Genomic DNA, 57188 nt, shown 5'->3' with positions numbered 1-57188 from the left:
GCGGCGGTGCCCTCAGGCTGCACGCTGACGTGCGCGAACGCGGGCGAGGAGACGGCCAGTACGGCCGTACCCGCGACGGCGGCGACGGCGGCGGCACGGGAGGCCTTCAAGGCGGACACGGCGGACATGACGGAAGCCTTCATGGCAGGGAGCACTCCACTCCGAGTGAGTTCTGTCGTTGAGGGGCGCGTGGAAACCGGGAACCCGAAGCCGAAGACCCGAAGTCGAAACCCGAAAGGGGCCATCGGGAAGGTCCGTCGGAAAGCGCACGCGCGCGTGCCGCACGACGGCGGCAGGCCCCTCCGGATCCGGGCAGACCCGGGGAGTGCTCTGGTCGCGTCGTGTCAGGCGGCGAGAACGAGTACGGCGGCGGACACGGGCGGTCCGCGCCGGATCACGGAGTGCTGGAGTGCGACGGTGCGCGGGGCCGACGGTATGTCCCAGGCACGACGACGGCCACCCGTGGGCGCCTCGGGCACGGCCACGAGCCCGGCGCACAGGGCGCGCGCCAGCGCGAGCGCCCCGCGCAGGGACCGGATCAGCGCCCCTTCGGCGACCCCGTGCGCCGAATCGGCCGACAACCGGATCAGCCGCAGCAGCGCCAGGTCGCCCCGGCGCAGCAGCCACCCGGCCACGACGGCCGCGAGAACGTGTCCGAGCAGCATGGGCACGGAGGGCAGCAGCGAGCCGGAGGCCCCGGTGGCGTCCGCGGCGTGGGCCGCCCCGCTCGTGTCGGCGGCCGGCCCGGAGGTGCTGAGATGCGCGTCCGTGAGGATCTTGTACGCGTGGGCGGGACTGATCTGCGCCGCCCCGGCCCCGCACACCAGCCGTGCGGCCCGCGCCACCAGCGAGGCGTCGCTCATGGACATCGCCGACATGGATGCCGTGGACGAGGCGGACATCGAGCCCGACATCGCGGCACCACCGTGCTGGCCGAGTCCGAACAGCGTGTGGAGGACGGTCTGCACCACCGCGAGCAGCGCCACGATCCCCGGCAGCGAACGGGTCCGGCCGGTCAGCGGGGCGACGAGCGCCAGCGTGCCCAGGAAGCCCGCGCCGAGCGTCCACAGCGGAACGGACGCGCAGGAGGCCAGGGTGTGCCCCGCCGCGGCCAGCACGACGCAGAACGCGGCGAACACCGCGGCCCGCAGGAGCCGCAGTCCGCTTCCGGTGCGCGCCGTGCGCGGGTGAGGGGCAGTCATGGCGCGCTCATCATCGCACTGGCCCCGGGCCGGCTTGACGTCAGGTCCAGAAGATTCCGTGACGCCCGAGGGCGGTGATCGTGAGGAAGGACCGAAAGATCATCCTTGTGGCGAACCACCCGCTCATACACCGAAACCTCCACCCGCGCATCCCCCGGATGGGCGTTCTCACATGAACGGAGTGCTTACACCCGGGCACGGGTGGCAATAGGTATCGGTATGTCGAGCCGCAGCCAGGAGGCTGGAGCATGAGCATCTGGTGGTCACTCCATCTGCGGCGTGAGGCCGCCAGCGTGCCGCTCGCCCGCCGACTGCTGATCGGCACGATGGAGACGGCGGGCGTCGACCCCGACATCTCCTACGACCTCTCCGTCGCCCTCAGCGAGGCCTGTGCGAACGCCGTCGAGCACGGAGGGGCCGGCCGCACCTCGGAGGCGTACCGGGTCACCGCCTACCTGGACGGCGAGAAGTGCCGTATCGAAGTGGCCGATTCGGGCCCGGGACTCGCTCCGGGGTTCGCCCGTACCCAGGACATAAGGCCGGCCCGTCCCGACGCCGAGAACGGGAGAGGCCTCTGTCTCATCAGGGAACTCGCGGACCACGTCCACATCGGCAACAAGCCGGGCCGGGGCGGCACCGTGGTCAGCTTCGACAAGATTCTCAAGTGGAAGAAAGATCCTTCCCTGCTTTCGGCATGACTGTCGCAACCGCATAACACCCGCGCTAGGGTGCGCGCATGATTCTCAGGAAGATTAAAGAAAGCCCGCTCATCCCGGGCGTGATATTGCGTCCCATTGCCGTCGGCGATGCCGGAGCGCTGTGCGCCGCATACGTCCGCAACCGAGGCCATCTCGAACCCTGGGAACCGGTCAGACCCGATTCCTTCTTCACCGTCGAGGGCCAGACCGAACGCATCGAAGGCCTGCTGGGACAGGCTGTCGACGGCCTCGTGGCCCCCTTGCTCATGGAGTCGGCCGAGGACGGCCGGATCGTCGGGGCGATCACTCTTTCCGGAATTTCCCTGGGCCCTTTCTGCAGTTCCTACGTCGGCTATTGGGTGGCCGGTGATCAGCAGGGCCGCGGTCTGGCCACCGCCGCCCTGGAGCGGGTCTGCGAGATCGCGAGGGACATGGTGGGACTTCACCGGATCGAGGCGTCCACTCTGATCGAGAACACGACGTCCCAACGCGTGCTGAAGAAATGCGGGTTCGAGACGATCGGGGATGCTCCGCAGTATCTGCACATCAATGGAGAATGGCGGGACAGCCGGCTGTTCCAGCGGATCCTGCACGACCGAGCCCCGGCTCTGTGACCAGCGGCTTCCCGACTGGTTCAGCTTCCTGGGCGTTCACAGGCCGTTCCCAGCCCTTGCCCATCCCCCTGACAAACGGCGTTCCTAGCTTCGTCGGCCATGACGGGAAACCACAAAAACACGTCGATCACCCGCCGCCGTGCCCTCGCGGTCTCCGGCGGCACGGTGGCGGCCGGCGGCCTCGCGGTCGCCGGCTTCCAGTCGGCCTTCGCCGACACGACCGACAGCGGCGCCGACGCGGACGCCACCGCCTCCGCGAGTTCGGCCGGCAGTGAGTGCATGACGCTGATGACCAGTGTCACGGAAGGGCCGTACTACCTCGATGGTGCCTTGGTGCGCAAGGACATCACCGAGGGCAAGGCCGGCGTTCCGCTGACCCTCCGCCTGACCGTCGTGGACGCCACCGACGGCTGCACCCCGGTCAAGGGCGCCGCGGTCGAGATCTGGCACTGCGACGCCTGGGGCTACTACTCCGGCTACACCACCGCCAACCCCGGCGGCTCCGCCCCGGCGGAGAGCGAGGAGGGCGACTCCGCCGACGACAAGACCTACCTGCGCGGCTACCAGATCGCCGACGCCAACGGGGTCGTCAAGTTCGAGACGATCTTTCCGGGCTGGTACACCCCGCGCACCTGCCACATCCACGTGAAGGTGCACACGGGCGGCGAGAAGGAGGACGGCACCTACGAGGGCGGCAAGGTCAACTACACCGGGCAGCTGTTCTTCGCCGACGGCATCGCCGAGGAGATCTTCACGCTGGAGCCCTACTCGAAGCACACCGGCGACTACACCGTCCTCGCCGACGACATGGTGTACGACGGCGGTGGTGCCGCCAGCGGTCTGCTCACCCTGAAGGCCGTGCACAAGAAGGACCCCTCGAAGGGCTACAAGGGCTCACTGACCCTGGGCATCGACCCGGACGCCGAGAACACGGGTGCCGGCAGCGGCGGCGGTACCCTGCCGAGCGGTGCCCCGAGCGACGCGCCCACGGGCACCCCGCCGAGCGACGCCCCGAGCGACAGCGCCTCCCCGTCGGCCTCCGCCTCTTCATAAGGTAAGGGACATGACAAGCGGCGAGGACGACGCGCTGGCGCGGGCCGCCGTGGCCGCGCTCACCGGTCAGCTGGCCCTGACCCCCAAGCCGGGCCTGCCCGACCCGCGTGACCTGGCCGCCCGCAGTACGCGCCGGGAGCACGACAGTCTGCGCTGGTCGGCCAGGGCGCTGGCGCCCGGCCTCGCGGCGATGGCCGCCTCCGCTCGCCGTACCGGCGAAGCCACGCCGGTGCTGCGGGCGGAACTCGGCGCGATCGGCCGGTGCACCGAGCACTCGGTCGGCCTGGCCGGCGGCGGCCACAAGGGCGCCCTGTGGGCCCTCGGCTTCCTGGTCGCGGCGGCCGCCCTGGACCCCCGCGCCAAGGCCCGCGAGATCGCCGTGAACGCACGGAAGATCGCCGCGTTCAACGACAAGGGCGCCCCCAAGCGACCCTCCCGGGGTTCGACGATCTCCGCCAAGTACGGCGCGGCCGGCGCCCGGGGCGAGGCGAGGGCCGGATTCCCGCACGTACGCAGGGCGCTGGAGGCGCTGGCCACGGCCCGCAAGGCGGGCGCCACCGAGAACCAGGCCCGCCTGGACGCCTCGCTGACCGTGATGTCCACCCTCCAGGACACCGAACTCCTCTACACCGCGGGCCCGCTGGGCCTGCGCCGGGTCCAGGCAGGGGCGCGGACGGTACTGGAGGCGGGCGGCACGGCGACGGCTGCGGGCGCGGAGGCCCTGGCGGCCATGGACGCCGACCTGAACGAACGCGGCTGGAGCCCGAGGGGCAGCGCGGGCCTCCTGGCCGGAGCCTTGTTCCTGGACGCCTTGCCCTCTTTGTGACGCCCCGACCCTGGTACCCGGCGATGTCACATCACACGTCAGCTCGTCAGCGAAGCCATCCACGCCTCGACCTCGTCGGACCGCCGGGGCAGCCCCGCGCTGAGGTTCCGGTTCCCGTCGGCCGTCACCAGGATGTCGTCCTCGATCCGCACGCCGATCCCCCGGTACTCCTCCGGTACGGTGAGGTCGTCGGCCTGGAAGTACAGCCCCGGCTCGACGGTCAGCACCATCCCGGCCTCCAGGACGCCCTCCACATACGTCTCGGTCCGCGCGGCAGCGCAGTCGTGGACGTCGAGGCCGAGCATGTGCCCGGTGCCGTGCAGCGTCCACCGGCGCTGCAGACCCAGCTCCAGCACCCGCTCGACCGGCCCCTCGACGAGCCCCCACTCGACGAGCCGCTCGGCCAGCACCCGCTGCGCGGCGTCGTGGAAGTCGCGGTACTTCGCACCCGGCTGCACCGCCGCGATGCCGGCCTCCTGGGCGTCGTAGACGGCGTCGTAGATCTTCTTCTGCAGCTCGCTGTACGTGCCGTTGACCGGCAGCGTCCGCGTGACGTCCGCGGTGTACAGGGAGTGCGTCTCGACGCCGGCGTCCAGGAGGAGCAGGTCGCCCGAGCGGACCGGGCCGTCGTTGCGCACCCAGTGCAGGGTGCAGGCGTGCGGGCCGGCCGCGCAGATGGAGCCGTAGCCGATGTCGTTGCCCTCCACGCGTGCGCGGAGGAAGAACGTGCCCTCGATGTAGCGCTCGCTCGTGGCCTCGGCCTTGTCGAGGACCTTCACGACGTCCTCGAAGCCGCGGACCGTGGAGTCGACGGCCTTCTGCAGCTCGCCGACCTCCCACTCGTCCTTGACCAGGCGTGCCTCGGAGAGGAAGACCCGCAGCTCCTCGTCGCGCTCGGCGGTGACCTTGTCGGTCAGCGCGGCCTGGATGCCGGCGTCGTAGCCGCGCACGACCCGGACCGGGCCGGTGGCCTCGCGGAGCTTGTCGGCGAGCTCCCGGACGTCGGCGGCGGGGATGCCGTAGAGCGCCTCGGACTCGGTCAGCGAGTGGCGGCGGCCGACCCACAGCTCGCCCTGGCCGGAGAGCCAGAACTCGCCGTTCTCGCGGTCGGAGCGCGGCAGCAGGTAGACGGTGGCCTCATGGCCGTCGTCTTTCGGCTCCAGGACCAGTACGCCGTCCTCGGTCTGGTTGCCGGTGAGGTAGACGTACTCGACGGACGCCCGGAAGGGGTAGTCCGTGTCGTTCGAGCGGGTCTTCAGGTTGCCGGCCGGGATCACCAGGCGCTCGCCCGGGAAGCGGGCGGACAGCTCCGCGCGGCGGCGGGCGGTGTGCCCGGCCTGCTCGACGGGCTTGAGATCGCGCAGCTCCGTATCGGCCCAGCCGGACTTCATGCTCTCGGCGAGCTCGTCGGACACGCCCGGGTACAGGCCGTTCTTGCGCTGCTTGATCGGCTCTTCCGACTCGGTCTCCGGGGTCTCCGGATTTTCCGGGGTGAGCTCGTCGGACACGGTTATCCTCCTCGACACTGCAGTGGATCCCGTCCATCGTACGGTCGTACCGAACGGCGTCCCAGGGACTCGGGGCCCGCAGCCGTGTGAGGTGTCTCCGCCTCCGTCTTCCTGCGCTCCTCCTGCGCTCGTCCTGTGCTCCTCCTGTGCTCCTCCTGCGCTCCTCCGGTGCTTCTCCTGACTGACCGGTCAGTCGAAGCGGGCCGCCAGCAGGACCACGTCCTCCTGGCTGTCGGCCTCGTCCAGGCCGCCCGGCAGCACCGTGCGCAGGACGTGGTCGGCGATCGCCCCGGGGTCGTGGCGCAGCGCGCGCGGGACGCTCGCGGCGGCCGTGTGCAGCCGGGCGAAGGCGCGGTCCATGGGGTCGCCGGTGCGGTGCAGCAGCCCGTCGGTGTAGAGGAGCACGGTCTCGCCGGCCTCCGCCTCGATCTCCACGCTGGGCGCCTCCCAGCAGGCCAGCATGCCCAGCGGCGCGGACACCGAGGTCTCCGCGAACTCCGTGCGGTGCTCCCCGATCAGCAGCGGCGGGCTGTGTCCTGCCCCGGCGAGGGTGACCTTGCGCAGCGCGGGCTCGCAGTAGCCGAACAGGGCGGTGGCGGAGCGGGCCGGCTCGGTCAGCCGCAGCAGCAGTTCCAGGTCGGAGAGGACCGCGACCGGGTCCTCGCCCTCCATCACGGCGTACGCCCGCAGCGAGGCGCGCAGCCGGCCCATCGCGGCGACCGCGCTGGGCCCGGAGCCGGTGACCGAGCCGACGGCGAGCCCCAGGGCGGCGTCGGGCAGCGGCAGCGCGTCGTACCAGTCGCCGCCGCCGCGCGGGCCGGTGCGGTGCCGGGCGGCGACCTGGACGCCGGCCACCCGGGGCAGCCGGGAGGGGAGCAGCTCCTCGGCGATGGTCGCCATGCACGCGCGCGTGCGCTCGACCTCCAGCAGCCGGGCCAGGTGCTCGGCCGCGTGCCTGACGTACAGGCCGGCGAGGTGGCGTCGGCGTTCGTGCGGCTGGGCCGGTTCGTCGTACAGCCAGGCGACCGCGCCGAGGCGGTCGGCCGCGTCGGTGACGAGGGGGAGCGCGTAGCTGGCGGCGTAGCCGAGGCGGGCGGCGACCTCGCGGTGGCGCGGGTCGAGGCCGTCCTCCGCGAACAGGTCCGGGTGCACCGCTTCGGCGGTACCGCCGTCGTACGGCAGTGCGCCGCGCGGGACCGTCTCCAGGTGGCCCAGGTCCGCGCGGCCGAGGCCGAGGCCGAGCGTGGTGTGCGGGCCCAGCCCGTCGGCGGGCTCCAGTGCCACCAGACCGCGCCGGGCGCCCACCAGGGCGGCACCGGCGCGCAGCAGTTCCTGGAGGGCCGGTTCCAGCGCGCTGGTCCGGGCGAGCCGTTCGGTCAGTTCGTGCAGGGTGGTGAGGTCGGAGACCCAGCCGGCCAGCCGGTCCTGGAGGACGGTGCCGGGCGCCGGGGCGGCGGGGACCTTCGGGACGGGGGGTGCGGCGGGGGCAGGGGGGACCGGCGCGACAGTGTGGGCGGGAGTGGGGACCGTTGAATCGATTCCAGCCACTTTCGGGGGGTGCGGGGCGTTCATCGCGTCCGGCTTTCAGACCTGTGCGTATTGCTCAAAAGCATCGCAAACCCCCATGTCCTTCTGCGCCGCTGGCAGTGTCTCCACATGTACACGCACTCGTGAGGGGATGTCCAGCATTGTCCTGCCGGGATTCCTGGTGTCCGTGGGCCTCTTGAGGCGTTCTCTAGGGGTTCTCCCGGACGGCTTGCACAAAGGCAAAGTTGGCTTAAAACTGACTCGGGCAGCGGTTCATTGCGGTCGACTGGCCTTGCTCCACGGAGCGTCACAACGGTCGTGATGGGTACGTACTCGGAGAAGGCCAGGGGTGGTTGGGGGGCCACCCGGAACCTGGCGACGGACCCGGGCGTCTTAACCACCGACGACCGTGCCCCATCCTCCCGTGGCGGAGGCGGAGAGAAACACTCGGAACGGCAAAACGCCAGACTTCGCCACCCCCAGGTGTGATGCGCCAACAGGTACGCACAGTGAAGTGATCGACACATGGTGTGATGTGGTCCACGGTGTTGCCAGCGGTGCAACGGAAAGGAACGAGCGCTCATGCGCGAGATCCTCGGAAGGCGACGCAGGCTCCTGTCCAGGCGGAACGACAAGGGTCCTGAATTTATCGACGCGGCCCTGACCTTCGCGACGGAATGGCAGTGGCCCGTACTCCCGGGCGTGGCTCCCGACCCTCAGGGGCGGGCCCGGTGCACGTGTCCCGACCCCGAGTGCACGGTGCCCGGTGCACACCCCTTCGACCCCGGCCTGCTCGCCGCCACCACCGACGAGCGCATGGTCCGCTGGTGGTGGGGGAACCGGCCGACGGCCCCGATCGTCCTCGCCACCGGAGCCGCCGGCGGCAAGGCGCCCTGCGCGGTCAGCCTCCCGGCGCTCGCCGCCTCCCGCGCTCTCAGTCTCCTCGACCGCCGGGGCCTGCGCCTCGGCCCGGTGGTCGCCGCGCCCACCCGCTGGGCGCTGCTCGTCAAGCCGTACTCGATGGAACAGCTGGGCGAGCTGCTCTACGCCCAGGACTTCGTCCCCGGCTCGCTCCGCTTCCACGGCGAGGGCGGCTATCTCGCCCTGCCGCCCTCCGGGACCGGCCCGGGCGCCATCCGCTGGGAGCGGGCCCCGCTGCCCGGTTCGGCCAGGCCCTGGGTGCCCGACGTGGAGGCCGTGGTGGACGCCGTGGTCGACGCCCTCACCCGTACGGGTGTGAGCGCACCCGAGTTGTAGGGGTGTCGGGCGCGCGAACGCGGCTTCCCGCGTCCGCGTGGTTACCCTCCGCACATGAACGTGCGTCTCCTCGCCCTCGCGGGCGTCATGGTGTGCGCGGTAGCGCTGCCGCTGGCCGTGGCGTCCGCGGGACAGGTGGGTGACTCCGCCGTACACCCCGCCCGGCAGGACGACGAGAAGCTGCCGCTGCCCGTCCGGTCTCCGCTGGTGCTCGGCCTGGGCCTGGCCACGGCCGCCCGCTGCGGTCCCGAACTCACCTCGCCGGACGGCGTCGAGGCGCAGACCTGCGTGATGGCCCAGGGCGCGGACACCTGGGCGCGCACCTACTACCGCAACGCCACCGGGGCGGCCCTGGAGGGCGTCCTGAGCCTCCTGGGCCCGCACGGCCGCACCGTGCAGACGCACTGCGCCGCCGACGCCGCGGGCGACGACGAGCCGGCCACCTGTGAGACGCCCCGGGAGCACACTCGGGGCGCCCTGGACGCCTACACGGCCGTCACGGAGTTCGCGGCACGCGACGGCGGCCCACTGCTGCTGCGCTCCGCGAGCAACTCGGCGGACGCCGGCGCCGGTGACCCCGTCGCGGGCAACTCCCAACGGTCAAACGGGAGTTGACGAACTGCTGCCTTCCGTACACCGGATGCGGGCATGAAAAGGCCCGGTTGCTGGCGACGGGGGATGCACCAGCAACCGGGCTACTGAGACGGTAACAAGAGATCGGCGGTTCGCAAATTCGATCTCGGCTATTCGGACACGTATTTGCTTGCCGTGTAGGGAAGTTGTGACAGGAGTCACCCGGGCAAACGGGCCTGGGGCGGCTGACCGACCGGTCAGCCGCCACCCTGTGCCCATGCTGATCGTCAGCTGAGCGTGACCTGTCGGTTGGTGAGGCCGCCGCGGGCCCGCCGCTCGTCGGCGGTGAGCGGTGCCTCCGAGGCCAGGGCGGTCGCGAGCCGCTCGGCGAACTCGGCGGCCGGCTTCTCCACGTCCTCCGCCCCGACCCCGCTCGGCAGGTCCCAGACCGGCACGGTGAGGCCGTGGGCACGGAAGGAACCGACCAACCGGGTGCCCTCGCCGAGGCTGGACCGGCCCGCCGCGTGCAGCCGCGCGAGAGCGTCCAGAAGCTGCTCCTCGGGGTACGGCATGACCCACCGCAGGTGGTTCTTCTCGGGCGTCTCGCACCAGTAGGCGGAGTCGACGCCGGTCAGCTTCACCGTCGGGATGGCCGCCGCGTTGGCCCGCTCCAGGGAGGCGGTCACGTCGGGGGTGGCGTTCTCCGCGTCCTGCACCCAGAACTCGAAGCCGTCGTGCACAACTGGCTCGAACGGGCCCTTCGGGTCGAGCAGGTCCTGCAGCCGGGGGCTGTCGGCGGGGGCGCGGCGGCCCTGCACCGGGGTGCCCGGCTCGGCGGTGAGGGCGCGCTGGAGGGTGTCGGCGAGGTCGCGGCTGATGTCGCCGGAGGCCGTGTCGTTCTGCAGGCCGATCAGGACCGTGCCGTCGTCGCGGCGCAGTGCCGGCCAGGCCATCGGCAGCACGGTGGCGAGCGTGACCGAGGGGACGCCCTCGGGCAGACCGTCCTTCAGGGTCAGCTCGACGGTGGCGGCGGGGACCAGTTCGCGCAGCGCAACCCAGTCGCCCTCGCCGGCCAGCCCCTCGAACGGGCGGTGCACCAGCTCGGTCGCCGCGTGCGCCGCCGCCCGGCCGTGGCAGGCCTTGTAGCGGCGGCCGCTGCCGCAGGGGCAGGGCTCACGGGCACCGACGACCGGGATCTCTGCGTCGCTGAGCTGCGGCCGCGTGGCCGTCGTCTGGGGTCGCTTCTTGGCCATCTGGGTGTCTCCCGGTTACGGCTCGTCTCGTACGGGCGGAGCCTAGCCGTTCATGCCCTGGACCACGGGAACCTGTGGACAACGGCGCCGACACGTCATGGTGGGGTCGCCGAGGAGCGGGCGGTCCAGGTCGGGTCGCCGAAGGAGCGGGCGGCCCAGGTCACTCAAGATTCTTTGGACTCAGTCCATGTCGTCGAACGCGTCCGCGAAGTCCAGGTCGGCCATCTCCGGGACCGAGGGCGCCATGACGCGCGTGGCGAAGGCGTCGCGGCGGTCCCGGGTGCCCGGACCACGCACGTCCTTGTGGACCACGACCCAGACGGTGACCTCGCCCCGGGCGTCGTCCCGGACGCCCCAGTCGTCGGCCAGCGCCGTGATGATGTTCAGCCCGCGGCCGCCGTGCGCCGTGACCGACGGGGTCATCGGCGCCGGGCGGGTCGGGCCGCCGCCGTCCGTCACCTCGACGATCAGCCGGCCGCGCGTGTCCACCTGCCAGGCGGCCCGGACGTCGCCGTCCCCGGCCAGCGCGTCCCCCAGGGGGCGCCCGTGTTTGCAGGCATTGCTCAACAGTTCGGAAAGGATCAGTACGGCATCGTCGATGACCGCCTCCGACAGACCGCCCGTGCGCAACTGATCGCGCATGCGGTGCCTCGCCTTCCCCACGCCCGCAGGGCCATGGGGTACGGCCATGCTCGACGACGTGGGCACCTCCTGTGCCACCACCAACGCCACCCCCGAGACCTCCTTTGCCCCACGCCACGGTGTGAATGCCCCATTGGCCTGAACCGGAAACCGGCCGATGAATGCCCGGCGACGCATTCGCAACGAACGAATACGCGCCGAACGCGCCGGAGCACTCCCTGTGACGGGTCGTCGCCATATCCCCCAGATATGGCCACGTGTGGCTGAATTTCGATGGTGTGGCCGAGAAGTGAGGATGCTGTGGGCGGGCTGTCGGGTCAAGAGGTGCGAAGTGTCCTTACTCGACTCTTTATCTGAGCCCTGATCAGGACGGACCACCATGCACGGTCCGCCCGCGTCCTGAGCAGCCGCGGCGCCGCGGCGCCTCAGCGCCCCAGTCGGCTCAGCACGGCCGCCGGCCGGTTGGTGATGATCGCGTCGATGCCGAGCTCCACGCACAGGTCCACGTCCTCCGGCTCGTTCACCGTCCAGACGTGCACCTGGTGGCCGTTGCGCTGCAACCGTTCGACGTAGGCCGGGTGATTGCGCACGATCCGGATCGAGGGGCCCGCGATCCGCACCCCGGCCGGCAGCCGCCCGTCGCGCAGCCGTGGCGAGAGGAACTGCAGCAGATAGACCGTCGGCAGCGTCGGCGAGGCCGCCCGCACCCGGGCCAGCGACCGCGCGGAGAAGCTCATGACCCGCACCGGCGACTCGGCGGGGGTGGCCGGAGCGTCCAGCCCGAAGCGCTTGAGCAGGACCAGCAGCCGCTCCTCGACCTGCCCCGCCCACCGCGTGGGGTGCTTGGTCTCGATCGCCAGCTCCACCCGCCGCCCGGAGTCCGCGACCAGCTCCAGCAGCCGCTCCAGCGTCAGTACGGCAGTGTCCGCGCGGTCCTCGGGCCGGAACTCCCAGTCGGGCTCCTCGTCCCGCCCGCGCCAGGCCGGACCCTTCCGCCACGAGCCGAAGTCCAGGGCGGCCAGATCCGCGAGCTCCAGGGCCGAGACCGCGCCCCGGCCGTTGGACGTACGGTTGACCCGGCGGTCGTGGACGCACACCAGGTGGCCGTCGGCGGTCAGGCGTACGTCGCACTCCAGGGCGTCGGCGCCGTCCTCGATGGCCTTCCGGTACGCGGCCAGCGTGTGCTCGGGGGCGTACTCCGAGGCCCCGCGGTGCGCGACGACCTGGATGCGATGCTGTGGTGCGTGGGTCACCGCGACATGGTGCCACCGTGCGGGGGTACCTGGGGGCACCACCGATGCCGGTAAAGAGAACTTTTGTCGGACAAGCACTATATAAAGGTTGTCCGTGTACCCACAGCCACCGCTTATGGTGCTCTGACGGCCTGTGGGAAAAGCTGTCGGCATACAAAAGCACATGCACAGCTGAATCGCGCCGGACCGACAGCAAGCGTGAAAGAGCGTGACCGAGTGCGACCGAGAAGAAAAGCCGTGGACCGAGGAGAGAAGCTGTGAGCACCGAGAACGAGGGCAACCCGGTACCCCCGGCCCCGTCCGCACCTCCTGTGCCGCCGTCGTCTCCCGCTGCCTCGCCGCAGGCAGCCGCGTCCGACGGCGGGGACGCGCCGACCACCCCGATCCCGCCGACGCCCCAGAGCGCGCCCGGTGCGCCCGCCGGCGACCCTTATGGGACCGCACCGCAGGCACCCGACGCCTCCTGGCCGCCTCCGCCCCCCGTGACCCCCTCCTACGCGGACCCGGGCGCGGGCGCAGGTGCCGGCTGGGGCTCCTCGTACGACCAGCAGCACCAGCAGTACCAGCAGCAGCCGTTCCAGCAACCGCAGCGCGCGCCGAAGAAGGGCAGCGGGCGCGGCGGTCTGATCGCCGCCGTCCTGGTGGCCGCGCTGGTCGCGGGCGGCCTCGGCGGCGGCCTCGGCTACACGCTGGCCAAGAACAACGACGACAGCGGCTCCACGACCATCTCCGCGACCTCCAGCGGCGGCGCCACCCAGGTCAAGCGCGCCGCCGGCACGATCGCTGCGGTCGCCCAGAACGCCCTGCCCAGCACGGTCACCATCGAGTCCGAGGGCACCAACGGAGAGGGCGGCACCGGCACCGGCTTCGTCTTCGACAAGCAGGGCCACATCATCACCAACAACCACGTGGTCGCGGACTCCCTCGACGGCGGCAAGCTGACCGCCACGTTCCCGGACGGCAAGAAGTACGACGCCGAGGTCGTCGGCCACGCGCAGGGCTACGACGTCGCGGTGATCAAGCTCAAGAACCCGCCGTCGGACCTGAAGCCGCTTGCCCTGGGCGACTCCGACAGGGTGGCCGTCGGCGACGAGACGATCGCGATCGGCGCTCCCTTCGGCCTGTCCAACACGGTCACCACCGGCATCATCAGCGCCAAGAACCGCCCGGTCGCCTCCAGCGACGGCAGCTCCACCAGCAAGGCGTCGTACATGAGCGCCCTGCAGACCGACGCGTCCATCAACCCGGGCAACTCCGGCGGCCCGCTGCTCGACGCCTCCGGCGCGGTGATCGGCATCAACTCCGCGATCCAGTCCGCCTCCAGTGGCGGCCTGGGCAGCACCGGGCAGTCGGGCTCGATCGGCCTCGGCTTCGCCATCCCGATCAACCAGGCCAAGTACGTGGCCCAGCAGCTGATCAAGACCGGCAAGCCGGTCTACGCCAAGATCGGCGCGTCGGTGTCGCTGGAGGACGGCACCTCCGGCGCGCAGATCACCGACTCCGGCTCGAGCGGCTCCGCCGCGGTGGAGTCGGGCGGCCCCGCGGACAAGGCCGGCCTCAAGCCCGGCGACGTCATCACCAAGCTGGACGACAGGGTGATCGACAGCGGCCCGACCCTGATCGGGGAGATCTGGACCCACAAGCCCGGCGACAAGGTCCAGATCACCTACAAGCGGGGCGGCAGCGAACACACGGTCACCGTCACCCTCGGCTCCCGCGTCGGCGACAACTGACCCCCACCCGCCCGCAGGAACCGGTTACTCTGGTCCCCGCGCCGATCTCCGTCGGCGCGGGGTGGGTTGCCCGAGCGGCCTAAGGGAACGGTCTTGAAAACCGTCGTGGCGAGAGTCACCGTGGGTTCAAATCCCACACCCACCGCGTGACGCGAACGGCCCCTGACCAGGTGAGACGGTCGGGGGCCGTTGGCGTGTCCGCTCCCCGTCGGACACCGTTGTTCCCCTTGGTTTCCCGCTCTATCGGGCACGCGAGGGGCACGACCGGGGCACGGCGTCTGGGCCTTGGATCATGCCTGAGGGGGCTGTCGCCTACCGGCTGATGGGAATCTCGTAGACGATCTCGCAGTGGGCGGCGGGCACGATGATGTCCGCGGTCTCGACGGGGCGTCCCTGGTCGCTGTAGTAGGTCCGCCGAATGTGGGTGACGAGAGCGGCCTTCTGGATGCCGAGGAGCGAGGCTTCTTCGGCGGTGGCCTGCCGGGGCTCGGGCTGCTCCACGGCGTGGCTGACGGTGATCCCGATGGCGGCCATGCGGTTCACGACTCCTGTCCCGGCGTGCGGGCCGCCCTCGGGGAGGACGACGAGGGTGCCGGCGGTGAGGTCGTAGGGCTCCCAACTGGTGGACAGTTGCACGGGCCTGCCGTCGGCCAGGAACTCGTACGCCGTCCGCACGCACAGATCGCCTTCGGCGATGCCCAACCGCGCGGCGATGTCGGCGGGAGCGGGGACCTTGGCGTCGGTCCGGCTCTCCCAGTCCCCTTGGTTGCCGAGGGCCTTCATGTCCGCGCGGAACGGCGACCCGTGGGGTTGCTCGCGCGCCGAGGACCGGACGACCCGCACGCGTTGCCGTGGCTCGGCGACGTACGTACCCGATCCGGCTCGCCCTTCGAGCACGCCCTGTGAGATCAGCAGTTCCTGCGCCCGGCGGACGACGTTCTCGCCCACGCCGCACTCCTGGCCGATCTGCGCGCGGGAGGGAAGGCGATCCCCCGGCTCCCACACATGCTCCGCGATCCGCCGCCGGAGTTCGTCGGCGATGCGGAGATAAGGCGGCTGCTCAGACATGTGGAAAATCTAGTCCACTAGCTCTAATCTAGTTAACTAGCTTCACTGAAAGTGATCGCTGGTGACGGAGGCTGCCCTGTGCCCGCTTCGGGAGTGAGTGCGGCGGCCATCGCCGCCCGGCTGTCCGCCGTCGGGCTCCCCACGCGCGTGGAGGAACGCGCCGGCTTCACGTCGGTCGAAGCGGAGTTACAGGACCTCCCTCCACCGAGTCGTGGAGGGAGGTCCTGGAGGTGGTGGCCGAAGCCGATCGGTTCGGGCTCCACGCCACCAGCCTGAGCGGCCGCACCCTCTGGGCGGTCGTACGCAAAGCGGTCCCCGCGGCGGGCGATGCCGGGGGACCGAGCCATCAGCGATAGGAGCTGATTCAGCGTGCTCAACCGTATCCGCCGCGCCGCCGCCCGCACCAGGGCGCGGTACGTCCCCAAGGGCAGGCACCGCCGCTGCTTACCGCCGCCGCGGCTGCCAGCTGCCTGCATTTCCTCCGCGCCTGTTGACGGGCCGACGGTCGCCCTGGGAGTGGTCTCCGGCCGGACGGGCCACCGCGACTTGCTCAGGGGCGAGAACACCCCGCTTGTCCGCCCTTACTTGCTGGCGTGGGAGAAGCGCGTACGACAGCACTCGGTGGCTGTCTTGGCCGGTGATGCGCGCGCCGTGACGTCCGTCCTCCTGGGGGTTGGTTGATGCCACCGCAACAGCAGTCGGGCGACCGGGACTCTTCGGCCGCCCCATACCGCTCAACTGCCTGCCGCGTCGGCACGCACCACGAGTGCGCAGAGTCCTCTCCGGCTTCGGCACCAGTCGACGTCCCACTGATCTACGAAGCGTGTGACTGCTCGTGCCACTCGACATCCGCACCATCCGCCCCTGGGGCGTCAAAGCGGTGAGCGCCGGGGACACCGGCGGTCAGCCGACATCCAACCGAGAGGCAGGAGCAGAGATGACGGCGCACAGCGGGCTGAGGCTCCTTCCGTGGGTAGGGCCGGAGGGCAAGCCTTGCTACCTGAACACCGATGACTCGGAAGGCTTCATGTCCCGCCTCGCGGACCACATCGAGTCGATTCAACTCGGCATGGCGTCCGAACTACTGGAGCAAGCGGCTCCGGTACTGGATGACGGCACTGCGAACGAGGAGGAACTGAGCCTCCTCGCCGCACAGTTGGCCGGCGCTTTGCGGGACGTGCTGCGCGTGGCCATGAGTCGCGGACGCGGTCACACGATCGAACCGGCCACGAATGCTGACTTCGACTTATAACGCCGCGGTGCGGAAGTTCTGTTGCTGACCGGGCAGATGGAACCGAAAGCTAGGTGAGACGACCCGTTAGAGACCGTGCCGGGTCGTCTCACTCAGTGGGCTCTGATCCGTAGCTCTGCAGAGATCGGTCGGAGACGGTCATACAGGTCGCTCGTCGGCCCCCACGGGACGCTACCGGGTAGGGCCGGTTGCTGTGGTTGCTGTATCCGGTTGCTGTACAGCAGGATGCTGGTGGGGGTGGCGGCGTGGAGCGGGAGCTACTCGAACGGCTGCTGGTTGGCGATGACGAGGCGTCCGCGGCCGCTCCGGCTGCCCTGCGCTGCGGTGGTTCCCACGTGGTCTGGGACGAGACTACGGCTTCTGAACCACTCGCCCTTATCTATGGACGCCGGCTGCGGCACACGCGTCGCCGGGGCATCGAGACCACCAACCTGTCACACACCGTGGAACTGCTCGGCAGGCATCAGCAGCTGGTTCGCCTGGGGCAGATCAGAACTGCTGATGGCTCCTGGGCGTTCATGCTGTTTCTGACCGAAGACGGCGCGAGGCTGATCGCGTGCACCGGCGTTCGGCGGACCCACGTCTGAACCCCAGCCGACGAAAGTCAGCCACGATAACGGCTGCGCCGACCGGTCAGGCGCGCGTACGTTTCGCTGCACCCCACCGGGCTCAGCCACGCCGCCGATGCCGTCGGCCAGAGCAAGCCGCGACGGCCGGTGCGTGACCAGGGCGCCGGAGCCCTCAGCTTGGGAAGCGACGGCGCTTAGGGAGCCGGATCACTTCTGGCGCCTGGGCATATGTGCTCTGGCGTGAGGCCCGGGAGCACAGGATCGCGCCGTTGTTGACCGTGACTGACCGGCCTTATGGACACGCTATGGGCACGCCGTCCGGCCAAAGGCGGCGGGAGCCCCTGCGCGGCGACCCATAGGCACCCAGGAGCCAGGTACGAGCACCGGTGGGCAGGTGCCCTTGCGGAAGCTCACGCATGAGAGAACGACTCCGAGCGATCAACAGTCGCTCAAATGTATGGATCGGCCTGACGTCCAACAGCTAAGTTGATCCAGCGCGATGCCGCTGACCACGGCATTTTTTCTTCGGCACCAAGGTGCCTCGTATCAGAACACAGGAACATGGGGGAACGCGTGAAAGCCAAACTGGCTTCGTTTGTGCTGCTCGGATCTGTGACTTTCGGAGCGGCCCCTGCGTAGGCCGGCACTTCCGGTGTCGCCGACGAGCCCACGACCCAAGTACAGACCAGCACTGGTGACAGCTCCACGGAGGCGAGTGGAGACGCGGGGCAGCTCTTCCTCGCTTCCGATGAGCAATATGTCCAGACCTTCGGAGCCGCCGAAGCAACCCAGCAGGGGCTCACTTACGAGGCCGTAGCCGATTCGGACTCCGTGGCAGACTCCACCGCGGCGGACGACACGGACAAGGCCATCGCCGCGGCCGACTCCGATATCAGGGAAAGCGACGCGACGGCAGACGACGATGCCGCGAGCGACCACTGGAGCGTGGTGAAGTTCGTGGCCCATGACGAGGACGGGCGCTACATCCCAACCCGTCAAGGAAACCGGTCCTTCGGCTGGGTCCACTTCTCCGGACCGCACAACATCCACAGCGAGAAGGTCATCAAGGCAGCGGTCAACCAGCATCCCGAGCGAGGAAGCACGAAGACCCGCAAGGTGTACGGCGCGGTGCTGTACGACACCCTTGGGATCATTCTCGCCAAGGTCAAGGTCATTGCGCAGTACCACTGGGAGACCAGCGACCACAAGTACAAGCTCGCCGACACCGACGACAAGATCGGCGTGATCACGGCGTTCTGCCAGGGTGTCAACAAGTGCCCGGACGCGTTGAACCGAGTATGACGGAGCACTCGATGGCATGGGACGAGACGGGCCTGTCCGGTCTGCAGGCGCAGCTGGCGCACGAAATGCTGGGCCGTGTCACGGCCTTCACGTTCGGACCGGAAGTCCGGCTCGTCCGAGGTGTGGTGGCTTCCCCGGACCGGCCCGGCGTCGGCCGCGTGGTCCTCTGGGACGGGCAGCGGCTCGACAGCTCCGTCGCTTTCGACGTGCCGCTCACGGACACCCAGGGCGGAAACATCCCCTCGGGGGACATCGCAGCCGCCCTGCGCGGCGTGGCGGTGGACCGCTCGGAACGCGAGATCCAGGAGGCACCGCGCGACGCCTTCGGGATCCCTGTGATCGACGCATCCGCCCCTGTTCACGCCTTCGTAGCCGAGCCGCGTTTCAAGGTGCCCGACGCACTGCATGCCGCAGCGGCTGCGTTCTCCCTCCCGCCGGAGCCGGAAGAGCCCCCAGAACTGCGCCTGCGCGGGTTCCTCCTTCTCGACCGGACAACGTGCCGCCTCTACCTGGACACCCCCGAATCACAGGACGCACCCCCGTTCGGCATCGACCTCCCCCTCCAAGACGAGAAAGGATCCGTCACGGTCGGCGTAACAGCGGTGCACAGTGCACTCCCAGTACTTCTGCTGGGCGAGCTGGAACGTATGCGCAAGGACGTCCACGACCCCTACTGCCATGCCGTCTACGACTTGGCGGACTGGCTCTCGGGCAGCTGACTGCACGGTGCCGGGAACCGCTTTACGCGTATCGACCCCCCGCTCCGGGAGCCCATCAGCTCCCGGAGCCGACGGCCCCGCCACACGATGGACAGCAAAAAGGCCCGGATTGCTGACCTGGGCCTTCTCCATGGAGCGGGTGACGCGAATCGAACTCGCGCGCTCAGCTTGGGAAGCTGCGAGCATTTGCCGCAGGGCCGCGCACTGATCTGGGCGAACGGTCTGGATCGAGCCGTATCGGGCTCGGCCGCCTTTACCGTGGTTCCCCGTGGTTCCCCACTAGATCTGGTGCGGTTGTGGTGCGGAGCCAACTGGCCACAGCTGACGGTCGATCACTGTCGGGTCAATTGTCAGTGCTGGCGGCTATGGTCTCTGGCGCGCGGTCGACTTCCGGGGGTTCCAGCTCTGAAGGGAATGGTTGCATCCCTGGCCTGTCTGGGGGCGGCCCGGAGACTTGTCCGGGACCTAACCGACGGCTGGGCTTCGTCGATGGCCAAGCAGTGACCTGCCAGCGCCGACCGCGCACCCCCCTGTCCTGTGCTGATGGCAGGTGCACGCTTTCCAACTGTGTTGGTGCCTTGCGAGGCCCGTACAGGGCCGTTCACCTGCGTTCACGGTCGGCTGGTCGCCGGAGCGGCTACAGGCTTCGGTCCCGTCTGAACGTTCGCGAACGGCGCTGAATGAGACGGAAACTGAGACGGTGGCGATCTGGCTGAGTGCTTGCTCCTGCCCAGGTGGGCGTCTCCGGGAGAAGATCTTCTCCCAGGTTTCTCCCAGCGACTTGGATCCCGTGATCGAGACCACAAGTGAGTCCGTCACGACCCTTCGCGCTACGAGTAGGTCGCGACCACGATCGATATGGCGATCCCAAGAATGACGCCTATGCCAAGCCAACGCCAGCGCCCTTCCCAGTCGGGCAGAACCACCGGCGGGGGTGGGGTAACCCTTGCCTCTACGCGCCTCGCAATCTCAGTGAGCGACATGGTCACCTGCTCTAGCTTGCCCGTCTGAGGGCTGTGTCCCTTCAGATTTCCAACCCGGTGCGTTGCCTCGCTGAGCTCGCTCAGACTGCCCTCCAGCCGGGTGGCAACCCTGTGCAGACTGTTGCCGCCTTGGGGGTCGAGAAGCCCTTCCAGGCGCCTGACCATGTGGTCGACCTTGTCAAGGTCGAGCTTCTTGGAGGCGCTGGACAGCTGTTCCGCGGCGAGACTCAGTTTGTGGGCGACGTCTTCATTGATGCTCTCGCTTGCATGTCCGAGTAGGCCAGCGACGTCTTCGTTGATACTCCGGGAAGCGCGCGAGATCTGGCCGGCGACGTCCTCGTTGATACTCCGGGCGGCCAAGGAGAGCTGGCTTGCCGTTTCAGGGGAGATGACGCCGTCTCGCAGGGCCTGTTCGAGCATCTGGGACAGCCCAGGCGCGATCCTCCCAATTTTCGTGAGCGTGACCCTGGTCTGCGGGTCGATCTCGTGATGAATATTGATGTCACCGTGGTGGTCGCGGCCGACAAAGGCCCCGTCGCCGGAGTTGATCTGAACGTGGCGTTGTTCTGGAAGTGCCGCGTCGTCGGTGGTCATCGGCCGTCTCGGGTGTTGATGTTGATGTCGCCGTAGTGGTCGCTGCCGATGAAGGCCCCAGAACCGTGGTTGTGCTGTGAGCCGATGACTCGTCCGTCCGGTCGTCGGCGATCATCCAACTCTGGTAGCCGAACACCTCGCCGTCGAGCTGGTCGGCGGTCCACCACTCCTCAGCCCGCGACAGCGCCGCCAGCACCGCGCGCAGACCGACCAGTTCCCTCCGTTCGAGCAAGGCCTGCGCCGTCTCCTGCGTAACTGCGGTGTCGTGGGCGTCCAATAGGAGCCGCTCAATGATTGGGCCGACCTCTTCCCGCTCGGCCCACGCCGCAAGCTGTCGGCCGGCCGCGGCTCTTCGAGACCACGATTCCGAGTCCGAGTCACGAAGCGCTGCCGTCAATCGGTCCGCCCCCTGGTCCTGTCTCACGTAGCCATACTGCCTGTAGCGAGATCGTGCAGGAAGAGACCAAAGCACAGCTCAAGCGCCGGGAGAAGACTTGAAAACCGTCGTGGCGCGAGTCACCGTGGGTTCAAATCCCACACCCACCGCATGACGCGAACGGCCCCTGACCAGGCAAGACGGTCGGGGGCCGTCGGCGTGTGGGTTCACCGGCGTCCCCGCCGGGGAGGGCGGCATCGCGGTTGGCCGAAACGGGCCTGCGCACAGCGCTCCGCCCGGCAGGTTCCGGCTGTCCGCGTGGCCGGAGTGGTAGAGGATCGGGCATGCGTCCATCCGACTGGTACCTGACCCACGACGTCGATGAGTTCCTCGCCCGTGCCGGGGGGTTCCTGCGTTCGCGTCCCGGCCCGCACGTCATGCAGTCGACGTGGGCCGAGAGGGTGCGGGCGCGGGGGGCCGCGGCGTTCGGCGCCGGCGTTCCCGTCTTCGGGATGCTGGAGCGGGGCGGCGAGGTCCAGGCCACCTTCTACCGCTTCAAGCCCCGGGGTTTCGGTCTCTCCCCGCTCACGCCCGAGCAGGCCGACTCCCTCGCCGCCCGTCTGACCGACCTCGGGGATTCCGTCCCCTCCGTCAGCGCGGACCACGCCACGGCCACCGCGTTCGCCGAAGCCTGGCAGCGTCGCACCGGCGCGACGCCGAGGCTCCGTGACACGCGGCTGTCGCTGTACCGCCTCGGCACGCTCACCCCGCCGGACCCGCTGCCGGCGGGGCGGGGCCGTGTCCTGGGCGAGCAGGACCTGGAGCAGGCCATGTTCTGGTGCGCCGAGTTCGCCAAGGCCGTCGGGGAGGACGTCGTCATCGACGCCGGCACCTGGTCCGGCACGCGCTTCGCCGACAAGACCTACACGCTCTGGGAGACGCCGGACGGCACTCCCGTCTCCGTCGCGGGCATGAACCCGCTGATCGGCGGCCAGATCCAGGTGGACGTCGTCTACACCCCCTCCCACCTGCGCGGCCGCGGGTACGCGGCGGCCGTGACGGCGGAGGTGAGCCGGGCCGCGCTGGCCGCGGGCGCGCAGGACGTCGTCCTGTTCGCGGACCTGTCCAACCCCAGCAGCAACGCCCTCTACCAGCGTCTGGGATACGTCCGGCTCAGCGAATGGTCCGGGTACGACTTCTCGGCGGCCGCGCCGTGACCGGGGTCAGCCGTTGAGCCAGTCGTTGATGCGCTTCTCCCATTTCCGGCAGGGACGCCAGGGTCATGACACGGTCAGGGAGATGTGCTGGTGCACGCGGTCCGAGGCGCTGCCGACGCCGAGGGTGAAGGTCCCCGGCTCCACGACGGTGCGCAGCCGCTCGTCGACGAGGGTGAGGTCCCGGGCGGCCGTCACGGGGAACGACACCGTGACCCGCTCTCCGGCCGCCACCCGCCTCCTGACCACGCCCCGCAGCCGGATGCGCGGCAGGGAGACGCTCGCACGGTCGTCGGTGACGTACAGCTGCACGACCTCGGTTCCGGCCCGCTCGCCCGTGTTCGTGATGTCGACGTGCAGAAGGGTCCGGCCGTCCCGCGTGATGTGGGTGTCGTCCAGCCGGATGCCGCTGTAGCGGAAGGACGTGTAGCCGCGGCCCGATCCGAACGCGTGCAGGGGCGTGGACGGCATGTCGATGTAGGCGTCCGCGTCGGCACGGGCGTGCTTCTGGTCGTAGGTCAGGGGCAGTTGACCGGCGTCGCGGGGGAAGGTGACCGGCAGGCGGCCGGTCGGCTCGGTCTCCCCGAACAGCACCTCCGCCACCGCCCGGCCGCCCGCCTCGCCGGGCAGCCAGGCGATCAGCAGCGCCGGAAGGTGAGCCGTGGCCCACGGCAGGGCCAGGGCGCGGCCGGTGACCACCACGGCGACGGTCGGGGTGCCGGTGGCGTGGACCTCTTCGAGCAGCTGCTGCTGTACGCCGGTCAGGGCGAGGGACGCGGTGTCCTTCAGCTCGCCGTCGGTACGGTCCGGCGAGAAGTAGCCGCCCTTGGTCTGCTCGCCCACGACCACCACCGCGACGTCCGCGTCCTTCGCCGCCGCACGCGCGGCGGCGAAGCCGGAGGTGTCCCTTCCGGTGACGTCGCAGCCCCGCGCGTACCGGACGCGGACCCGGTCGCCGGTCAGGCGGGTCAGCGCCTCGCGGATCGAGGGGGTCTCGTGCAGCGCGGGGTAGGCGTCGTACTCGCCGAGGAGATCGAGCCGGTCGTCGGCGTTCGGTCCGATCAGCGCCACCGTACGGACCCGGTCGGCGGCCAGCGGCAGCAGTCCGCCCTCGTTCTTCAGCAGCACCATCGACGCGCGCGCCGCGCTCAGCGCGAGGGCCCTGTGCGGGGCGCAGTTGACCACCCGTTCCGCCCGGGCGGCGTCGACGTACGGGTTCTCGAACAGGCCCAGGCGTTCCTTCAGGGTCAGGACACGTCGTACGGCACGGTCGAGCAGCGCCTCGTCGATCCGTCCCTCCCGTACGGCCGCCGCCAGCTGGTCGAGGTAGATCTCGTCCCAGGCCAGGCTGATGTCGACTCCGGCGCGCAGTCCGAGCCCCGCCGCCTCCTGCGCCGTACCCGCCACGTGCTCGCGGATCAGGCTGCGCAGGTCGTTGCCGATCACCACGCCGTCGAAGCGGAGTTCGTCCCGCAGAAGGTCGGTGAGGTACGCGCGTGAGCCGTGGACGACCAGCCCGTCGATGGTCTGCTCGCTCGCCTCGGTCATCAGCGCTCCGGCCTCCGTGAAGCCCACCCGCCACGGCTCCAGGTGGGTCTGGCGCAAGGCGCGTTCACCGATCTCGATCGAACTGGTCTCCAGCCCGCCGACGTTGGGGGACTCCATGGGGAAGGTGACCAGGGACGTGACCACCGACTCGTCGGACGTGAGGTCGTTGCCGGCGCCCTGCATGGCCGGCACCACCGCACCGACCATGGCGGCCGTCAGGTACGGGTCCTCGCTGAACGCCCAGATCCCCCGGCCGTAGCGCGGGTCGCGGTTCAGCTCCGCGGTGATGGTGCTCAGCGCGTGGATCCCTACCGCGCGGGCCTCCCGGGCCACCGCCGCGAACACCTGGCCGATCAGGTCCGGGTCGAAGGTCGCGCCGAGCGCCAGTCCCTCCGGGAAGATCGTCGAGCCGGGGCCCACCGAACCGTGCGTGCCCTCGCTGATCTGCAGCAGCGGAATGCCGAGTGCGGTGTCACGGGCGAGGCGCTGCAGCCGGTTGTGCTGCTCGGCCTGCTCGTACGGCGTGAGGGGATGCGGCACCTCGACGGAGCCGGAGAGGGTCTGGTTGACCAGGCCGAAGAAACCGCCGCCGGGGCCCAGCCGCAGCTGCCCGGCCCCCGTGCCGACCACGGTCCGGCCGCGTACGTACGCCTCCCGGTTCTCCGTCGTACCGGTCGGGTCCGTGGAATCGCCGAGCAGCTCCTGCGGGAGGCAGACCGGGACGTTCAGCTGGGCGATCTTGTCGGCCGTCGTCATACGGGCCAGCAGGGCTTCGACCCTACGGGAGGTCGAGCCGCCTGCCCGTCGGCGGTCCGACGTGGTTCGTTCAGCCGGGGCCGGGGCCGGGGCCGGGGCCGGGGCTGCCCCGGTCGTCACCGCGGCGGTGGCAGCGGCGGCGGCGCCCACCAGGGCACGCCGCGAAATCCTCGCCTGATCCATACCGCCAGCATGGCGAGCCGGCATCGTCCGGATCAGTTCCCGAAAGTCTGCCTCCGCGCATCTTTCGTAGCCGCCTCGGCGTTCCCAAGTCGCAGGTCGGGAGGGCGGGCGGCTGGGCGCGTTCGATTTTCAGGGCTGCCCAAGTCATCCCGAGGCCACCGAGGCCACCCGAGGCCACCCGAGGCCGCCAAAGGCACCTCAGGCCCACTCAGCTCATTCAGCCCACTCAGGCCCACTCAGGTCCTCTCAAGGCCGGTGGCCGGTCATGCGGGCCGCCGAGGCGATCGTCGCGCGGGCCTCCTGTTCCGTCAGGCCCGTGTGGACCGCCGCGTCGATCAGCGGAGCCCGCAGGGCCCGGCCGATGCCGTTCTCGTAGGCGCGGCAGGCCGCCCAGAAGAGGCGGGTGTTGCGCTGGCCCTCGTGGGCGGAGAGCACGAACTGGACCAGGCCCTGACCGCGGTTGCCGACCGAGGGGTGGGTCGCGGGGTGGGGTGGGCGCGGGGGCGGCAGCAGGAGGCGGAGGAGGGACGGGGGGCAGGGCGCGGGGACCAGGTGTTCGGTGCCGGGGGCGGTGGCGTAGACGCCGTGGTCGGTGCGGGAGCCGGGGCCGACCAGGTAGCCGCCGGCGCCGCGGATGTCGATGCCGGGGGCGAGGCGGCCGGCCGAGTTGGGGACGACGGCGTCCGGCGGTCCGGTCAGCCAGAGGTGGCGGCCGCCGCTCGGGGTGAGGACGACCACCGTGGGCGGGATCGTGAACAGGTGCCGCAGGGCCAGTTCGCGCAGGGCGGCGGTGGAGTCCGTACCGCCCTTCACGTCGAGGTCGACGCCGATGAGGCGGTACGGGGGCAGCCCGCAGGCGATGCCGTAGCCGGTCGCCCAGGGCGCCGCGCCGAACAGCTCGCGGATCCGGGACGGGTCGGTGGTGGCGTCGTACACCCCGTGGCCGGGGCGGCCGCACTCGCCGTGGCAGGGCGGCAGCGCGGGGTCGGGGTCGTGGCGGTGCGGGGAGCGCAGGGCCGGGAGCTTCGTGCGGGACAGGGGGATGACGGCCAGGCCGCGCTCGGCGGCTGACAGGGCGTGTGCGAGGGCCAGCGTCGTGGCCTGCCGATCGGTGGTGGCCATGCCTCCATGTTCGTACGTACGTTCGAAAAAGGGAAGGGGGTGCCGGTCTGACACGCCGAGGGCGGCGATCTGGGCGCGGAGTGGGGGTGGAACGGTTTTTCCCTTGTGGCGGCTGATGGGGGCGGATGTCCCGAGTGGTCATGACTGGGGTGGAAGTCGACTAAAGATGGTGAAAGGGGTTTATCGACTTGTCATCACGCTTGAGGGCGAATAACGGCTTCCGGGGTGGTTCGCCGGGGATTCGGTGGGCAACTCTGGTCTCGCGACGTCGATGACACCCTCCGAGGCGGTCGGCCAACTGCTCCGGAAAAAGCCTTACTTGACGTACTCCGGCATAGCCGGGCTCTGAGAGGAAACAACATGGCAAGCATCCGTACCGCCCGCGTTCTCGCCGCCGTCTCCGCCCTTCCGCTCGCCGCCGCCCTCTTCGCCGGTGTCGCGGCCGCGGACAACGGTGCGTTGGCGGGCAACGGATCGAGCGCCAACGCCGGCTCGGCGGGCATCATCGGCAGCGGGGTCGGTCACAACAACAACGGCAACTCCTCCACCACCCAGCAGAACGCGGTGGGCAACGGCGCCTCGAACCAGAGCAACACCGCTCAGGTCAACGGCTCCGCGTGGACCGCGATCCAGCAGGGCAACGACAACGTCGCCGTCCACTTCACCCGGCTGTGGTAAGCCCCGCCTGAGCCCTGGTGGGGTGTGGTCTGTGGGGATGGGCAGTGCGTCCGCGCGGCGGTGCTTCGGCACCGCCGCGCAGGCGTTTCCGGCCCCTCCCGCCGCGCCCCCTCTTCCGCCCCCGGCACCTGCCTCCGCGCCGCCCCTGTGCCTGCCCCGCGCCGACCCGTTCGACCTTGACAGCGAGCCGTATCTGACGGACAGTCAGAAACCATGCATCTGGCCCCCACCGAACGCCAGCAGCGGCTCCGTGCCGAACTCCGCGCCTACTTCCGGTCCTTGATCCCGTCCCCGGCTCCCGAGGCCCCCGCCGAACGCCGCGCCCTGCTGCGCCGCATCGGCGCTGACGGCCTGCTCGGCCTCGGCTGGCCCGTCGAGTACGGCGGCCAAGGGCGCGGTGCCGACGAGCAGTTCGTGTTCTTCGACGAGGCGTACCGGGCCGGCGCCCCCGTCTCGATGGTCACCCTGAACACGGTCGGGCCGACGCTGATGAAGTACGGCGACGCGGAGCAGAAGGCCCGCTTCCTGCCCGGCATCCTGCGCGGCGAACTCGTCTTCGCCATCGGCTACAGCGAGCCCTCCGCCGGCACCGACCTGGCCGCGTTGAGCACCCGCGCGGTACGGGACGGCGACGGCTGGCGGATCGACGGGCAGAAGATCTTCACCTCGGGCGCCCAGCACGCCGACTGGATCTGGCTGGCCTGCCGCACCGATCCCGAGGCGCCCAGACACCGCGGCATCTCGATCCTGCTGGTCCCCACGGACGCGCCCGGGTTCTCCTGGACGCCGATCGAGACGGTGGGCGGCCAGGTCACGACGGCCACCTACTACGACGGTGTCCGCGTCCCCGCCGGGAACCTGGTCGGCGCCGAGCACGAGGGCTGGTCGCTCATCACCAACCAGCTCAACCACGAGCGGGTCGCCCTCGCCGCGACCGGCATGCAGGCCGAGGACTTCTACGCGGCCGCGCTCACCGCCGCCCGCACCCCCGATCCGGTGACCGGGCGGCGCCGCGTTGACGAGCCCTGGGTGCGTTTCCGGCTGGCCGAGGCGCATGCCCGGCTGGCGGCGAACCGCCTGCTCAGCTGGCGTCTGGTGGGGGATGCGGGGGCGGGCCGGGTGCCCCCCGCGGAGGCCAGCGGGGTGAAGTTCACGGGAACGGAATCGGCAGTCGCGACGTATCGCATGTGTCAGGAGATCGTCGGCGAGACGGCATTGGTCCGGTCCGGCTCGCCGGGGGTGTTCGGGGACGGCGAGCTGGAGCGGCTCAACAGGGCGGCGCAGATCAACACGTTCGGGGGCGGGGTGAGCGAGGTGCAGCGGGAGATCGTCGCGACGATGCGGCTCGGGATGCGGAGGGGTGGCCGTGGCCGGGGGGACTGACGAGCTGGGGGCGCGGCTCAAGGCGTACGAGGGGCAGCCGGCCTCCCGGGCGGGCACCGGCAAGGACCCGGTCAACCTGCCCATGATCCGGCACTGGTGCGAGGCGATGGGCGACACGAACCCGGCGTACCGGGGCACCGATGCCGTCGCCCCGCCCACCATGCTCCAGGCCTGGACGATGGGCGGCCTCTCCGGGAACACGGCACGCACCGGCGCGTACGACGAGATGTCCGCCCTCCTCGACGCGGCGGGCTGTGTCTCGATCGTCGCCACCGACTGCGAGCAGGAGTACCTGCGCCCGCTGCGGCCGGGCGACGAGCTGGTCTTCGACACGGTGATCGAGTCGGTGTCCGGGCGGAAGACGACCAAGCTGGGCACGGGGTACTTCGTCACCACGCGCACGGACGTCCGGGTCGGTGCGGAGCTGGTGGGCGTCCACCGCCTCCGCGTCCTCAAGTACGCACCCGCGGGGAAGCCGGCCAAGGCTCCGCCGCGCCCCCGCCCGGTGGTCAACCGGGACAACGCCGGATTCTGGGAGGGCGTGGCCGAGGAGCGGCTCCTCATTCAGCGCTGCACCGGCTGCGGCACCCTGCGCCACCCCTGGCTGCCGGGCTGCAACGCCTGCGGCTCCCCCGACTGGGACACGGTCGAGTCGTCCGGCCAGGGCACGGTCTTCTCGTACGTCGTGATGCACCACCCGCCCTTCCCGGCCTTCGACCCTCCCTACGCGGTCGGCCTGATCGAGCTCGCCGAGGGCGTGCGGATGGTGGGCACCGTGGTGGGGGTGCCGTACGACAAGGTGCGGATCGGCCTGCCGGTGCGGGTGGAGTTCCGCCGGTACGACGATGCGGGCGGGGCGCTGACCCTGCCCGTCTTCCGGGTCCTCGGCGGGGAGGTCTGACATGGACTTCACGCCCACCGAGGCACAGGCCGAGGCCCGTGGCCTGGCCGCCAGGATCTTCGCGGACCTCGCCACCCACGAGCGGCTGCGGGCGGCCGGCAGCGGCAGCGACCCGGAGCTGTGGAAGGCCCTGTGCGCGTCCGGGCTGGTGGCCGCGGTGGAGGAGCTGGGCCTGCTGGGACTGGTGCTCCTGCTGGAGGAACAGGGGCGTACCACGGCCCAGGTGCCGTACGCGGCGGCCTGTGTGTACGGGCAGCTGGCGGTCGCCGCGCACGGCACGGACGAGCAGCGGGCGCGGCTGCTGCCGGGGATCGGGGACGGGTCGGTGGTGGTGACCGGGGCGTTCCCCGCCCAGCAGGGGGTGCGGCCCTCCGCGCGGGGCGGGCTGAGCGGCACCGTCCCCGTCGTCCCGTGGCTGCGGGACGCGACGCATGTCCTGGTCGCGGACGCAGGGCGGCGGCTGTGGCTGGCCCCGCTCGGCGAGGGCACCGGCATGGAGGAGGTCGAGCTGACCGCGCCCTGGTCGGCGGGGCGGCTCACGCTCGACGACGCCCCCGCCGAGCCCCTCGGCCCCGGCCCCGGCCCAGGCACCGGCGCCGGTCCCGGCCCAGGCGCCTATGCCGACGTCCTGGCCACCGCCCGTACCGCCTTCGCCGGTCTCCAGGCGGGCGTCTGTGCGGGCTCCCTGGCCCGGGCCGTGGCCCACACCAACACCCGCGAGCAGTTCGGGCGCCCGCTCGCCACCCGTCAGGGCGTCCAGCTCCGAGCCGCCGACGCCCACATGGACACCGAGGCGATCCGGGTGACGGCGTACGAGGCGGCCTGGCGGCGGGATGCCGGACTGCCGTACGCCACGCACGCGCTGACCGCGGCCTGGTGGGCGTCCGAGGCCGGGCAGCGGGTCGTGCACACGGGCCAGCACCTGCACGGCGGCGCGGGCGCCGACGTCGGTCATCCCGTGCACCGGCACTTCCTGTGGGGCCGGCAACTGGACGCGTATCTGGGCAGCGGGAGCGAAGTGCTCCAGGAACTGGGGGAGTTGATCGCGAGTGGGAGTTGAGACGACCCGTCCGGGCGTGGGCACCGAGCTGCCGCCGCTGGAGATCCCGATCACGCGGACGCTGATCGTGGCGGGCGCGATCGCGTCCCGGGACTACCAGGACGTGCACCACGACGCCGAACTGGCCCGGCAGAAGGGCTCCCCGGACATCTTCATGAACATCCTGACGACGAACGGCCTGGTCGGCCGGTACATCACCGACTACTTCGGCCCGACGGCAGAGCTCCGCAAGGTCGCCATCCGGCTCGGCGCACCCAACTACCCGGGGGACACCATGGTGTTGACCGGCAGGATCGAGGAGCTGGACGACGAGACGCGCCTGGCGACGATCCGGGTGGTCGGCACCAACGGCATCGGCGACCACGTGACCGGCACGGTGACCGTCGCACTCACCGGGAGCCTGGTGACCGTCACCGTCACCGACGAGGCGGATTCATGAGCGCGCGGGGCCGGGACTGGCTCGGCGGGCGGGCGGCGGTCGTCGGCATCGGGGCCACCGAGTTCTCCAAGGACTCGGGGCGCAGCGAGCTGCGGCTGGCGGCGGAGGCGGTGCGGGCCGCGCTGGACGACGCGGGGCTGTCCCCGGCCGACGTGGACGGGATGGTGACGTTCACGATGGACACCAGCCCGGAGATCACCGTGGCGCAGGCCTGCGGGATCGGCGAGCTGTCCTTCTTCTCCCGCGTCCACTACGGAGGCGGCGCGGCCTGTGCGAGCGTCCAGCAGGCGGCGCTGGCGATCGCGGCCGGGGTCGCCGAGGTGGTGGTCTGCTACCGCGCCTTCAACGAGCGGTCGGGCCGTCGCTTCGGCTCGGGCGTGCAGCACCGGGAGCCGTCGGCCGAGGGGGCGGCGCTCGGCTGGGTGCTGCCGTCCGGGCTGCTCACCCCGGCGTCCTGGGTGGCGATGGCGGCGCAGCGCTACCTGCACACGTACGGGCTGACCCCGGAGGCGTTCGGGCACGTGGCGGTGACCGACCGCAGGTACGCGGCGACCAACCCGGCCGCCTACTTCCACGGCCGCCCCATCACCCTCGCGGACCACGCGGCCTCCCGCTGGATCGTCGAGCCGCTCCGGCTGCTGGACTGCTGCCAGGAGACGGACGGCGGACAGGCCCTCGTCGTCACCTCGGTGGAGCGGGCGCGCGACCTGCCGCATCCGCCGGCGGTGATCACGGCCGCCGCGCAGGGGGCCGGCCGGGCCCAGGAGCAGATGACCAGCTTCTATCGGGACGACCTGACCGGGCTGCCGGAGATGGGCGTGGTGGCCCGCCAGCTCTGGCGTACCAGCGGACTCGCCCCCGCCGACATCGACGTGGGGATCCTGTACGACCACTTCACGCCGTTCGTGCTGATGCAGCTGGAGGAGTTCGGGTTCTGCGGGCGGGGGGAGGCGGCGGACCTCGTGGCCGAGGCGCGGCTGCCGCTGAACACCCACGGGGGGCAGCTCGGGGAGGCGTACCTGCACGGGATGAACGGGGTGGCGGAGGGGGTGCGCCAGCTGCGCGGCACCGCAGCGAACCCGGTACCGGGGGCGGGCCGGGTCCTGGTGACGGCCGGCACGGGTGTGCCGACGTCCGGGCTGGTCCTGACCTCGGACGGGTGAGGCCGCGCACTCGTCGTACTCCTCCCTCAGGGGTAAACCCGCAGGAATTCTGCGCCCGTACTCCACCTTCAGGAGGTGTAGGCAGCCCCACCCCTACAACCTGAGGGGGACTTGGCTTCGGGACCTGCGGCCGATCCGCCGTGACACCGTTCGCTCATAGCGTGGAGCCATGACCACACCCGTCTGCACCAGCGCTTCGGACGCCGCTGTCGCGGCGAGGCAGACCCGCGCACACGCCCGCCCGTACCCGTCGTTCGCGTCGTACGTCAGGGCCCGTCAGCCCGTCCTGCTGCGCACCGCACGGTCGCTGACCGCGAACCCGAGCGACGCCGAGGACCTCCTCCAGACCGCGCTCGCCAAGACCTACGTGGCCTGGGAGCGGATCGAGGACCACCGGGCCCTCGACGGCTATGTGCGCCGGGCGCTGCTCAACACCCGGACCTCGCAGTGGCGCAAGCGCCGGGTGGACGAGTTCGTCTGCGACGAGATGCCCGAGCCCGAGCCGGTGCCCGGCGAGGACGACCCGGCCGAACGGCAGGCGCTGCACGACGCGATGTGGCGGGCGATCACGAAGCTTCCGGCGCGGCAGCGGGCGATGGTGGTGCTCCGGTACTACGAGGACCTGAGTGAGGTGCAGACGGCCGAGGTGCTCGGGGTGTCGGTGGGCACGGTGAAGTCGGCCGTGTCGCGTGCGCTGGGCAAGCTGCGCGAGGACCCCGAGCTGGACCTGGCGCGGTAGCGGCCGGGCTTTGTTGGCTTTCCCCTAGTGACATACCGCACGGTATGTGAGCAGAATCAGCGCAGCCCTTTCACCGCCGAGTTGGCAATGTCGCCCCCCGGGAGGACGCCGTGCTGAGCACCATGCAGGACGTACCGCTGCTGATCTCAAGGATCCTGACCCACGGGTCGAGGATTCACGGCGCATCACAGGTGATCACCTGGACCGGCGACGGCGAGTCGCACCGCCGCAGCTTCGCCGAGATCGGCGACCGCGCCGCCCAGTTGGCGCACGCCCTGCGGGACGACCTCGGGGTCCGGGACGACGACCGCGTGGCCACCCTGATGTGGAACAACGCGGAGCACACCGAGGCGTACTTCGCGATTCCCTCCATGGGCGCGGTCCTGCACACCCTCAACCTCCGCCTGCCCGCCGAGCAGCTGGTCTGGATCGTCAACCACGCGGCGGACAAGGTCGTCCTCGTCAACGGCTCGCTGCTCCCGATGATCGCGCCGCTGCTGTCCAAGCTGCCGACCGTCGAGCACATCGTGGTCTCCGGGCCGGGCGACCGTTCCCTCCTCGACGGCGCCACCGCGGCCGTCCACGAGTACGAGGAGCTCATCGCCTCCAAGCCGACCGCCTACGACTGGCCGGAGCTCGACGAACGCCGGGCCGCCGCCATGTGCTACACCTCCGGCACCACCGGTGACCCCAAGGGCGTGGTGTACAGCCACCGTTCGATCTACCTGCACTCCATGCAGGTCAACATGGCCCAGTCGATGGGCCTGACCGACCAGGACATCTCCCTGGTCGTCGTGCCGCAGTTCCACGTCAACGCCTGGGGCCTGCCGCACGCCACCTTCATGACCGGCGTCAACCTGCTGATGCCGGACCGGTTCCTGCAGCCCGGCCCGCTCGCCGAGATGATCGAGCGCGAGCGTCCCACGCACGCGGCCGCGGTCCCCACCATCTGGCAGGGCCTGCTCGGCGAGCTCACCGCCCGCCCCCGGGACGTCTCCTCCCTCACCCAGGTCACCATCGGCGGCGCCGCCTGCCCGCCCTCCCTCATGACGGCCTTCGACAGGCTGGGCATGCGGGTCTGCCACGCCTGGGGCATGACCGAGACCTCCCCGCTCGGCACCATCGCCCGCCCGCCGGCCCACGCGGTCGGCACGGAGGAGGAGTTCGCCTACCGCCTCACCCAGGGCCGCTTCCCCGCCTCCGTCGAGGCCCGGCTCAGCGGCCCCGGCGGCGAACGCCTGCCCTGGGACGGCGAGTCGGCGGGCGAGCTGGAGGTGCGCGGCCCCTGGATCGCGGGCGCCTACTACAACGGCCCCGGCGCCGAACCCCTGCGTCCCGAGGACAAGTTCAGCGAGGACGGCTGGCTGAAGACCGGAGACGTCGGCACCATCTCCGCCGACGGCTTCCTCACCCTCACCGACCGGGCGAAGGACGTCATCAAGTCCGGCGGCGAGTGGATCTCCTCGGTGGAGCTGGAGAACGCGCTGATGTCCCACCCGGACGTCGCCGAGGCCGCGGTGGTGGCCGTACCGGACGACAAGTGGGGGGAGCGTCCGCTGGCGACCGTGGTGCTGAGGGAGGGCTCCACGGCCACCTTCGAGACCCTGCGCGTCTTCCTCGCAGAGGAGGGCAGGATCGCGAAGTGGCAGCTGCCCGAGCGCTGGACGGTGATCGAGGCGGTGCCGAAGACGAGCGTGGGCAAGTTCGACAAGAAGGTGCTCAGGAAGAGGTACGCGGAGGGGGAGCTGGACGTCACCAACCTGTGAGCGCCCAGTGAGGGGCGCGGGGAACTGCGCGACCAGCCACGGACAACCCGTGGCCGAAGGTCGGCAGTTCCCCGAACGGCATTCTCAGTTCGTACCGATCCTGGCCAGCAGGTCCACGATCCGGCTCTGCACCTCGGCACTCGTCGAGCGTTCCGCCAGGAACAGGACCGTCTCGCCGGACGCCAGCCTCGGCAGGTCCGCCTGGTCCACCGCCGCCGTGTAGACGACCAGCGGCGTCCGGTTCAGCTGCCCGTTCGCCCGCAGCCAGTCGATGATCCCGGCCTGCCGGCGGTGCACCTGCATCAGGTCCATCACCACCAGGTTGGGCCGCAGCTGCCCGGCCAGCGTCACCGCGTCCGCGTCGCTCGCCGCCCGCGCCACCTGCATCCCGCGCCGCTCCAGCGTCGAGGTCAGCGCGAGCGCGATCTCCGCGTGCTCCTCGATCAGCAGCACCCGGGGCGGATGCTGCTCGCTGTCCCGGGGCGCGAGCGCCTTCAGGAGGACGGCGGGATCGGCGCCGTACGCCGCCTCCCGCGTCGCCTGTCCCAGACCGGCCGTGACCATCACCGGCACCTCGGCCGCCACCGCCGCCTGCCGCAGTGCCTGCAGCGCGGTCCGGGTGATCGGCCCGGTCAGCGGGTCCACGAACAGCGCCGCCGGGAACGCGGCGATCTGCGCGTCGACCTCGTCGCGGGAGTTCACGATCACCGGCCGGTAGCCGCGGTCGCTCAGCGCCTGCTGGGTGGTGACGTCCGGTGCGGGCCACACCAGCAGCCGGCGCGGGTTGTCCAGCGGCTCCGGGGGCAGTTCGTCGTCCAGCGGCTGCGGGCGCGGCGGGTCCGCGACCTCGACCGCCCCACCCGGACCGTCCAGCGGCTCCGGACCCTCGGCGGCGTTCACGTCCGGTGCGCCTATCGCGTACGACCGCCCACCGCCCTCGGTGGCCCCCACCAGCCGGGACTGCCCGGCCAGCGACGGCTGCGGCAGCGGCTGTGCGGCGACCGGCTGCTCGGCCGGCGGATGCGGACGGGCGGACTGCGCGGGCTGCTCGGCCCCCGGCTGCTCGGCAGCGGTCCCCGGATCGGGACGCGTGCCCAGCTTGCGGCGCCGCCCGTTGCCACCCGGCTGGTGCGGGGGCGGGGTCGGCATGGGCTGCTGCACCTGCGCGGCCTGCCGCGAGAACGGCACCCCCTGCCCCAGCGTCCGCACGCTGAACGCCCGGCCCTGCGTGGAGTCCGGGTCGACCGGCGCCGGAGCCGCCGCGGCCGCCTCGGCGGGCAACGGCTGCGCGGCACGCGCGGGTTGGGCGGCGGCGGGAGCGTCCTCGGCGCCCGGCCACTGCTGCGGTACGGGGGCCACCGGCGCGGCCTCCGCCGGAAGGGGGAGCGGAAGCGGCTGGGCCGGAACCGGGGTGGCTTCGGCGGCCGGGGCGGGCTGCCCCGGCGCCACCGGAGCGGCGCTCTGCGGCTGCGGCTGGATCTGCGGCGACGCCTGCGCCGGAACGGCCGCCGCGCCCGGCAGCACCTGCGGGACCGGAAGACCGGGCCGGCCCTGACCCGCCGGCACGGACTGCTGGGCGCCGGCCGCCGGGGCGACGGGGACACCGGCCGCCGGGGGGACGGGGACACCGGCCGCCGGGGCGACGGGGACACCGGCCGGACCGGCGACCTGGCCCGCCGTCGGGCCGGCCTGCGCCGGGATGCCCTGAGGCTGCCCGGGCTGGACGCTCTGGCCCGGGACGCCCTGAGGCTGCACCGGCTGTCCGGGAGCGGCCGCCTGGGCAGGCACCGTCGGCACGGCCGCGGCGGCCGGGGTGTTCTCGGCCGGCGGCTGGCCCACCGCCCGCCGCCGACGGCCGGTCGGCGCGCTGGTGGGGTGCGGCTGCGGCGGGGTGTGGTCCTCGGCCTGGTCGTGCGCCACGGCGTCGTGCCGGCCTTCGTCGGCCGCCGCCTCCACCGCCTGGACCGGCTCAGGAGTGCGGTCGGCCTCGGCGGGCGGCAGCGCGAAGACCGGGCGGGGCCCGGCCTGCTGCTGCTCGGCCCGCTCGGCGGCGGCGGCCAGCGCCCGCCGCCGCCGGCCGCCGGGCCGGCTCTCGTCGAACGCGGGCTCGGCCGCCGGCTCGGACGGCGCCGAGGGCAGCGCGGGCGGCAGCGCCTGCAGCTCGTCGGGCTCGCGCCGGGCGCGCCGCCCCGGCGCCGGCACGGGCACGCCCTGCGGCGGAACGGTGCCGCCCAGTCCCGTACCCGAGGCGGCCGCACCGGCACCCTGCTCGGCCGCCGTCATCACGGCACCCTCGGCGACGCCTGGGCCTCCGTCACCGTCGGCGGGACGTCCGCGCCGCCGTCCGGTGCCGCCGGACGCCGGCTCCGCGCTCTCGATCGCCGCGGGCCCGATCTCCGGGTCCGCCGCCTCGGCGGCCCGTCGGCGCCGCCGTCCGGTCGGTGCGGCCGGGGACTCGCCGTCGCCGCCCGCCTCGCCGGGAACTTCGCTCTCCAGGACGGCGTCCACGGAGGACCGCCGGGCCCGCCGCCGCCCGCCGGCAGCGGTCTCGTCGGCGGCCGTGACGAGGGCCACCTCCGTGCCGGGCGGCGGGGGCACCGCGCCGGCGCCGCCCCCGATCGGCACCTCCAGCACGAACGCGCTGCCGCTCATGCCCGGTACCTCGTGGGTCTGCAGCACCCCGCCGTGGGCCCGCACGATCCCTCGCACGATCGGCTCGTGCACCGGGTCTCCCCCGGCGTAGGGCCCGCGCACCTCGATACGGACGACCTCGCCACGCTGCGCCGCCGCGACCACGACCGTGTTGTCCATGTAGCCGCCCGCGGAGACGGGCGCGTTGCCGGTCGCGTCGACTCCTGCCACGTCCGCGATGAGATGCGCGAGCGCGACGGCCAGCCGCTGCGGGTCCACCTCGGCCTCGATGGGCGGCGCGTGCACGGCGAACTGCACCCGCCCGGGCCCGATCAGCTCCACCGCCCCCTCCACACCGGCGGCGACGACGGCGTCGAGCATGACCTTCGTGCGGTTGATGTCCTCCGACCCGGCGTCCAGCCGCTGGTAGCCGAGCACGTTGTCGATGAGCTGGGTGATCCGCGAGTAACCGGCCGAGAGATGGTGGAGCACCTGGTTGGCCTCGGGCCACAGCTGCCCGGCGTCGTCGGCGGCGAGCGCGGCGAGCTCCCGGCGCAGCTCGTCCAGGGGGCCGCGGAGCGACTGCGCGAGCAGCGTCAGCAGCTGCTCGTGACGCCCGGCGAGGGCCTCGTACCGGTCCTTCTCGCGCTCACCGAGGGCCGCGTACCGGTCCTCGCCGGCCGCCAGTTCCTCGGCGTGCCGTTCGAGCAGCTCCTCGACCTCGGTGACGTGCTTCTGCCGCAGCGCGGTCAGGTCGGAGGCGTGCTCCTCGGAGAGCCGCTCCAGCTCGTCGGCGTGCGCCTTCTCCTGGGCGGTCTTCTCGTCGACGACGGAGTCGTACGGCCGCCGGTCGGTGAACGTCATCACGGCGCCGACCAGCTGGTCGCCGTCGCGCACCGGTGCGGTGGTCAGGTCGACCGGCACCTTCTTGTCGCCGTTGGCCCACAGAACCTGCCCACGCACCCGGTGCTTGCGCCCGGAGCGCAGGGTGTCGGCGAGCGGTGACTCGGCGTACGGGAAGGGGGAGCCGTCGGCGCGCGAGTGCAGCACGAGGTCGTGCAGCTCCTTGCCGCCGAGTTCACCGGCCCGGTATCCCAGTATCTGGGCGGCGGCCGGGTTCACGAGGACGATCCGCCCGTCGGTGTCCGTCCCCACGACACCCTCGCTCGCCGCCCGCAGGATCATCTCGGTCTGCCGCTGCGAGCGGGCCAGCTCGGCCTCGGTGTCCACGGTGCCGGTCAGGTCGCGGACCACGAGCATCAGCAGCTCGTCGCCGCTGTAGCCGTAACCGTCGTACGCCTGCTGCCCGTTCTCCAGGTTGGCGCTGGTGACCTCGACCGGGAACTCGGTCCCGTCGGTGCGCCGCGCGATCATCCGCGTGGGCTTCGTCCGGCCACGGGGATCCATGTGGTCGGGCCGCCGCATCGAGCCCGGGATCAGCCGGGAGTCGAACTGCGGGAGCAGATCGAGCAGCCCGCGTCCCACCAGCGCGGTGCCCGGCGCCTCGAAGGCCTCCAGGGCGATGGTGTTCGCGTTGACGACGGTGCCGTTGGCGTTGACCAGCACCAACGCATCCGGCAGCGCGTCCAGTATGGCTGCGAGGCGAGCAGCGCCTCGGGATGGCCTGCTGCTCACGAGACGCTTCCTCCCTGTTACCGCACCTTGCCGACCGCTCGGGCCATCTTGCCAACCGGCCCGCGGCGTGTCACGCGAGGGAGTCTAAAGGCACCGGTTGCGCTCGCGACGCCGGATGAGAGGGAGGTCGCACGACGAAGTGACGGCGAACATGTGACCGACACGCCTCACCTCCGCCATACCTTCGCGGACCCTTTACGGAAGCGGGGCCGCGCCCGTGAAACGCCTGTGCGTGCCCTTGGGACGGGCTCTGTCCGGCAGTCGGGACCAGGCCTGTCCGTCAGCCGAGATCACCTGGTGTGCCGAGGCCGGGCAGCAGCGGAACCATCCGGTCCCAGCGCCCGATCTCGCAGCCGTCGCTGCGGTCGTACGTGGCGTCGACCGGGCGGCCGGCCCAGGTCCCGGTGACATGGGCGGTGGCCGGGCCGCCGTAGAGCATGGTGCAGGCGGTGCCGGGGGCGACCGGCGCGAAGGTGTCCCGGCCCCAGCGCGTGTTCCGGTCCAGCACCCGGCAGGCCCCGGCCACGTCCGGGTGACTGCCGGCGCCGGGGTGACAGGACAGCTCGTACGTCCCGTCCCGCCCGGCCCCGGCGTGGAGCACGGTGACGGTGAGGTGGTCGTCCGCGACGGCGGCGGAGGCGGGCAGGGCGGGGACGGACCCGAGGACGGCGGCGACGGCCCCGAGGGCGCCCCGCGCGGCGAAGTGCGACATACCCTGCCCAACGCGCGCCCCGCCCGGACGTTGCGCGGCGCCCCGGCCGGAGGGAAGGGCTTTGCCCTGTGGCCCGGCTGCCTAGTACCGTGGGAGCCGATTGGTGACAGCACGCTCGACTGTGTCATCATCTGCACGCACCACTCGCGTGCGGTTTGGGCCTTAAAGCCCATCGAGGGTTCAAATCCCTCCGCCTCCGCACCTGACTCAGGGAGTCCAACCGTTTCGGTCTGGGCTCCCTGATTCGCGTTCACGGCCCCCGCCGCCGCGAACCCACCCCCCGGCCGGACGGCACACGCCCCTCCCGCCCCCGGCCCGGCCGCCCTCCCTGCAACCCGCCCGATACGGCGTTTCCGCAGCTCACAACGGGTGCGCCTAACGGATTTCACATGGCGGCGGCAGTCATGTAATGTTCTTCCTGTCGCCGCGAGCGGGCCGGAAGGGCCGGGAGCGAGGACAGGAAAACAGAACAACAAGCACTCGTAGCTTAACGGATAGAGCATCTGACTACGGATCAGAAGGTTGCAGGTTCGAATCCTGCCGAGTGCACACAGGCGAAAGGCCCCGGAGAGATCCGGGGCCTTTCGCGTTGTGTGTCTTACGGGTGAATCCAGCCGTTCGCTGATCGGCCCGCGCCGTGGCGGCGGGAAGGCCATGGTGCGTACCGGACCCCGCACGTGCAGGGAGTACCCCATGCCGAAGTTCCTCATCCAGGCCACCTACACGCCCGAAGGGACGAAGGGCTTGCTCAAGGAAGGCGCGAGTGGCCGCCGGGCCGCCGTCGAGCAGGTCGTCGCGGGCCTCGGGGGGACTGTCGAGGCCATGTACTTCGCCTTCGGAGAGGACGACTTCGTGTGCATCCTCGACTTCCCCGACGCGGTCTCCATGGCCGCCGTCAGCCTGAGCGTCAAGGCCAGCGGCGCGCTCCGCACCCGGGCCACGCCCCTCCTCACCCTCGACGAGATCGACGAGGCCGCCCGCCGGCAGGTCGGCTTCCGCCCTCCCGGCGCGTAGGCCGGTCCGGCCCCGGGGCGCCGGCCGGCCCGGTTCCCGGCGTCCGGGGTCAGGCCGCCGACGGGTGGATGTCGTCCAGGCTGTCGACGATCGTCACGGAGGGCGGGTGGGCCGGCGTGGGCACCTGGACGAGTATGGGGACGTAGACCACGTCGCCGTGTCTGTACTCGGCCTTCCACGAATCCCGGTAGCACACGATCACGTTCGGACTGCGGTGTGCCGCATAGCACCGTTCGGCCCGCGATTCCTGCGCCGGGAGGAGCGCTGTACAGCAGCAGACCGCGACCACAAGGCCGGCGTTCAAAAGGGTTGCTCTCCGCATTCTCGTCCACCCCTTTCGAGGAGACTTGTCAGCGTTTCGAATCGTGGAGTCTACGGGCGGCTTCCTGACGGGAGTGGACGCCGAGCTTGGCCAGGACCGCGCCCACGTGGTGCCCGGCGGTCTTGGGCGTGATGTAGAGACGGGCGGCGATCTCGGCGTCCGACAGGCCCTCGTGCAGCAGCTTGAGGACGTCCATCTCCCGGATGGTCAGCCCGTACGGATTGGCCCGGGTGGCCGCCCGCGGGCCTCGCCGGGCCGGGCGGACACCGCGGGCGCGCATCACGGCGCGGGTACGTGCCACGACCGGCCGGGCGTCGAGGGCCTCGAAGGCGGCCAGAGCCTGGCGCAGCGCCGGCGCGTCGCCGGACAGGCGGGCGAGCGCGGCCTGGTAGGGGCAGCCGAGCCTGTCCCACTGGGCGGCGGCGCCGGCCCAGTCGCCGGCCAGTTCCAGGGCGTAGGGTCCGGCCCCGGGCACCTGCGGGGGTGCTCCTCCGAGGCGGCCGAGCCAGCAGGCCAGGGGCCCGGACAGCCAGGGATGGCTGCGCTCCGCCAGGGCGTCCAGGCCGCGTTGTGCCTCGGTCCGCGCCAGCTCGTGGTCGCCGGCCAGCCAGGCCGTCTCGACCCGGGCCTCCCACCCCAGTCCCGTGTCCAGCAGGCAGCCCGAGTCGACCAGGCCCGCCGCCTGCTCCAGCAGCGGCCACGCCCGGGCCCTGCCCTGGCGGGCCCGCACCAGACCCAGGACGGTCAGGGCCAGGGCCTCGACGACCGGTGGCGAGCTGGGATGGGAGAGGACCTCCTGCGCGGCGTCGGCGGCCTGGGCCCACGAGCCCCGGCTCAGGAGCCCCCAGCTGCCCCAGGCCCTCGTGCACAGCAGGTAGGACAGCAGATCGTGATCGAGGCAGTAGGCCTCCGACCGGTCCACGGCCGCGGCCGTCCGGGCGGCATCGCGTTGCAGGGCCGCGAACCAGCACATGATGAGCGCCAGGAAGCCCGCGTCCTCCGGCAGGTCCTGCGCCATCGCGCTGGCCACCGCCTGTTCGCACTCCTCCCAGCCGGACCCCCCGCTCAGCATGGCTGCCGCCGCCGCATGGAAACGGGCCTGCACGACCACCCCCGCGTCGCCGAAGCGCTCGCCCAGAGCGATCGCCTGCTCGGCGTAGGAGGCGGTCACCCGCACTTCCTCGTGCTCGTAGCAGGCCAGCTGGCAGAGGTTCAGGTACGCCCGGGCCAACTCCCGGCTCGGCCCCAGCCCTTCGAGCACCCGCACCGCGTCGAGGCCGGTCCGTCCGGCCTCGACGGTCCGCCCGAACGGCCACAGCCAGCACGACAGCCAGCGCAGGTCCTCGCCCTCGCGCAGCCGGTCGCCCAGGGCGCGGCGCAGCTTCACCGCCTTGCGGCGGGAGGCGATCCCCTCGTCCAGCCAGCTGGACAGCAGACAGGCCTGTGAGTGGCCCTCCAGCAGGGAGGTCCTCCGGTCGAGCGGCAGAAGGTCGGCGTACCGCAGAGCGCGGGCGTACTGGGCGGCCGCCTCCCGGTGCGCGCCCAGCGCGGCGGCATGGGCGGCCGCGGCGGGCGCGTACTCCAGGACGGCGACGGGATCCCCGGCGCCCTCGGCGTGGTCGGCCAGGAGCGCCAGATCGTCGGCGACGACCGGCCGGGACCGCATCGCGGCCAGCACCTGCTGGTGCGTCCGCAGCCGGTAGGCGGCCGGGACGGATTCCAGCACCGTCAGCCGGGTCAGCTCATGGCGGAACTCGGCCACCTGCCCGTCGGTCCGCACGATTCCGCCGGCCACCGCCTCGTCGAGCGCCTCCTCCGGGGCCGGCACCATGCCGGCCAGCAGTGGAAGCGGGACCCGGCGCCCCAGGACCGCCAGCACGTCGACGACCTCGCGGGCCGCGGCCGACAGTCCGGCCAGGCGGCCCGCCGCGGCCTCGCGCACCGTGGCGGGGATGGCCTCCCCGGGGGCGGCCAGGATCTCGGTGACGATGAACGGGTTGCCGGCGGAGACGTGGTAGAGCTGTTCGGCGTCCACGGGGTGCCCGCCGGCCAGCCGGGCCACGGCCCGACGGCTCAGCGGGGCCAGGTCGTGGCGGTGTACCCACGGATACCCGGCCAGCGTGCCCAGGAGTGCGGTCACGTCGTGGGTACGGCCGATCTCGTCGTCGCGATAGGTGGCCACCACCAGCGCCGGAACGCTCGGCAGGCGCCGGGCCAGATATCGCAGCAGGTCCGTCGTGGCCTCGTCGGCCCAGTGGACGTCCTCCACCACCAGCAGGCTGGGGCAGGAGCTCAGATCGGCGAGCAGACAGTCGAAGACCTCCCCGGACCGGCAGGTCCCCGCCAGCGCCCCGGTCAGCGCGGTCCGCACCGTCTGGCCCAGGCGCGGAGCCAGGTCTGTCAGAGGGCCCAGGGGGCGGGGCGTGGCCAGCGGGTCACAGGCGCCCACCAGGATCCGGATCCGGGGATCGGCCAGTTGGGCCAGGCGGTTGACGACGCTGGTCTTGCCGATGCCGGCCTCGCCGCGCACAAGGGCCAGTCGTCCAGGGCCGGTCACCGCTTCCTGCAGGTGACCGGTGAGGTCCTGGAGTACGGCCTCTCGCTCTAGCAGGTCCATCATCAGCCATTTTCCCTCCGTGGCCGGAGCCGCGCAAAAGATCCAGACCGATCGGGAAGGGTGGGCAGGTGGGGTGCTGTGGGCAATTCCGCACTGGGATGTGGGGTGCGGCGGCTGGAACTTGGGGTGTCCACCCGATGTGCCCCGAGTACGGCAGGGGCATGCTGGCGAAAGAGTCCCGCTACCGGATTTCCCGGTTTATGCGGCTCAAACCAGCGTCTCCGGGGCCGAATTGGCGTGCTCAATTGAGTCGGCAGGTCTAACGGACAGGAAAATCGGCCCGATCCGTACACATCGAAAAGGGATCATCATGCTCAAGAAGATCGCAAAGCGTACAGCGGTGCTGACCGCGTCGGCTGCTCTGGCCGCAGGAGGCGCCCTCGCCCCCTCCGCCGCCTTCGCGGCCCCGACGCCGACAGTCGCGCACGTGATGGCGCCCAGTGACAACGGAGGCGCGAACAACAACAACAACAATAACAACAACGGCGGAGGCGGAAACAACAACAACAATAACAACAACAACAGTCACCACAAGGGTGGGCGCCACAACAACAATAACAACAACAACAACAACAACAACGGCAGGGGTGCGAACAACAACAACAATAACAACAACAACGGCGGAGGTGCGAACAACAACAACAATAACAACAACAACGGCGGAGGTGCGAACAACAACAATAACAATAACAACAACGGCGGAGGCGGAAACAACAACAATAACAACAATAATAACGGTGGGGGTGGGAACAACAACAACAATAACAACAATAACGGCGGAGGTGGGAACAATAACAACAATAACAACAACGGCTGAACTTTGCAGCTCGGCGGCCGGTGAAGGGTCACTCGGTCGCCGGGCTGTTCTGTGAGGCGGTGCCTCAGTTCTGGTGGCAGTTGATGTTCTGGTTTCCGGTCAGCGTATTGCTCGACCCGACCTGCCCCTTCGGGTAGCAGACCTGGAAGTTGACGAGCGACTTGCCCAGGAGTGGAAGGAGGCCAGTCGTGTTGCCCTGCGTCTGGCTGTCGCCGTTGTTGTTGTTATTGTTGTTGTTCGTGCCACCCCCATTGTTGTTATTATTATTGTTCGGACCGCCCCCGTTGTTGTTGTTATTGTTGTTGTTATTGGTGGTCTGGGCTCCGGTCGAGGTACCGTCCTGTCCGGCCAGCCCCAGGAGCGGAATGTCGCTCAGGAGGGACAGGAGACCCCCGCCGCTCTGGGCCTGGGCGCCGCCGGCGCCGAAGACAACCGCCGCCGTCACGGCGGCGCTGATCGTGGCGAAACGCTTGGCGAGCTTCAATCGACCGACCTTTCGTCGTCCTGATGCCGAATCTCGGGCTTTAACGGACAGGATGACGAACGGTAGGTGTCGGACGATTACTAGGCACGCTGCGGCGTCCCCCTTTTCCCCCGTACAGCCCCAGAATTCCTGCCGGAGTCCGGCTGCAATCAGCAGGGCTCCGCGGAGTCGTTCCCGTTGAGCTTCTCCAGGTATTCGTGGGCGAGGGTGGTCGCGCGGGTGAACCAGTCGGTGAGGATGGCGAGTTCGTCGGCGGTGTAGTCGGCGAACAGTTCGGTGAGGCGGGCGTAGTGGCCGGCGTAGACCGCCTCGACGCGGGTGACGGCTTCCGGTACCGCGGCGACGCGGACCCGGCGGCGGTCGTCGGGGTCGGGGCGGCGGGTGACGTACCCCGCGCGTTCGAGGCGGTTGAGGATGCCCGTCACCGCACCGGTCGTCACGTGGGCGCGGGCGGCCAGGTCGCCCGCGGTCAGCAGGTCGGCCCCTGCCTCCAGGACGAAAGCGAAGCAGGTGAGGTCCGTGACGTTCACCCCGAGCCGCCGGGCCAGCTCCTGCTGGCCGATCACATGGGCCGCGATGAGGTGGTCCATGGCGGACAACGCCAGGACCGGGTCCGCGGGCGGTCGCGGCTTGCCGTGCATGGTTGGTCCGTTTCCCGGAGATCCGAAGATTCCCTTAGCGCGTGAGAGGTATGGGGGGTAAATTTCTCACTCCGTGAGGGAGTCTAGTCCCTTACGTCGGACTGGGTGTTTCCGCTGCCTACGAAGGGGAGACGGGTACGTGAGTCAGCACGACGAAGGCCACACGGTGGCAGGGTGGACCGGTACCGCGATCGCGACGGTCGGAAGCGGTCTGCTGGGGCTGGGCGTGTGTACGGTTTCGGCCGCCGCCCTGATCGCGGGGCTCGCGGTGTGTGCCGTGAGCGTTCTGGTGACCTGGTATCTGCATCTCGCGGGGTGGGGCAAGCCGCCGGGACCGCGGCGCCGGGCGCAGTGGCCCCTCAGGGCGCGGGACACCGGCGCCCGCGACGGCCACCCCGGATGCGTGTCGTGCCGGCTGGCGGGCCGGGGACGGCGTACCGCATCCGAGCTGCGGCCGGTGTCCGCCGTCGGTGAGGCGGAGCCGGCGGCCGCGGAGACCGGCGGCTGACCGGGAGGGACCGAGGGCCACGGCTCGGCCGCCCCGGGCCGTTGTCAGTGCCGCCCTCTACCCTCGCGAGTGATGGCACAGGTGTGGAAATGCTCGGGGCTGCGGTGGTCCGAAGACGGACCCGTGCTGCGGTGGAGCGGCGGGCGGCACAGTCCGCTCGCCCGGGGCAAGCGGGTGGCCTTCCGGGTCGCCGAAGGGGGAGTGCGCGAGTGCGTGGGCGCGCGCGGGCATGCCTGTCCGACCCGGACACCCGTGTCCGGCAGGAGTACCGGTGCCCGGTGCGAGGAGTGCGCGCGGCTGGACCGGGCGCACTCCGTGGCCGCCGACACCGTCGCCGACGATCCCCGGCCGTACCACGTGTATCTGGCGTGGTTCGGGCCCGGCATGGTCAAGGTGGGGATCACGGCGGTCGAGAGGGGTTCGGCTCGGCTGCTGGAGCAGGGGGCCGTGTGCTTCAGCTGGCTGGGTGCCGGACCCCTGATGGCCGCCCGGCGGGCCGAGGAGCTGTTGCGGGCCGCGCTCCGGGTGCCGGACCGGATCCCGTACGGCGACAAACGCGTCGTACGCGCCCTGCTGCCGGCCGCCCGGGCCGAGCGGGCGGCCGAGGTCGAGGCACTGCACGCGCTTGCCGTCGCGCTCGGCGGCTGGCCCGAGTCGCTCGTCCCCGAGCCGTGCCAAGTCGTCGACCACCTGCGGGCGTTCGCACTCGACGGGGTGGCCGCCGCCGGCGAGGTGGCCGAGCTGGTGCCGGGCGGCGTGGTGAGCGGTGAGCTGGTCGCGGCGGCCGGGCCGGATCTGCATCTCGCCACCCGGCGCGGTGTCGTCGTCCTCGACACGCGCCTGTTGCCCGGGTGGGAACTGACCGCCGCCCGGGTCGGGGAGGAAGGGCAAGTCACGGTGCCCGTAAGGGAGTTCGCGGCACCCCAGGACGGGCTCTTCTGACTCCGGGGAGCCTCACCGCGCGGGACCCGCTCCGGGGCGATACGCTCACATCAGCGGTTCATCGGCACTTCATGAACGGTGCGGGGAGTGCCGCGGAGGGACATGTTCCGCACAGCCCGGCGCGAGCGCGGTCACGAGTCCATGCACACGCGAGGGGATTCCCAGGCGTTCCCTGAGAGGCGCCTGTGTGTTTCTCAGGGAAAACACAGATTACTGAAAGCGTGTTCTCAGAGGGTCCCGACATGGTGTCCACCATGACCACGACCTCGCCCCAGGGGCGCACCGAACTGCTGAGGCCGGACGGGAGCCCCGTCCGAGTGCTTGTGGTGGACGACGAGCTGTCGATCACCGAACTCCTTTCCATGGCCCTCCGTTACGAGGGCTGGCAGATCAGGAGTGCGGGCGACGGCCAGGGTGCCATACAGACCGCCCGGGAGTTCCGCCCCGACGCCGTCGTCCTCGACATGATGCTGCCCGACATGGACGGCCTCACCGTGCTGGGGCGCCTGCGGCGCGAACTGCCGGACGTGCCGGTGCTGTTCCTGACCGCGAAGGACGCGGTCGAGGACCGGATCGCGGGTCTCACGGCCGGCGGCGACGACTACGTCACCAAACCCTTCAGCCTCGAAGAGGTCGTGGCCCGGCTGCGCGGACTCATCCGCCGCTCCGGTGCGGCCGACCGGCGGTCCGACTCCGTGCTCGTCGTCGGCGATCTCACCCTTGACGAGGACAGCCACGAGGTCTCGCGGGCCGGGGCGTCGATCCACCTCACCGCAACCGAGTTCGAGCTGCTGCGCTTCCTGATGCGCAACCCGCGGCGGGTGCTCAGCAAGGCCCAGATCCTGGACCGCGTGTGGTCGTACGACTTCGGCGGCCAGGCCAACGTGGTCGAGCTCTACATCTCTTACCTGCGGCGGAAGATCGACGCCGGCCGGGAGCCGATGATCCACACTCGGCGTGGCGCCGGATACCTGATCAAGCCAGCCGCCTCATGAGCGGGCGACGACGGCCGCGTACGCAGAAGCGACGAGCGGGAAAACCGCGCACCCTGCGGACCCGGCTCGTCGTCGTGTCCGTGACCCTGATCGCCGTGGTCTGCGCGGTGATCGGGACGGTCACCACCCTCGTGCTGCGGGACCACCTGTACGGGCAGTTGGAAGGCAAGCTGGGCGAGGTCGCGGCGCGTGTGGCGCCCCGCGACTTCGGCGGCCCGCCCGGCAGCCGGCTCAAGACCAACAGCGCTGGGCCCAGTCAGGACCAGAACGCCGACGGCACGACCTACCTCTCCGACTTCGTGAAGGGCCCGCAGCCGGACGGCACCGTCGCGGCCAAGGTCGTGGACGGGGCCATCACCGACTCGGAGCGGGGCGTGAAGTCCAGCGACGACTTCTCGATGAGTGCCAAGCCGCTCACGGATGCCCAGCTCAAGGTGCTCAACTCCGTCTCCCAGGACCAGGGCGTCCACAGCGTGGAGATGCCCGGCCTCGGCACGTACCTCGTCAAGTACGCGAGCAACGGCACCAGCGGCTACTACGTCGGCATCCCGACCGCCGACGTCGACAGCACCATCAACACCCTGATCATCGTCGAGATCAGCCTCACCGTCTCCGGTCTCATCGCCGCCGCCCTGGCCGGCACCGTGATGGTCAACGTCGCCACCCGCCCCCTCCGCCGGGTCGCAGCCACCGCCACCCGCGTCTCCGAACTCCCGCTGCACTCCGGCGAGGTGAACCTCAGCGAGCGGGTGCCGGACACCGAGTGCGACCCGCACACCGAGGTCGGCCAGGTCGGCTCCGCGCTCAACCGGATGCTCAACCACGTGCACGGCGCCCTGCACGCCCGCCAGCAGAGCGAGATGCGGGTACGGCAGTTCGTCGCCGACGCCAGTCACGAGCTCAGGACCCCGCTCGCCTCCATCCGCGGCTACGCCGAGCTGACCCGGCGGGGCAGGGAGCAGGTCGGGCCCGACACCCGGCACGCCCTCGGCCGTATCGAGTCCGAGGCCGGGCGGATGACCGTCCTCGTGGAGGACCTGCTGCTGCTCGCCCGGCTCGACGCGGGGCGGCCGCTGCAGTTCGAGCACACCGACCTCATCCCGCTCGTCGTCGACACGATCAGCGACACCCGCGCCGCCGGCATGGACCACAACTGGCGCCTCGACCTGCCCGACGAGCCGGCGCTGGTCGCCGCCGACGCGGCCCGGATCCAGCAGGTGCTGATCAATCTGCTCGGCAACGCGCGCAAGCACACCCCGCCGGGTACCACGGTCACCGCCCGGATCCAGCGTCGCGGGCCGTGGATGTGCGTGGACGTCGAGGACAACGGGCAGGGCATCCCGCCGGACCTGCTGCCGCACGTCTTCGAACGGTTCGCGCGCGGCGACTCCGCGCGGTCGCGGGCCACGGGCTCCACCGGCCTCGGGCTCGCCATCGTGCAGGCCGTGGCGACCGCACACGGCGGCGCCGTCACCGTGGACAGCGTTCCCGGCCGTACGGTGTTCACCCTCTATCTGCCCGCGCTGGCCCCGGCTGCTCCCCAGCCGTCCCCCGAAACCAACTGGCAATCGCACTCACAGGCACAGCACAGTGCCACCACATGGGTGGAACAGGGCGCTTGACGAGAGTCGGTGCCATGCGAACCGACTCTTCTCCCGGCACCCTGCCGGCGCGGGAGCACCTCCCGGCCGGTAACGCCGGTACGCCTGTCCTGGACGTAGTGATCCCCGTCTACAACGAGGAGAAGGACCTCGGCCCATGCGTCCTCAGACTGCATGACCACCTCAAGCGAACGTTTCCGTACGCGTACCGCATCACCATCGCGGACAACGCGTCCACGGACACCACGCCCCAGGTGGCGAAGCAGCTGGAGGCGGAGATCGCCGAGGTGAAGTCGTTCCGGCTGGAGCAGAAGGGCCGCGGCCGTGCGCTGCGGACCGTCTGGTCGGCCTCGGACGCGCCGATCCTCGCGTACATGGACGTCGACCTGTCGACCGACCTGAACGCGCTGCTGCCGCTGGTGGCGCCGCTCATCTCCGGCCACTCGGACCTGGCGATCGGGTCCCGGCTGGCCCGCTCGTCGCGCGTGGTGCGCGGCGCCAAGCGGGAGTTCATCAGCCGCACCTACAACCTGATCCTGCGCGGTTCGCTGCAGGCCCGCTTCTCGGACGCGCAGTGCGGTTTCAAGGCGATCCGGCGCGACGTCGCGCAGGTGCTGCTGCCGCTCATCGAGGACACCGGCTGGTTCTTCGACACCGAGATGCTGGTGCTCGCCGAGCGCGCGGGGCTGCGGATCCACGAGGTGCCCGTCGACTGGGTCGACGACCCCGACTCGACCGTGCACATCGTGAAGACGGCGACCGACGACCTCAAGGGCGTGTGGCGGGTGGGCAAGGCGCTGGCGACCGGCGGGCTGCCGCTGGACCGGCTCACCCGGCCGTTCGGCGACGACCCGCGCGACCGCGACGTCCAGGACGTGCCGAAGGGCCTGGCCCGGCAGCTCGTCGGGTTCTGCGTGGTCGGCGGCCTGTCGACCCTCTTCTACCTCGTCCTCTACAGCCTCTTCCGGGAGTTCTCCGGCTCGCAGATCGCCAACGCCCTCGCGCTGCTGGTGTCGGCGGTGGCGAACACGGCCGCCAACCGGCGTCTGACGTTCGGGGTGCGCGGCCGGGGCGGGGCGGTCCGGCACCAGGCGCAGGGCCTGGTCGTCTTCGGTATCGGCCTCGCGCTCACCAGTGGCTCCCTCGCCGCACTGAACGCGGCGAGCAGCGACCCCTCGCACTCCACCGAGCTGGCGGTGCTGATCGCCGCCAACCTCGCGGCGACCGTGCTGCGCTTCCTCCTCTTCCGCGCCTGGGTCTTCCCGGACCGCGACGGCACCGGCCCGCAGGAGCCGACGGTGGTGGTCCGGCACAACCCGTCGTCCCCGACGTACCCGACCGGCGGACACCAGCCGTACCGGCAGCCGTACCAGCCGCAGGGCCCGCTCCCGCAGCGTCCCGCGCACCCGACGTACGCCCCGAACGGCACCACGACCACCCAGTTCCGCGCCGGTGAAGCCGCGGACGGCACCTGGAGGGACGCCACCATGCAGTTGCAGCCGGTGCGCCCCCACGACACCGAGCCGGGGGACCCCCGATGAGCACCGACACCGACCACCCGACCCAGTGGGGCCCGCCCCCGACCGCGCCCCCCACGGCTCCCCCGCCGCCGCAGCACGCGCCGGACGTCCAGGCCGTCGGGCCGGCTCCGGCACCGGGGGCGGGTGAGCCGAAGCAGCCCTTCGTACGGAGACTGTGGCGCGGCCGCCCCGAGGACCCCCGCTGGGTGCGCCCGGCCTTCCTCGGCCTGCTGGTCGCCACCGCGGTGCTGTACTTCTACAACCTGAGCGTCAACGGCTACTCCAACTCCTTCTACTCGGCCGCCGTCCAGGCCGGCACCAAGAGCTGGAAGGCGATGTTCTTCGGCTCGCTGGACGCGGGCAACGCGATCACCGTCGACAAGCCCTCGGCGTTCATGTGGCCGATGGAGATCGCGGCCCGGATCTTCGGCCTGAACTCCTGGACGGTCCTCGGCCCCGAGGTCCTCATGGGCGTCGGCACGGTCGCGGTCGTCTACGCCTCCGTGCGCCGCCGGTTCAGCCCCGCGGCCGGCCTGATCGCGGGCGCCGTGCTCGCGCTCACCCCCGTCGCGGCGCTGATGTTCCGGTTCAACAACCCGGACGCCATGCTGGCCCTGCTGATGGCGCTGGCCTGCTACTTCGTGGTCCGGGCCGTTGAGGACGGGCGTACCAGGTGGCTGGTGTGGGCGGGCGTGGCGATCGGCTTCGCCTTCCTCGCCAAGACGCTCCAGGCGTTCCTGATCCTGCCGGCGCTGGCGTTCGTGTACGCGGCCGTCGGCCCGCACACCTGGAGGAAGCGGCTCGGGCAGCTGGCCCTGGCGACCGGCGCGCTGGTCGTCTCCGGCGGCTGGTGGGTGGCGATCGTCGAGCTGTGGCCGGCGTCCTCCCGCCCCTACATCGGCGGCTCCCAGGACAACAGCTTCCTGTCGCTGACCTTCGGCTACAACGGCCTCGGCCGCATCAGCGGCGACGAGACCGGCAGCGTCGGCGGCGGTGGCGGCGGCACCGGCTCGGGCCAGTGGGGCGAGACCGGCTGGGACCGGATGTTCAACTCCGAGATCGGCAGCCAGATCTCCTGGCTGATCCCGGCCGCGCTGATCCTCCTGGCCGCCGGTCTGGTGGCGACCCTCAAGCTGAGGCGGACCTCGGTGACCCGGGCCTCGTTCCTGGTCTGGGGCGGCTCGCTGCTGATGACCATGGTCGTGTTCAGCTACATGGCCGGCATCTTCCACCAGTACTACACGGTCGCCCTCGCCCCCTACATCGCCGCGGTGGTCGGCATGGGCGCGGGGCTGCTGTGGGAGAAGCGCGCCGAGCTGTGGGCGTCGATCACCCTCGCCGCCGCCGTGGTCTCGGCCGCGGTCTGGGGCTACGTCCTCCTCAACCGCACCTCCACCTACTTGCCCTGGCTGAAGTACCTGGTCCTGATCGGCGGTCTGGCCGCCGCGCTGGGCCTGGTCTTCGCGGGCCGGATCTCGCGGCAGCTCGCCCTCGGCGCGGCCGCGGTCGGCCTGCTGGCCGCGCTGGCGGGCCCGACGGCGTACACCCTGAGCACGGTGAACTCCGCGCACACCGGCTCCATCCCGACGGCCGGCCCGGCGGGCGCCGGCATGATGGGGTTCGGCGGCGGTGGCGGTCCCGGCGGCGGCCGGGGCGGCTTCGGCGGCACGGGCGGTGGCGGTTTCGGCCAGAACCAGCAGGGCGGCAACGGCACCACGCAGGGCCAGGGCCAGAACGGCACCGGGGGTTTCCCGGGCGGCACCGGCGGCACCGGCGGCGGTATGGGCGGTGGCGGCGGCTTCGGCCAGAACCAGCAGGGCGGCAACGGCAGCACACAGGGCCAGAACGGCACCGGGGGTTTCCCGGGCGGCCGGACGGCCGAGGGCGGCATGGGCGGCGGTATGGGCGGTGGCGTCGGCGGTCTGCTGAACGGCGCGACCGTCTCCTCCGCGGCCAAGGCGCTGCTGCAGAAGAACTCCTCCCGGTACACCTGGGTCGCGGCGGCCGTCGGCGCCCAGAACGCGGCGAGTTACCAGCTCTCCACCGGCGACGCGGTGATGGCGATCGGCGGCTTCAACGGCACCGACCCGTCCCCGACGCTCGCCCAGTTCAAGAAGTACGTGGCCGAAGGAAAGATCCACTACTTCATCTCCTCCGGCACCGGCGGCGGCATGATGGGCGGCAGCAGCAGCGGCACGTCCTCGCAGATCTCCTCCTGGGTCGAGAAGAACTTCAAGAAGGTGACGGTGGGTTCGTCCACCTTCTACGACCTCACACAGAAGGCGAGCACCGGCTGACGGACTCCTGAACAGCGGCGCAAGGGCGGCGACCTCCGCGGTCACCGCCCTTTGCCGTACCCCCGCAGACGGCGCGATCGTCCCCGGCCCGAATGCCCCCCGAAGGGGAGGGGGTACATCTCCATCGGCGAGTACGGGCTCGTCGTGGCTGGTCGCTCCACCTCCCGCGACCTCGAAGGGGCGCCGGAGTTCTAGCATTTCGAGAAGTGATCGTGGAGGAGGAGGTCGCTCATGGCGCGCACCAGTGTGTGGCTCGAGGAGAAGGACCGCCGCGGCGGCCGTGGCGGGCAGCCGTCCGGGCTCGACCGGGCCAGGATCACCTCCGTCACCGTCCGGCTCCTCGACGCCGACGGGCTCGACAGGTTCTCCATGCGGCGGCTGGCAGCCGAGCTCAACGTGACCGCCATGTCCGTGTACTGGTACGTCGACACCAAGGACGACCTGCTCGAACTCGCCCTGGACGCGGCCTTCGGCGAGCTGACCCTGCCCGATGCCGCCGCCGGCGACTGGCGGGAGCAACTGCGGGCGCTGGCCACGGAGTACCGCGCCCTGCTGGCCCGCCACCCCTGGCTCTCCCCGCTGGCCGGCCGCTACCTCAACATCGGCCCCCACTGGCTCGCCTTCTCCCGGGTGGTCCAGCAGGTGGTCCGCCGCGCCGGCCTGCCCGCCCACGGCGTGGCGCGATCTCGGCCGTCTTCCAGTTCGTCTACGGCTACGGCACGATCGAGGGCCGCTTCGCCGAGCGCGTGGCGGCGGCCGGCATGACCGAGGACGAGTACTTCCACACCGCGATGCACGCGGCGACCGAGGCCCCGGCGGCAGCACGGATGATCGAGGAGTCCAGGGACCTCATGGCCGCGAGGGGCGGCGACACGGTCGCCGAGATGCTGGACCGGGACTTCACGTTCGCGCTGGATCTGCTGATCGCCGGCATCGAGGCGATGGTGGCGAAGGGCGCCTGAGCAGGTCCGTCGATCCGGGCCGAAGAACTGGAGCCCGGACCCGCGCCGCCCGCAGTCACCTCGTCTGCCCCGTGCCCGCCGCACTCCCGGGCGCGGCCCCTTCGCCGCCCACCACGACGCGGGCGCCCGGCGGCCCCGCTACGCGTCCGGCGAGGCCAACCGCGCCGGGAAGCCACCGGTGGCCACCGGCCCCCACTTCTCCGGCGTCACCCGGATGATCGACTTCCCCTGCTTCACCATCGCCGCCCGGTACTCGTCCCAGTCGGGATGCTCTCCGGCGATGTTCCGGTAGTACTCCACCAGGGGCTCCACCGAGTCGGGGGAGTCGATCACCTCGGCGCGTCCGTCCACCTGCACCCAGGGCCCGTCCCAGTCGTCGCTCAGGACGAGCAGGCTCACCCGCTCGTCCCGCTTGGCGTTCCGCGTCTTGGCCCGTTCGGGGTACGTGGAGACGACGATGCGCCCGGAGTCGTCGACCCCGCAGGTCAGCGGCGAGCCCTGCGGGCTGCCGTCGGCGCGCCGGGTGAGCAGGATCGCGCGGTGGCGGGGCCGTACGAAGTCCAGCAGTTCGTCGAGGGAGACGGTGGTGTTCGTCGCGATGTTCGGTGCCATGGCGCCAGCCTAGGGGCGCGGGGGCCGTTCAGCCTGTCCCTGTGGGGCTCAGGTTCACGCCTGGGGCAGCGACTCGCCCTGGACCGCCTGGATGTCCAGCTCGATCTTGAGGGTGGTACCGATGGCGGCGATGCCCGCCTGGACGACCTGGTTGTAGTTCATGGCGAAGTCCTCGCGGTGCAGCTCCGTCGTCGCGCGGAACGCGGCGCGGGTGCCGCCCCACGGGTCCGCGCCGGTGCCGAGGTAGGAGAGGGCGAGGTCGACCGGTCGTACGACACCGCGCAGGGAGAGCTCGCCGTGCACCGTCCAGCGGTCGGAACCGGCCGCGGTCAGGCCCGTCGAGGTGTAGGTGATCTCGGGGTGGCGCTCGACGTCGAGGAAGTCGGCCGAGCGCAGGTGGGTGTCGCGCATGCCGTTGCCGGTGTCGATGGAGGCGGCGCGGATGACCGCCTGGACACGGGACTTGGCGACGTCGTCGGGGGCGATCTCGATCGCCGCGCTGAAGTCCGTGAAGCGGCCGCGGACGCTGGAGATGCCCAGGTGCTGGGCGACCGCGCCCACGGTGGAGTGCGCCGGGTCGACCGTCCACGGGCCCGGTGGGGGCAGCTCGGTGCCGCCCTGCCGCGCCAGCGTCACCGTGCCGATCTCGGCGCGGCCGCTCGCGGTGACGATGGCGCTGGAGGCGGCGGGCGCGTAGCCCAGCGCCGTGACGATGACGGTGTACGCCCCCGGCGCGAGCGGGTTCGGGTCGCGCACCGTGCCCTCGTCGTCGGCCTCGGCGCGCAGCACCTGGCTGCCGGTCATGTCGGTCACCGTGACGACCGCGTGCGACACGGCCCATCCGTCCCGGGTACGGATCCTCGCGGTCAGTCCCATCCCGTTTCTCCCTGCGAACACTCGAACTGTCGTCTGGTCAGACAGTCAAACGATTACAAATTGGCCTTATGGGACCGGCCCGCGGCGGGCGCCTCCTTGTGGGCGCGCCCGCCACGGGCCGGAGCGAACTACTCGCCCGGGTGGGAGAGCTCGATGTCGTGGCCGTCGACTCCGGCACCGCTGACGGTCAGCGCGGTGGCGACCGGCGGGTAGCCCGTCGCGATCACGGTGTAGTCGCCGCCGTCCAGGTCGGCGAAGGCGTACGCGCCGTCCGGACCGGTGGTGGACGTGCCGACCACGTTGCCGGCCGCGTCCACGAGGGTCACGCGGGCGTCGGCCAGCGGGCCGTGCGGGGCCCGTACGACACCCTGGAGCTGGGCACCGGCGTCCAGGTCGACCTCGATCCGGGTGACCCCGGTGCTGCCGATCTCGACCGGCACGGCGCGGGGCCGGTACCCTGCCGCGTTCACCGCGACCGTGACGACACCCGGCACCAGCTCGCCGAAGCGGAAGTCGCCCTGCTCACCGGTGGCCGCGGTGGCCAGCAGGTCGCCGCGCACGTCGGTCACGATGACCATCGCGTCCTTGACCGGGAGCGCGCTCCCGGCGCCGCGGACGACACCGCTCAGGCCGCTGGTGCCGCTCAGCAGGATGTCGTAGGGGACCGGCTCCTCGCCCACCACGACCGTGGCGGCCTGCGGCTGGTAGCCGTCGGCGGAGGCGATCAGCACGTACGAGCCCGCACCGGGCGCGTCCAGCCGGTAGGAACCGTCGAAGCCCGCGACCGAGCGGCCCAGCTGGCGGCCGGACAGCGAGATCAGGGTGACCGCGGCCTGCGCGACCGGTGCGCTCTCGGCGCCGCGCACGAAGCCGTGCACCGGGGTACCGCCGACGCCCGCCGACTGCTCGGGACCCGCGATGGTGGCCACGGCGGCGAACTGCCGGGTGGCCTCCGGCGCGGCCGCGGCCTCCGAGGTGCTGCTCACGACCGGGGCGGCCCAGCTGGGGACCTGCTGCTCCTCGACCGGAGCGGCGACGGGAGCCGCGACGGCGGCCGGCACGGTCTGGGGGCTGCCCGCGTTCTCCGCCTCGGCGGCCTGGGCGAGCCCGCCCTTGGTCTTCAGCGGGACCTCCTTGATGAACAGGCTGACCAGGAACGCGAGGGCGGCGAGAGCGCCGGCGATCAGGAAGACGTCGGCGATGGCGTGCCCGTAGGCGCTCTCCATGAGGGTGCGCAGCGGCGCGGGCAGCTTGCCCAGGTCCGGCAGGCTGTCACTGGAGGAGCTGGAACCGGCCAGGGCGGCCTGGTACTTGGGGGAGAGGGCGGCGGCGCCCTCCGTCACGTAGTGCGTGATCCGGTGGGCCATCACCGCGCCCAGCGCGGAGACGCCGACCGCACCGCCCAGGGACCGGAAGAAGGTGACCGTGGAGCTGGCCGAGCCGAGGTCGCTCGGGGCGACCTGGTTCTGGGTGCAGAGCACGAGGTTCTGCATCATCATGCCGATGCCGAGGCCCAGCAGCGCCATGAAGATCGACATCTTCCAGTACGCCGTGTCGTAGCGGATGGTCCCGAGCAGGCCGAGGCCCGCCGTCACCAGGACGCCACCGCTGACCAGCCACGCCTTCCAGCGGCCGGTGCGGGTGATGAACTGGCCGGAGACGGTGGAGGAGATGAACAGACCGCCGATCATCGGGATCGTCATCACACCGGACATCGTCGGGGACTTGTCGCGGGCCAGCTGGAAGTACTGGCTGAAGAACACCGTGCCGGTGAACATCGCGACACCGACGAACAGGGAGGCCAGCGAGGCCAGGGTGATGGTGCGGTTCTTGAACAGCCGCAGCGGGATGATCGGCTCCTTGGCCTTCGACTCGACGAGCACGAAGATCAGGCCGAGGACGATCGAACCGCCGATCATCGCGTACGTCTGCCAGGAGATCCAGTCGTACTTGTCACCGGCGAAGGTGACCCAGACCAGCAGCAGGGAGACGGCGGCGGCGACGAAGAACGCGCCGGCCCAGTCGACCTTGACGTCCCGCTTCACGAC

48 protein-coding genes, 2 tRNA genes and 2 pseudogenes (1 of these 52 running past the window's edge) are annotated in these 57188 nt (G+C 71.2%); 32 read left to right on the top strand and 20 right to left on the bottom strand.

The annotated features are described in order from the left end of the window. Together JF597_RS40970 and JF597_RS40965 are read right to left on the bottom strand one after the other, a co-directional pair. Positions 1-110, bottom strand: the 5' end (the start) of a protein-coding gene (locus tag JF597_RS40970; RefSeq protein ID WP_294008716.1) for a YcnI family protein. 640 nt of this gene lie to the left of the window's left edge; 110 of the gene's 750 nt are visible here — the first part of the coding sequence; it begins with the start codon at positions 108-110; the stop codon falls past the left edge of the window. Between the two features lie 234 nt (positions 111-344). Continuing rightward, positions 345-1202: a hypothetical protein gene (locus JF597_RS40965; RefSeq protein ID WP_294008677.1), complete on the bottom strand. Its 858-nt coding sequence runs from the start codon at positions 1200-1202 to the stop codon at positions 345-347. Between the two features lie 248 nt (positions 1203-1450). Here JF597_RS40965 and JF597_RS40960 point away from each other — a divergent pair, with 248 nt between their 5' ends. From JF597_RS40960 to JF597_RS40945, 4 genes are all read left to right on the top strand, one after another. Beyond that, a complete protein-coding gene (locus JF597_RS40960) occupies positions 1451-1900 on the top strand; it encodes an ATP-binding protein (protein ID WP_093500965.1) in 450 nt (149 codons plus the stop codon). A 38-nt stretch (positions 1901-1938) separates the two neighbouring features. Next, positions 1939-2514: a GNAT family protein gene (locus JF597_RS40955; RefSeq protein WP_294008673.1), complete on the top strand. Its 576-nt coding sequence runs from the start codon at positions 1939-1941 to the stop codon at positions 2512-2514. Between the two features lie 99 nt (positions 2515-2613). Next, positions 2614-3567 carry an intradiol ring-cleavage dioxygenase gene (locus JF597_RS40950; RefSeq protein ID WP_294008671.1) on the top strand — a complete coding sequence of 318 codons (954 nt, stop codon included), beginning with the start codon at positions 2614-2616 and terminating at the stop codon, positions 3565-3567. A 10-nt stretch (positions 3568-3577) separates the two neighbouring features. Beyond that, positions 3578-4393, top strand: a complete 816-nt coding sequence (locus tag JF597_RS40945; RefSeq protein ID WP_294008669.1) for a triphosphoribosyl-dephospho-CoA synthase — start codon at positions 3578-3580, stop codon at positions 4391-4393. Positions 4394-4431: 38 nt separating this feature from the next. Here the strand turns inward: JF597_RS40945 and JF597_RS40940 are convergent, their stop codons facing one another. Together JF597_RS40940 and JF597_RS40935 are read right to left on the bottom strand one after the other, a co-directional pair. Beyond that, positions 4432-5901 (bottom strand): aminopeptidase P family protein, encoded by a 1470-nt coding sequence (locus JF597_RS40940; RefSeq protein WP_294008667.1) that lies wholly within the window; start codon positions 5899-5901, stop codon positions 4432-4434. A gap of 189 nt (positions 5902-6090) precedes the next feature. Further along, positions 6091-7473 carry a PP2C family protein-serine/threonine phosphatase gene (locus JF597_RS40935; RefSeq protein ID WP_294008665.1) on the bottom strand — a complete coding sequence of 461 codons (1383 nt, stop codon included), beginning with the start codon at positions 7471-7473 and terminating at the stop codon, positions 6091-6093. A gap of 537 nt (positions 7474-8010) precedes the next feature. Here JF597_RS40935 and JF597_RS40930 point away from each other — a divergent pair. Next, on the top strand, positions 8011-8685 hold the full coding sequence (locus JF597_RS40930; RefSeq protein WP_294008663.1) for a bifunctional DNA primase/polymerase: 675 nt from the start codon (positions 8011-8013) through the stop codon (positions 8683-8685). 54 nt (positions 8686-8739) lie between these two features. Beyond that, positions 8740-9300, top strand: coding sequence for a hypothetical protein (locus JF597_RS40925; RefSeq protein WP_294008661.1), 561 nt, complete (start codon positions 8740-8742; stop codon positions 9298-9300). Positions 9301-9545: 245 nt separating this feature from the next. On the opposite strand, the gene JF597_RS40920 is transcribed toward JF597_RS40925, so the two are convergent. From JF597_RS40920 to JF597_RS40910, 3 genes are all read right to left on the bottom strand, one after another. After that, on the bottom strand, positions 9546-10511 hold the full coding sequence (locus tag JF597_RS40920) for a DUF5926 family protein (protein WP_294008659.1): 966 nt from the start codon (positions 10509-10511) through the stop codon (positions 9546-9548). A gap of 180 nt (positions 10512-10691) precedes the next feature. Beyond that, entirely contained in the window at positions 10692-11330 is a 639-nt protein-coding gene (locus JF597_RS40915; RefSeq protein ID WP_294008657.1) for an ATP-binding protein, read from the bottom strand. A 248-nt stretch (positions 11331-11578) separates the two neighbouring features. Further along, the gene (locus JF597_RS40910) at positions 11579-12406 is read right to left on the bottom strand and encodes a glycerophosphodiester phosphodiesterase (protein ID WP_294008655.1); all 828 of its coding nucleotides are present in this window, start codon (positions 12404-12406) and stop codon (positions 11579-11581) included. A gap of 257 nt (positions 12407-12663) precedes the next feature. On the opposite strand from JF597_RS40910, the gene JF597_RS40905 reads away from it, so the two are divergent. Together JF597_RS40905 and JF597_RS40900 are read left to right on the top strand one after the other, a co-directional pair. Then, the gene (locus tag JF597_RS40905) at positions 12664-14139 is read left to right on the top strand and encodes a trypsin-like peptidase domain-containing protein (RefSeq protein ID WP_294008653.1); all 1476 of its coding nucleotides are present in this window, start codon (positions 12664-12666) and stop codon (positions 14137-14139) included. A gap of 60 nt (positions 14140-14199) precedes the next feature. Beyond that, positions 14200-14284: transfer RNA gene (locus JF597_RS40900), tRNA-Ser, on the top strand. A gap of 167 nt (positions 14285-14451) precedes the next feature. Here the strand turns inward: JF597_RS40900 and JF597_RS40895 are convergent. After that, positions 14452-15207 (bottom strand): GntR family transcriptional regulator, encoded by a 756-nt coding sequence (locus tag JF597_RS40895; protein ID WP_294008651.1) that lies wholly within the window; start codon positions 15205-15207, stop codon positions 14452-14454. 78 nt (positions 15208-15285) lie between these two features. Between JF597_RS40895 and JF597_RS40890 the strand changes: the two are divergent. The 5 genes and pseudogenes from JF597_RS40890 to JF597_RS40870 all read left to right on the top strand — a co-directional run bounded on the left by JF597_RS40890 (position 15286) and on the right by JF597_RS40870 (position 19049). Beyond that, a pseudogene (locus tag JF597_RS40890) lies at positions 15286-15563 on the top strand (hypothetical protein). Between the two features lie 581 nt (positions 15564-16144). Further along, positions 16145-16459: a hypothetical protein gene (locus tag JF597_RS40885; RefSeq protein WP_294008714.1), complete on the top strand. Its 315-nt coding sequence runs from the start codon at positions 16145-16147 to the stop codon at positions 16457-16459. Between the two features lie 188 nt (positions 16460-16647). Then, positions 16648-17046: a hypothetical protein gene (locus JF597_RS40880; protein WP_294008649.1), complete on the top strand. Its 399-nt coding sequence runs from the start codon at positions 16648-16650 to the stop codon at positions 17044-17046. Between the two features lie 813 nt (positions 17047-17859). Next, positions 17860-18330, top strand: coding sequence for a hypothetical protein (locus tag JF597_RS40875; RefSeq protein ID WP_294008647.1), 471 nt, complete (start codon positions 17860-17862; stop codon positions 18328-18330). Positions 18331-18341: 11 nt separating this feature from the next. Further along, positions 18342-19049, top strand: coding sequence for a hypothetical protein (locus tag JF597_RS40870; protein ID WP_294008645.1), 708 nt, complete (start codon positions 18342-18344; stop codon positions 19047-19049). An 830-nt stretch (positions 19050-19879) separates the two neighbouring features. Here the strand turns inward: JF597_RS40870 and JF597_RS40865 are convergent. Beyond that, entirely contained in the window at positions 19880-20626 is a 747-nt protein-coding gene (locus JF597_RS40865; protein ID WP_294008643.1) for a hypothetical protein, read from the bottom strand. Positions 20627-21346: 720 nt separating this feature from the next. Here JF597_RS40865 and JF597_RS40860 point away from each other — a divergent pair. Next, positions 21347-22219 carry a GNAT family N-acetyltransferase gene (locus JF597_RS40860; protein ID WP_294008641.1) on the top strand — a complete coding sequence of 291 codons (873 nt, stop codon included), beginning with the start codon at positions 21347-21349 and terminating at the stop codon, positions 22217-22219. A 63-nt stretch (positions 22220-22282) separates the two neighbouring features. Here JF597_RS40860 and JF597_RS40855 read toward each other — a convergent pair whose 3' ends face one another. Together JF597_RS40855 and JF597_RS40850 are read right to left on the bottom strand one after the other, a co-directional pair. Beyond that, positions 22283-24520, bottom strand: a complete 2238-nt coding sequence (locus JF597_RS40855; RefSeq protein WP_294008639.1) for a glycoside hydrolase family 3 C-terminal domain-containing protein — start codon at positions 24518-24520, stop codon at positions 22283-22285. 429 nt (positions 24521-24949) lie between these two features. Then, entirely contained in the window at positions 24950-25825 is an 876-nt protein-coding gene (locus JF597_RS40850; protein ID WP_294008637.1) for a bifunctional DNA primase/polymerase, read from the bottom strand. A gap of 360 nt (positions 25826-26185) precedes the next feature. Between JF597_RS40850 and JF597_RS40845 the strand changes: the two genes are divergently transcribed. The 8 genes from JF597_RS40845 to JF597_RS40810 all read left to right on the top strand — a co-directional run bounded on the left by JF597_RS40845 (position 26186) and on the right by JF597_RS40810 (position 33954). Then, positions 26186-26503, top strand: a complete 318-nt coding sequence (locus JF597_RS40845; RefSeq protein ID WP_294008635.1) for a hypothetical protein — start codon at positions 26186-26188, stop codon at positions 26501-26503. Between the two features lie 213 nt (positions 26504-26716). Further along, positions 26717-27886: an acyl-CoA dehydrogenase family protein gene (locus JF597_RS40840; protein ID WP_294008633.1), complete on the top strand. Its 1170-nt coding sequence runs from the start codon at positions 26717-26719 to the stop codon at positions 27884-27886. Beyond that, positions 27870-28787: a bifunctional MaoC family dehydratase N-terminal/OB-fold nucleic acid binding domain-containing protein gene (locus JF597_RS40835; RefSeq protein ID WP_294008631.1), complete on the top strand. Its 918-nt coding sequence runs from the start codon at positions 27870-27872 to the stop codon at positions 28785-28787. The genes JF597_RS40840 and JF597_RS40835 overlap by 17 nt, the downstream gene beginning before the upstream one ends. Before the next feature lies 1 nt (position 28788). Beyond that, positions 28789-29847, top strand: coding sequence for an acyl-CoA dehydrogenase family protein (locus JF597_RS40830; RefSeq protein WP_294008629.1), 1059 nt, complete (start codon positions 28789-28791; stop codon positions 29845-29847). Beyond that, complete coding sequence (locus JF597_RS40825; protein ID WP_294008627.1) at positions 29837-30286, top strand: MaoC family dehydratase; 450 nt, start codon at positions 29837-29839, stop codon at positions 30284-30286. Before JF597_RS40830 ends, JF597_RS40825 begins: the two co-directional genes overlap by 11 nt. Next, complete coding sequence (locus JF597_RS40820; protein ID WP_294008625.1) at positions 30283-31449, top strand: lipid-transfer protein; 1167 nt, start codon at positions 30283-30285, stop codon at positions 31447-31449. Before JF597_RS40825 ends, JF597_RS40820 begins: the two co-directional genes overlap by 4 nt. 169 nt (positions 31450-31618) lie before the next feature. Further along, positions 31619-32188: a SigE family RNA polymerase sigma factor gene (locus tag JF597_RS40815; protein ID WP_294008623.1), complete on the top strand. Its 570-nt coding sequence runs from the start codon at positions 31619-31621 to the stop codon at positions 32186-32188. 122 nt (positions 32189-32310) lie between these two features. Continuing rightward, on the top strand, positions 32311-33954 hold the full coding sequence (locus JF597_RS40810; RefSeq protein ID WP_294008713.1) for a long-chain fatty acid--CoA ligase: 1644 nt from the start codon (positions 32311-32313) through the stop codon (positions 33952-33954). A gap of 84 nt (positions 33955-34038) precedes the next feature. On the opposite strand, the gene JF597_RS40805 is transcribed toward JF597_RS40810, so the two are convergent. Then, complete coding sequence (locus JF597_RS40805) at positions 34039-38220, bottom strand: PAS domain-containing protein (protein WP_294008621.1); 4182 nt, start codon at positions 38218-38220, stop codon at positions 34039-34041. A 280-nt stretch (positions 38221-38500) separates the two neighbouring features. Beyond that, positions 38501-38932 carry an SSI family serine proteinase inhibitor gene (locus JF597_RS40800; RefSeq protein ID WP_294008619.1) on the bottom strand — a complete coding sequence of 144 codons (432 nt, stop codon included), beginning with the start codon at positions 38930-38932 and terminating at the stop codon, positions 38501-38503. A gap of 476 nt (positions 38933-39408) precedes the next feature. Here JF597_RS40800 and JF597_RS40795 point away from each other — a divergent pair. Both JF597_RS40795 and JF597_RS40790 read left to right on the top strand, forming a co-directional pair. Then, a tRNA-Arg gene (locus JF597_RS40795) sits at positions 39409-39481 on the top strand. A 144-nt stretch (positions 39482-39625) separates the two neighbouring features. Next, the gene (locus tag JF597_RS40790; protein ID WP_294008617.1) at positions 39626-39946 is read left to right on the top strand and encodes a GYD domain-containing protein; all 321 of its coding nucleotides are present in this window, start codon (positions 39626-39628) and stop codon (positions 39944-39946) included. 49 nt (positions 39947-39995) lie between these two features. On the opposite strand, the gene JF597_RS40785 is transcribed toward JF597_RS40790, so the two are convergent. Both JF597_RS40785 and JF597_RS40780 read right to left on the bottom strand, forming a co-directional pair. Next, positions 39996-40148 carry a hypothetical protein gene (locus tag JF597_RS40785; RefSeq protein ID WP_294008615.1) on the bottom strand — a complete coding sequence of 51 codons (153 nt, stop codon included), beginning with the start codon at positions 40146-40148 and terminating at the stop codon, positions 39996-39998. A 148-nt stretch (positions 40149-40296) separates the two neighbouring features. After that, a complete protein-coding gene (locus JF597_RS40780; RefSeq protein ID WP_294008613.1) occupies positions 40297-42888 on the bottom strand; it encodes an AAA family ATPase in 2592 nt (863 codons plus the stop codon). A gap of 16 nt (positions 42889-42904) precedes the next feature. Between JF597_RS40780 and JF597_RS40775 the strand changes: the two genes are divergently transcribed. Beyond that, positions 42905-43702 (top strand): hypothetical protein, encoded by a 798-nt coding sequence (locus JF597_RS40775; RefSeq protein ID WP_294008611.1) that lies wholly within the window; start codon positions 42905-42907, stop codon positions 43700-43702. A 64-nt stretch (positions 43703-43766) separates the two neighbouring features. Here JF597_RS40775 and JF597_RS40770 read toward each other — a convergent pair whose 3' ends face one another. Then, positions 43767-44186: a hypothetical protein gene (locus JF597_RS40770; protein ID WP_294008609.1), complete on the bottom strand. Its 420-nt coding sequence runs from the start codon at positions 44184-44186 to the stop codon at positions 43767-43769. Between the two features lie 149 nt (positions 44187-44335). Then, on the bottom strand, positions 44336-44827 hold the full coding sequence (locus JF597_RS40765) for a MarR family transcriptional regulator (RefSeq protein ID WP_294008607.1): 492 nt from the start codon (positions 44825-44827) through the stop codon (positions 44336-44338). 139 nt (positions 44828-44966) lie between these two features. On the opposite strand from JF597_RS40765, the gene JF597_RS40760 reads away from it, so the two are divergent. The 7 genes and pseudogenes from JF597_RS40760 to JF597_RS40730 all read left to right on the top strand — a co-directional run bounded on the left by JF597_RS40760 (position 44967) and on the right by JF597_RS40730 (position 53652). Then, positions 44967-45335 carry an HGxxPAAW family protein gene (locus JF597_RS40760; protein ID WP_294008605.1) on the top strand — a complete coding sequence of 123 codons (369 nt, stop codon included), beginning with the start codon at positions 44967-44969 and terminating at the stop codon, positions 45333-45335. Positions 45336-45407: 72 nt separating this feature from the next. After that, positions 45408-46277, top strand: coding sequence for a DUF2797 domain-containing protein (locus tag JF597_RS40755; RefSeq protein ID WP_294008603.1), 870 nt, complete (start codon positions 45408-45410; stop codon positions 46275-46277). A 254-nt stretch (positions 46278-46531) separates the two neighbouring features. After that, on the top strand, positions 46532-47272 hold the full coding sequence (locus tag JF597_RS40750) for a response regulator transcription factor (protein WP_294008601.1): 741 nt from the start codon (positions 46532-46534) through the stop codon (positions 47270-47272). Continuing rightward, the gene (locus JF597_RS40745; protein WP_294008599.1) at positions 47269-48894 is read left to right on the top strand and encodes a HAMP domain-containing sensor histidine kinase; all 1626 of its coding nucleotides are present in this window, start codon (positions 47269-47271) and stop codon (positions 48892-48894) included. The genes JF597_RS40750 and JF597_RS40745 overlap by 4 nt, the downstream gene beginning before the upstream one ends. A gap of 14 nt (positions 48895-48908) precedes the next feature. Then, positions 48909-50414 (top strand): bifunctional glycosyltransferase family 2/GtrA family protein, encoded by a 1506-nt coding sequence (locus JF597_RS40740; RefSeq protein ID WP_294008597.1) that lies wholly within the window; start codon positions 48909-48911, stop codon positions 50412-50414. Next, positions 50411-52690, top strand: coding sequence for a glycosyltransferase family 39 protein (locus tag JF597_RS40735; RefSeq protein ID WP_294008595.1), 2280 nt, complete (start codon positions 50411-50413; stop codon positions 52688-52690). The genes JF597_RS40740 and JF597_RS40735 overlap by 4 nt, the downstream gene beginning before the upstream one ends. Positions 52691-52921: 231 nt before the next feature. After that, a pseudogene (locus JF597_RS40730) lies at positions 52922-53652 on the top strand (TetR/AcrR family transcriptional regulator). 138 nt (positions 53653-53790) lie between these two features. Here JF597_RS40730 and JF597_RS40725 read toward each other — a convergent pair. From JF597_RS40725 to JF597_RS40715, 3 genes are all read right to left on the bottom strand, one after another. Next, positions 53791-54264 (bottom strand): PPOX class F420-dependent oxidoreductase, encoded by a 474-nt coding sequence (locus JF597_RS40725; RefSeq protein ID WP_294008593.1) that lies wholly within the window; start codon positions 54262-54264, stop codon positions 53791-53793. Between the two features lie 54 nt (positions 54265-54318). Next, positions 54319-55140 (bottom strand): YceI family protein, encoded by an 822-nt coding sequence (locus tag JF597_RS40720; RefSeq protein WP_294008590.1) that lies wholly within the window; start codon positions 55138-55140, stop codon positions 54319-54321. A 128-nt stretch (positions 55141-55268) separates the two neighbouring features. Further along, positions 55269-57188: MFS transporter (locus JF597_RS40715; RefSeq protein WP_294008589.1), on the bottom strand; the 1920-nt coding region annotated here is incomplete at its 5' end.

This window comes from Streptomyces sp., from assembly GCF_019510245.1.
In the GTDB taxonomy this organism is placed as follows: domain Bacteria; phylum Actinomycetota; class Actinomycetes; order Streptomycetales; family Streptomycetaceae; genus Streptomyces.
This window is presented reverse-complemented; position numbering and strand designations above follow the sequence as displayed.

What these genes read in the sequence shown, in the direction of transcription:
- JF597_RS40935 (WP_294008665.1), bottom strand. Translation starts at nt 7,473, where the DNA reads ATGAACGCCCCGCACCCCCCGAAAGTGGCTGGAATCGATTCAACGGTC.
- JF597_RS40790 (WP_294008617.1), top strand. Translation starts at nt 39,626, where the DNA reads ATGCCGAAGTTCCTCATCCAGGCCACCTACACGCCCGAAGGGACGAAG.
- JF597_RS40920 (WP_294008659.1), bottom strand. Translation starts at nt 10,511, where the DNA reads ATGGCCAAGAAGCGACCCCAGACGACGGCCACGCGGCCGCAGCTCAGC.
- JF597_RS40925 (WP_294008661.1), top strand. Translation starts at nt 8,740, where the DNA reads ATGAACGTGCGTCTCCTCGCCCTCGCGGGCGTCATGGTGTGCGCGGTA.
- JF597_RS40885 (WP_294008714.1), top strand. Translation starts at nt 16,145, where the DNA reads ATGACGGCGCACAGCGGGCTGAGGCTCCTTCCGTGGGTAGGGCCGGAG.
- JF597_RS40830 (WP_294008629.1), top strand. Translation starts at nt 28,789, where the DNA reads ATGGACTTCACGCCCACCGAGGCACAGGCCGAGGCCCGTGGCCTGGCC.
- JF597_RS40740 (WP_294008597.1), top strand. Translation starts at nt 48,909, where the DNA reads ATGCGAACCGACTCTTCTCCCGGCACCCTGCCGGCGCGGGAGCACCTC.
- JF597_RS40845 (WP_294008635.1), top strand. Translation starts at nt 26,186, where the DNA reads ATGGCAAGCATCCGTACCGCCCGCGTTCTCGCCGCCGTCTCCGCCCTT.
- JF597_RS40895 (WP_294008651.1), bottom strand. Translation starts at nt 15,207, where the DNA reads ATGTCTGAGCAGCCGCCTTATCTCCGCATCGCCGACGAACTCCGGCGG.
- JF597_RS40750 (WP_294008601.1), top strand. Translation starts at nt 46,532, where the DNA reads ATGACCACGACCTCGCCCCAGGGGCGCACCGAACTGCTGAGGCCGGAC.
- JF597_RS40860 (WP_294008641.1), top strand. Translation starts at nt 21,347, where the DNA reads ATGCGTCCATCCGACTGGTACCTGACCCACGACGTCGATGAGTTCCTC.
- JF597_RS40930 (WP_294008663.1), top strand. Translation starts at nt 8,011, where the DNA reads ATGCGCGAGATCCTCGGAAGGCGACGCAGGCTCCTGTCCAGGCGGAAC.
- JF597_RS40840 (WP_294008633.1), top strand. Translation starts at nt 26,717, where the DNA reads ATGCATCTGGCCCCCACCGAACGCCAGCAGCGGCTCCGTGCCGAACTC.
- JF597_RS40765 (WP_294008607.1), bottom strand. Translation starts at nt 44,827, where the DNA reads ATGCACGGCAAGCCGCGACCGCCCGCGGACCCGGTCCTGGCGTTGTCC.
- JF597_RS40960 (WP_093500965.1), top strand. Translation starts at nt 1,451, where the DNA reads ATGAGCATCTGGTGGTCACTCCATCTGCGGCGTGAGGCCGCCAGCGTG.
- JF597_RS40815 (WP_294008623.1), top strand. Translation starts at nt 31,619, where the DNA reads ATGACCACACCCGTCTGCACCAGCGCTTCGGACGCCGCTGTCGCGGCG.
- JF597_RS40915 (WP_294008657.1), bottom strand. Translation starts at nt 11,330, where the DNA reads ATGCGTCGCCGGGCATTCATCGGCCGGTTTCCGGTTCAGGCCAATGGG.
- JF597_RS40865 (WP_294008643.1), bottom strand. Translation starts at nt 20,626, where the DNA reads ATGACCACCGACGACGCGGCACTTCCAGAACAACGCCACGTTCAGATC.
- JF597_RS40735 (WP_294008595.1), top strand. Translation starts at nt 50,411, where the DNA reads ATGAGCACCGACACCGACCACCCGACCCAGTGGGGCCCGCCCCCGACC.
- JF597_RS40810 (WP_294008713.1), top strand. Translation starts at nt 32,311, where the DNA reads ATGCAGGACGTACCGCTGCTGATCTCAAGGATCCTGACCCACGGGTCG.
- JF597_RS40855 (WP_294008639.1), bottom strand. Translation starts at nt 24,520, where the DNA reads ATGACGACGGCCGACAAGATCGCCCAGCTGAACGTCCCGGTCTGCCTC.
- JF597_RS40800 (WP_294008619.1), bottom strand. Translation starts at nt 38,932, where the DNA reads ATGTCGCACTTCGCCGCGCGGGGCGCCCTCGGGGCCGTCGCCGCCGTC.
- JF597_RS40850 (WP_294008637.1), bottom strand. Translation starts at nt 25,825, where the DNA reads ATGGCCACCACCGATCGGCAGGCCACGACGCTGGCCCTCGCACACGCC.
- JF597_RS40780 (WP_294008613.1), bottom strand. Translation starts at nt 42,888, where the DNA reads ATGATGGACCTGCTAGAGCGAGAGGCCGTACTCCAGGACCTCACCGGT.
- JF597_RS40720 (WP_294008590.1), bottom strand. Translation starts at nt 55,140, where the DNA reads ATGGGACTGACCGCGAGGATCCGTACCCGGGACGGATGGGCCGTGTCG.
- JF597_RS40820 (WP_294008625.1), top strand. Translation starts at nt 30,283, where the DNA reads ATGAGCGCGCGGGGCCGGGACTGGCTCGGCGGGCGGGCGGCGGTCGTC.
- JF597_RS40870 (WP_294008645.1), top strand. Translation starts at nt 18,342, where the DNA reads ATGGCATGGGACGAGACGGGCCTGTCCGGTCTGCAGGCGCAGCTGGCG.
- JF597_RS40965 (WP_294008677.1), bottom strand. Translation starts at nt 1,202, where the DNA reads ATGACTGCCCCTCACCCGCGCACGGCGCGCACCGGAAGCGGACTGCGG.
- JF597_RS40725 (WP_294008593.1), bottom strand. Translation starts at nt 54,264, where the DNA reads ATGGCACCGAACATCGCGACGAACACCACCGTCTCCCTCGACGAACTG.
- JF597_RS40945 (WP_294008669.1), top strand. Translation starts at nt 3,578, where the DNA reads ATGACAAGCGGCGAGGACGACGCGCTGGCGCGGGCCGCCGTGGCCGCG.
- JF597_RS40950 (WP_294008671.1), top strand. Translation starts at nt 2,614, where the DNA reads ATGACGGGAAACCACAAAAACACGTCGATCACCCGCCGCCGTGCCCTC.
- JF597_RS40955 (WP_294008673.1), top strand. Translation starts at nt 1,939, where the DNA reads ATGATTCTCAGGAAGATTAAAGAAAGCCCGCTCATCCCGGGCGTGATA.
- JF597_RS40745 (WP_294008599.1), top strand. Translation starts at nt 47,269, where the DNA reads ATGAGCGGGCGACGACGGCCGCGTACGCAGAAGCGACGAGCGGGAAAA.
- JF597_RS40755 (WP_294008603.1), top strand. Translation starts at nt 45,408, where the DNA reads ATGGCACAGGTGTGGAAATGCTCGGGGCTGCGGTGGTCCGAAGACGGA.